Source organism: Roseomonas genomospecies 6, assembly GCF_008365375.1.
Lineage (GTDB): Bacteria > Pseudomonadota > Alphaproteobacteria > Azospirillales > Azospirillaceae > Azospirillum.
This window is the reverse complement of sequence record NZ_QOKW01000005.1, coordinates 224,422-280,181: the sequence shown is the minus strand read 5'-3', so window position 1 is coordinate 280,181 and position 55,760 is coordinate 224,422. Positions and strand designations below refer to the sequence as shown.

At 69.0% G+C, this 55,760-nt stretch carries 53 protein-coding genes, 1 tRNA gene and 1 pseudogene (2 of these 55 only partly in view); 35 read left to right on the top strand and 20 right to left on the bottom strand.

Translation table 11 applies throughout. The annotated features are described in order from the left end of the window. On the bottom strand, positions 1-154 hold the start of the coding sequence (locus tag DS843_RS09480) for a hypothetical protein (RefSeq protein ID WP_149468629.1). Its footprint begins 494 nt before the window's first position; 154 of the gene's 648 nt are visible here — the first part of the coding sequence; its start codon is at positions 152-154; the stop codon falls past the left edge of the window. 406 nt (positions 155-560) lie between these two features. Here DS843_RS09480 and ipdC point away from each other — a divergent pair, with 406 nt between their 5' ends. The 4 genes from ipdC (at position 561) to DS843_RS09455 (ending at position 4,073) form a co-directional block, all read left to right on the top strand. Next, positions 561-2,198: an indolepyruvate/phenylpyruvate decarboxylase gene (ipdC, locus tag DS843_RS09470; protein WP_149468627.1), complete on the top strand. Its 1,638-nt coding sequence runs from the start codon at positions 561-563 to the stop codon at positions 2,196-2,198. Between the two features lie 95 nt (positions 2,199-2,293). Next, complete coding sequence (gene elbB, locus DS843_RS09465; RefSeq protein ID WP_149468626.1) at positions 2,294-2,962, top strand: isoprenoid biosynthesis glyoxalase ElbB; 669 nt, start codon at positions 2,294-2,296, stop codon at positions 2,960-2,962. 144 nt (positions 2,963-3,106) lie between these two features. Next, positions 3,107-3,676: a hypothetical protein gene (locus DS843_RS09460; RefSeq protein ID WP_149468625.1), complete on the top strand. Its 570-nt coding sequence runs from the start codon at positions 3,107-3,109 to the stop codon at positions 3,674-3,676. A gap of 157 nt (positions 3,677-3,833) precedes the next feature. After that, a complete protein-coding gene (locus DS843_RS09455; protein WP_149468624.1) occupies positions 3,834-4,073 on the top strand; it encodes a hypothetical protein in 240 nt (79 codons plus the stop codon). Positions 4,074-4,137: 64 nt separating this feature from the next. Here DS843_RS09455 and DS843_RS09450 read toward each other — a convergent pair whose 3' ends face one another. Continuing rightward, positions 4,138-5,802 (bottom strand): NAD+ synthase, encoded by a 1,665-nt coding sequence (locus DS843_RS09450; protein WP_149468623.1) that lies wholly within the window; start codon positions 5,800-5,802, stop codon positions 4,138-4,140. Between the two features lie 156 nt (positions 5,803-5,958). Between DS843_RS09450 and DS843_RS09445 the strand changes: the two genes are divergently transcribed. The 3 genes from DS843_RS09445 (at position 5,959) to DS843_RS09435 (ending at position 9,185) form a co-directional block, all read left to right on the top strand. Further along, the gene (locus DS843_RS09445; protein WP_149468622.1) at positions 5,959-7,527 is read left to right on the top strand and encodes an FAD-dependent oxidoreductase; all 1,569 of its coding nucleotides are present in this window, start codon (positions 5,959-5,961) and stop codon (positions 7,525-7,527) included. 126 nt (positions 7,528-7,653) lie between these two features. Continuing rightward, positions 7,654-8,649, top strand: coding sequence for a hypothetical protein (locus tag DS843_RS09440; protein WP_149468621.1), 996 nt, complete (start codon positions 7,654-7,656; stop codon positions 8,647-8,649). 116 nt (positions 8,650-8,765) lie between these two features. Next, the gene (locus tag DS843_RS09435; protein ID WP_149468620.1) at positions 8,766-9,185 is read left to right on the top strand and encodes a nuclear transport factor 2 family protein; all 420 of its coding nucleotides are present in this window, start codon (positions 8,766-8,768) and stop codon (positions 9,183-9,185) included. A 31-nt stretch (positions 9,186-9,216) separates the two neighbouring features. Here the strand turns inward: DS843_RS09435 and DS843_RS09430 are convergent, their stop codons facing one another. From DS843_RS09430 to DS843_RS09420, 3 genes are all read right to left on the bottom strand, one after another. Further along, entirely contained in the window at positions 9,217-10,368 is a 1,152-nt protein-coding gene (locus DS843_RS09430; RefSeq protein WP_286192021.1) for a serine hydrolase, read from the bottom strand. Positions 10,369-10,521: 153 nt separating this feature from the next. Beyond that, the gene (locus DS843_RS09425; protein ID WP_149468618.1) at positions 10,522-12,213 is read right to left on the bottom strand and encodes a glycosyltransferase family 39 protein; all 1,692 of its coding nucleotides are present in this window, start codon (positions 12,211-12,213) and stop codon (positions 10,522-10,524) included. Next, on the bottom strand, positions 12,210-13,301 hold the full coding sequence (locus DS843_RS09420; RefSeq protein WP_149468617.1) for a glycosyltransferase family 2 protein: 1,092 nt from the start codon (positions 13,299-13,301) through the stop codon (positions 12,210-12,212). The genes DS843_RS09425 and DS843_RS09420 overlap by 4 nt, the downstream gene beginning before the upstream one ends. A gap of 412 nt (positions 13,302-13,713) precedes the next feature. Between DS843_RS09420 and DS843_RS09415 the strand changes: the two genes are divergently transcribed. The 8 genes from DS843_RS09415 to DS843_RS09380 all read left to right on the top strand — a co-directional run bounded on the left by DS843_RS09415 (position 13,714) and on the right by DS843_RS09380 (position 22,210). Next, positions 13,714-15,723, top strand: a complete 2,010-nt coding sequence (locus DS843_RS09415) for a HAMP domain-containing methyl-accepting chemotaxis protein (protein WP_149468616.1) — start codon at positions 13,714-13,716, stop codon at positions 15,721-15,723. A 119-nt stretch (positions 15,724-15,842) separates the two neighbouring features. Further along, positions 15,843-16,481 carry an elongation factor P hydroxylase gene (locus DS843_RS09410; protein WP_149468615.1) on the top strand — a complete coding sequence of 213 codons (639 nt, stop codon included), beginning with the start codon at positions 15,843-15,845 and terminating at the stop codon, positions 16,479-16,481. A gap of 51 nt (positions 16,482-16,532) precedes the next feature. Next, positions 16,533-17,699: an ABC transporter substrate-binding protein gene (locus DS843_RS09405; protein ID WP_149468614.1), complete on the top strand. Its 1,167-nt coding sequence runs from the start codon at positions 16,533-16,535 to the stop codon at positions 17,697-17,699. A gap of 22 nt (positions 17,700-17,721) precedes the next feature. Further along, positions 17,722-18,636: a branched-chain amino acid ABC transporter permease gene (locus DS843_RS09400; RefSeq protein ID WP_149468613.1), complete on the top strand. Its 915-nt coding sequence runs from the start codon at positions 17,722-17,724 to the stop codon at positions 18,634-18,636. A 266-nt stretch (positions 18,637-18,902) separates the two neighbouring features. Next, positions 18,903-19,922 (top strand): branched-chain amino acid ABC transporter permease, encoded by a 1,020-nt coding sequence (locus DS843_RS09395; RefSeq protein WP_149468612.1) that lies wholly within the window; start codon positions 18,903-18,905, stop codon positions 19,920-19,922. Next, the gene (locus DS843_RS09390) at positions 19,919-20,677 is read left to right on the top strand and encodes an ABC transporter ATP-binding protein (RefSeq protein WP_286192020.1); all 759 of its coding nucleotides are present in this window, start codon (positions 19,919-19,921) and stop codon (positions 20,675-20,677) included. Before DS843_RS09395 ends, DS843_RS09390 begins: the two co-directional genes overlap by 4 nt. Continuing rightward, positions 20,677-21,378: an ABC transporter ATP-binding protein gene (locus DS843_RS09385; protein ID WP_149468610.1), complete on the top strand. Its 702-nt coding sequence runs from the start codon at positions 20,677-20,679 to the stop codon at positions 21,376-21,378. Before DS843_RS09390 ends, DS843_RS09385 begins: the two co-directional genes overlap by 1 nt. Next, the gene (locus tag DS843_RS09380; RefSeq protein WP_149468609.1) at positions 21,368-22,210 is read left to right on the top strand and encodes an alpha/beta hydrolase; all 843 of its coding nucleotides are present in this window, start codon (positions 21,368-21,370) and stop codon (positions 22,208-22,210) included. The genes DS843_RS09385 and DS843_RS09380 overlap by 11 nt, the downstream gene beginning before the upstream one ends. Positions 22,211-22,274: 64 nt before the next feature. Here the strand turns inward: DS843_RS09380 and DS843_RS09375 are convergent. Continuing rightward, positions 22,275-22,364: transfer RNA gene (locus DS843_RS09375), tRNA-Ser, on the bottom strand. A 209-nt stretch (positions 22,365-22,573) separates the two neighbouring features. On the opposite strand from DS843_RS09375, the gene rplU reads away from it, so the two are divergent. The 5 genes and pseudogenes from rplU to DS843_RS09350 all read left to right on the top strand — a co-directional run bounded on the left by rplU (position 22,574) and on the right by DS843_RS09350 (position 26,387). Continuing rightward, positions 22,574-22,891, top strand: a complete 318-nt coding sequence (rplU, locus tag DS843_RS09370) for a 50S ribosomal protein L21 (protein WP_149468678.1) — start codon at positions 22,574-22,576, stop codon at positions 22,889-22,891. A gap of 33 nt (positions 22,892-22,924) precedes the next feature. After that, positions 22,925-23,203 carry a 50S ribosomal protein L27 gene (gene rpmA, locus DS843_RS09365; protein ID WP_149468608.1) on the top strand — a complete coding sequence of 93 codons (279 nt, stop codon included), beginning with the start codon at positions 22,925-22,927 and terminating at the stop codon, positions 23,201-23,203. A gap of 148 nt (positions 23,204-23,351) precedes the next feature. Further along, a pseudogene (obgE, locus tag DS843_RS09360) lies at positions 23,352-24,344 on the top strand (GTPase ObgE); the annotation flags it as partial. A gap of 178 nt (positions 24,345-24,522) precedes the next feature. Then, positions 24,523-25,707, top strand: coding sequence for a glutamate 5-kinase (gene proB, locus DS843_RS09355; protein ID WP_149468677.1), 1,185 nt, complete (start codon positions 24,523-24,525; stop codon positions 25,705-25,707). After that, positions 25,704-26,387, top strand: a complete 684-nt coding sequence (locus DS843_RS09350) for an HAD family hydrolase (RefSeq protein ID WP_149468606.1) — start codon at positions 25,704-25,706, stop codon at positions 26,385-26,387. Before proB ends, DS843_RS09350 begins: the two co-directional genes overlap by 4 nt. Positions 26,388-26,417: 30 nt before the next feature. Here the strand turns inward: DS843_RS09350 and DS843_RS09345 are convergent, their stop codons facing one another. Beyond that, a complete protein-coding gene (locus DS843_RS09345; RefSeq protein ID WP_149468605.1) occupies positions 26,418-27,161 on the bottom strand; it encodes a sulfite exporter TauE/SafE family protein in 744 nt (247 codons plus the stop codon). A gap of 111 nt (positions 27,162-27,272) precedes the next feature. Beyond that, entirely contained in the window at positions 27,273-28,127 is an 855-nt protein-coding gene (locus DS843_RS09340) for a c-type cytochrome (protein ID WP_149468604.1), read from the bottom strand. A 195-nt stretch (positions 28,128-28,322) separates the two neighbouring features. Here DS843_RS09340 and DS843_RS09335 point away from each other — a divergent pair, with 195 nt between their 5' ends. The 9 genes from DS843_RS09335 to DS843_RS09295 all read left to right on the top strand — a co-directional run bounded on the left by DS843_RS09335 (position 28,323) and on the right by DS843_RS09295 (position 37,580). Next, entirely contained in the window at positions 28,323-29,603 is a 1,281-nt protein-coding gene (locus tag DS843_RS09335) for a glutamate-5-semialdehyde dehydrogenase (RefSeq protein WP_149468603.1), read from the top strand. A 117-nt stretch (positions 29,604-29,720) separates the two neighbouring features. Then, positions 29,721-30,338 (top strand): nicotinate-nucleotide adenylyltransferase, encoded by a 618-nt coding sequence (locus tag DS843_RS09330; protein ID WP_149468602.1) that lies wholly within the window; start codon positions 29,721-29,723, stop codon positions 30,336-30,338. Beyond that, the gene (gene rsfS, locus DS843_RS09325) at positions 30,335-30,775 is read left to right on the top strand and encodes a ribosome silencing factor (RefSeq protein WP_149468601.1); all 441 of its coding nucleotides are present in this window, start codon (positions 30,335-30,337) and stop codon (positions 30,773-30,775) included. Before DS843_RS09330 ends, rsfS begins: the two co-directional genes overlap by 4 nt. A gap of 42 nt (positions 30,776-30,817) precedes the next feature. After that, a complete protein-coding gene (gene rlmH / locus DS843_RS09320; protein ID WP_014239449.1) occupies positions 30,818-31,276 on the top strand; it encodes a 23S rRNA (pseudouridine(1915)-N(3))-methyltransferase RlmH in 459 nt (152 codons plus the stop codon). Between the two features lie 132 nt (positions 31,277-31,408). Continuing rightward, positions 31,409-32,974, top strand: coding sequence for a 2,3-bisphosphoglycerate-independent phosphoglycerate mutase (gene gpmI, locus DS843_RS09315; RefSeq protein ID WP_149468600.1), 1,566 nt, complete (start codon positions 31,409-31,411; stop codon positions 32,972-32,974). Positions 32,975-33,110: 136 nt separating this feature from the next. Further along, positions 33,111-34,388: a murein hydrolase activator EnvC family protein gene (locus tag DS843_RS09310; RefSeq protein ID WP_286192019.1), complete on the top strand. Its 1,278-nt coding sequence runs from the start codon at positions 33,111-33,113 to the stop codon at positions 34,386-34,388. Next, the gene (locus tag DS843_RS09305) at positions 34,389-35,801 is read left to right on the top strand and encodes a S41 family peptidase (RefSeq protein ID WP_149468598.1); all 1,413 of its coding nucleotides are present in this window, start codon (positions 34,389-34,391) and stop codon (positions 35,799-35,801) included. A gap of 16 nt (positions 35,802-35,817) precedes the next feature. Then, on the top strand, positions 35,818-37,077 hold the full coding sequence (locus DS843_RS09300) for a divergent polysaccharide deacetylase family protein (RefSeq protein WP_149468597.1): 1,260 nt from the start codon (positions 35,818-35,820) through the stop codon (positions 37,075-37,077). Between the two features lie 5 nt (positions 37,078-37,082). Beyond that, a complete protein-coding gene (locus DS843_RS09295) occupies positions 37,083-37,580 on the top strand; it encodes an RNA pyrophosphohydrolase (protein ID WP_149468596.1) in 498 nt (165 codons plus the stop codon). A gap of 136 nt (positions 37,581-37,716) precedes the next feature. Here the strand turns inward: DS843_RS09295 and DS843_RS09290 are convergent, their stop codons facing one another. The 6 genes from DS843_RS09290 to DS843_RS09265 form a co-directional block, all read right to left on the bottom strand. Further along, positions 37,717-38,535 (bottom strand): acyl-ACP desaturase, encoded by an 819-nt coding sequence (locus DS843_RS09290; protein WP_149468595.1) that lies wholly within the window; start codon positions 38,533-38,535, stop codon positions 37,717-37,719. A gap of 171 nt (positions 38,536-38,706) precedes the next feature. Next, entirely contained in the window at positions 38,707-39,120 is a 414-nt protein-coding gene (locus DS843_RS09285) for a F0F1 ATP synthase subunit epsilon (RefSeq protein ID WP_145625098.1), read from the bottom strand. Positions 39,121-39,210: 90 nt separating this feature from the next. Then, positions 39,211-40,650 carry a F0F1 ATP synthase subunit beta gene (atpD, locus tag DS843_RS09280; protein WP_149468594.1) on the bottom strand — a complete coding sequence of 480 codons (1,440 nt, stop codon included), beginning with the start codon at positions 40,648-40,650 and terminating at the stop codon, positions 39,211-39,213. A 70-nt stretch (positions 40,651-40,720) separates the two neighbouring features. Beyond that, a complete protein-coding gene (locus DS843_RS09275) occupies positions 40,721-41,611 on the bottom strand; it encodes a F0F1 ATP synthase subunit gamma (RefSeq protein WP_149468593.1) in 891 nt (296 codons plus the stop codon). 70 nt (positions 41,612-41,681) lie between these two features. Continuing rightward, complete coding sequence (atpA, locus tag DS843_RS09270; protein WP_094301856.1) at positions 41,682-43,211, bottom strand: F0F1 ATP synthase subunit alpha; 1,530 nt, start codon at positions 43,209-43,211, stop codon at positions 41,682-41,684. Further along, entirely contained in the window at positions 43,211-43,780 is a 570-nt protein-coding gene (locus tag DS843_RS09265; RefSeq protein ID WP_149468592.1) for a F0F1 ATP synthase subunit delta, read from the bottom strand. Before DS843_RS09265 ends, atpA begins: the two co-directional genes overlap by 1 nt. A gap of 425 nt (positions 43,781-44,205) precedes the next feature. On the opposite strand from DS843_RS09265, the gene DS843_RS09260 reads away from it, so the two are divergent. Continuing rightward, positions 44,206-44,529, top strand: coding sequence for a hypothetical protein (locus tag DS843_RS09260; protein ID WP_149468591.1), 324 nt, complete (start codon positions 44,206-44,208; stop codon positions 44,527-44,529). A gap of 61 nt (positions 44,530-44,590) precedes the next feature. On the opposite strand, the gene DS843_RS09255 is transcribed toward DS843_RS09260, so the two are convergent. After that, positions 44,591-45,094: a cache domain-containing protein gene (locus tag DS843_RS09255; RefSeq protein ID WP_149468590.1), complete on the bottom strand. Its 504-nt coding sequence runs from the start codon at positions 45,092-45,094 to the stop codon at positions 44,591-44,593. A 141-nt stretch (positions 45,095-45,235) separates the two neighbouring features. Continuing rightward, a complete protein-coding gene (locus DS843_RS09250; protein ID WP_149468589.1) occupies positions 45,236-47,503 on the bottom strand; it encodes a primosomal protein N' in 2,268 nt (755 codons plus the stop codon). Between the two features lie 88 nt (positions 47,504-47,591). Between DS843_RS09250 and fsa the strand changes: the two genes are divergently transcribed. From fsa to DS843_RS09235, 3 genes are read left to right on the top strand one after another with little or no spacing between them, the layout of a single operon-like run. After that, a complete protein-coding gene (fsa, locus tag DS843_RS09245; protein ID WP_149468588.1) occupies positions 47,592-48,248 on the top strand; it encodes a fructose-6-phosphate aldolase in 657 nt (218 codons plus the stop codon). 10 nt (positions 48,249-48,258) lie between these two features. Then, on the top strand, positions 48,259-48,972 hold the full coding sequence (locus DS843_RS09240) for a DUF484 family protein (RefSeq protein WP_149468587.1): 714 nt from the start codon (positions 48,259-48,261) through the stop codon (positions 48,970-48,972). 13 nt (positions 48,973-48,985) lie between these two features. Beyond that, positions 48,986-49,945 carry a tyrosine recombinase XerC gene (locus tag DS843_RS09235; RefSeq protein ID WP_149468586.1) on the top strand — a complete coding sequence of 320 codons (960 nt, stop codon included), beginning with the start codon at positions 48,986-48,988 and terminating at the stop codon, positions 49,943-49,945. 62 nt (positions 49,946-50,007) lie between these two features. Here DS843_RS09235 and lpdA read toward each other — a convergent pair whose 3' ends face one another. Next, a complete protein-coding gene (lpdA, locus tag DS843_RS09230; protein ID WP_149468585.1) occupies positions 50,008-51,408 on the bottom strand; it encodes a dihydrolipoyl dehydrogenase in 1,401 nt (466 codons plus the stop codon). A gap of 294 nt (positions 51,409-51,702) precedes the next feature. On the opposite strand from lpdA, the gene ppk2 reads away from it, so the two are divergent. After that, positions 51,703-52,545, top strand: a complete 843-nt coding sequence (gene ppk2 / locus DS843_RS09225) for a polyphosphate kinase 2 (RefSeq protein ID WP_149468584.1) — start codon at positions 51,703-51,705, stop codon at positions 52,543-52,545. A 32-nt stretch (positions 52,546-52,577) separates the two neighbouring features. Here ppk2 and DS843_RS09220 read toward each other — a convergent pair whose 3' ends face one another. Both DS843_RS09220 and DS843_RS09215 read right to left on the bottom strand, forming a co-directional pair. Further along, positions 52,578-53,222, bottom strand: a complete 645-nt coding sequence (locus tag DS843_RS09220; RefSeq protein ID WP_149468583.1) for a hypothetical protein — start codon at positions 53,220-53,222, stop codon at positions 52,578-52,580. 84 nt (positions 53,223-53,306) lie between these two features. Continuing rightward, the gene (locus tag DS843_RS09215; protein ID WP_149468582.1) at positions 53,307-54,188 is read right to left on the bottom strand and encodes an alpha/beta fold hydrolase; all 882 of its coding nucleotides are present in this window, start codon (positions 54,186-54,188) and stop codon (positions 53,307-53,309) included. A 127-nt stretch (positions 54,189-54,315) separates the two neighbouring features. Here DS843_RS09215 and DS843_RS09210 point away from each other — a divergent pair, with 127 nt between their 5' ends. Next, complete coding sequence (locus DS843_RS09210; RefSeq protein ID WP_014239424.1) at positions 54,316-54,474, top strand: entericidin A/B family lipoprotein; 159 nt, start codon at positions 54,316-54,318, stop codon at positions 54,472-54,474. Between the two features lie 53 nt (positions 54,475-54,527). On the opposite strand, the gene rfaE1 is transcribed toward DS843_RS09210, so the two are convergent. Further along, positions 54,528-55,760, bottom strand: partial view of a D-glycero-beta-D-manno-heptose-7-phosphate kinase gene (gene rfaE1, locus DS843_RS09205; protein WP_149468581.1) — the 3' portion only. The gene runs 213 nt beyond the window's last position; only the last 1,233 of its 1,446 coding nucleotides appear in the window; its start codon lies beyond the right edge, outside the window — the gene reads right to left on this strand; the stop codon is at positions 54,528-54,530.

The following is a 55,760-nucleotide window of genomic DNA, read 5'->3' as shown; positions in this document are numbered from 1 at the left end:
CCGGCTGGCCCTCCTTCCCCTCCGCCCAGGTGGTGTTGCCGGTCAGGGACAGGGCGCGGACGGGATAGGCCAACGGCGCCAATGGCCGGACGTTCGCCTCCTGAAAGACGGCGCTGCGGTCGATGGCCTGATCGTACAGCGCACGCTCGGCCACCGGACTGTCCGACGCGCATCCGTAGAGTGCAAACACACAAACGAATGAGAGAACATACGACTTGTTCATGAATTGGCCGCCATCTCTAAGTTGAGAAATCGACCATAGCACAGCAATCTGGGCAGGCCATATCCCCCCTCTCCCGCCCCGGGAGAGGGTGCCCGCGAAGCGGGCGGGTGAGGGTTGTCCAAGGATCGGGTGCCAACCGGTTGCCGGCACCCTCACCCTTCCCGCGCGTCGCGCGGGCCCCTTCCCTCTCCCGGGGCGGGAGAGGGGATCTCATAATTTCCTGCGCGAATGGATGGTTTCGAATGAAACAAATCTTGCGCGCGGCGGTGCGCAAGGCGATGCTGTCCCCATGTGCGGATCACGAATCCGCGAAACCAATCGGAACGGGAGAGCGGCCATGAAGCTGGCCGAAGCCCTGCTGCGCGCGCTGAAGGATCGCGGCGCACAGGCCATGTTCGGGATTCCGGGCGATTTCGCCCTGCCCTTCTTCAAGGTGGCGGAGGAAACGCAGATCCTGCCGCTCCACACGCTGAGCCACGAACCGGCGGTGGGCTTCGCGGCGGACGCGGCGGCGCGCTACAGCTCCACGCTGGGGGTGGCGGCGGTCACCTACGGGGCGGGCGCCTTCAACATGGTGAACGCGGTGGCCGGCGCCTACGCCGAGAAGTCGCCGGTCGTCGTCATCTCCGGCGCGCCGGGCACGACGGAGGGCAACGCCGGCCTGCTGCTGCACCACCAGGGCCGCACGCTGGACACGCAGTTCCAGGTGTTCAAGGAGATCACCGTGGCCCAGGCCCGGCTGGACGACCCGGCCAAGGCCCCGGCGGAGATCGCCCGCGTTCTGGGCGCCGCCCGCGCCCTGTCGCGCCCGGTCTATCTGGAAATCCCCCGCAACATGGTCAACGCGGAGGTCGAGCCGGTGGGCGACGACCCCGCTTGGCCGGTGGACCGCGACGCGCTGGCCGCCTGCGCGGACGAGGTGCTGACGGCCATGCGCTCGGCCACCTCGCCGGTGCTGATGGTCTGCGTGGAGGTCCGCCGCTACGGGCTGGAGGCCAAGGTGGCGGAGCTGGCGCAGCGGCTGGGCGTGCCAGTGGTGACCACCTTCATGGGGCGCGGCCTGCTGGCCGACGCGCCGACCCCGCCGCTCGGCACCTACATCGGCGTGGCGGGCGACGCGGAGATCACCCGGCTGGTCGAGGAGTCGGACGGGCTGTTCCTGCTCGGCGCCATCCTCAGCGACACCAATTTCGCGGTGTCCCAGCGCAAGATCGACCTGCGCAAGACCATCCATGCCTTCGACCGCGCGGTGACGCTGGGCTATCACACCTACGCCGACATCCCGTTGAACGGGCTGGTGGACGCCCTGCTGGAACGGCTGCCGCCGTCCAACCGGACGACGCGCGGCAAGGAACCCCACGCCTACCCCACCGGCCTTCAGGCCGACGAGCAGCCCATCGCCCCGATGGACATCGCCCGCGCCGTCAACGACCGCGTCCGCGCCGGGCAGGAGCCATTGCTGATCGCGGCGGACATGGGCGACTGCCTGTTCACCGCCATGGACATGATCGACGCCGGGCTGATGGCGCCGGGCTACTACGCGGGCATGGGTTTCGGCGTTCCGGCGGGCATCGGGGCGCAGTGCGTGTCGGGCGGCAAGCGCATCCTGACCGTGGTCGGCGACGGCGCCTTCCAGATGACCGGGTGGGAGCTTGGCAATTGCCGACGCCTGGGGATCGACCCCATCGTGATCCTGTTCAACAACGCCAGTTGGGAGATGCTGCGCACCTTCCAGCCCGAATCCGCCTTCAACGACCTGGATGACTGGCGCTTCGCCGACATGGCCGCGGGCATGGGCGGCGACGGGGTGCGGGTGCGCACGCGGGCGGAGCTGAAGGCCGCCCTGGACCGGGCCTTCGCCACGCGCGGGCGCTTCCAGTTGATCGAGGCGATGATCCCCCGCGGCGTGCTGTCCGACACGCTGGCCCGCTTCGTCCAGGGGCAGAAGCGCCTGCACGCAACGCCCAGAGAGTAAAGCACGGGGGGAGTAGGCGGAAGCGTGGCCGTGGGGTAGGGTTTCCGGCAACCCTCCCCCAACGGGCGGGACATCGGCACCAAGGAGGAATCACCATGGCGGACAAACCGTTGCGGATCGCGGTCGTGCTCTCGGGCTGCGGCGTCTATGACGGGGCGGAGATCCACGAGGCGGTGTGCACCCTGCTGGCCATCGACCGCGCCGGGGCGGAGGCCGTGTGCTTCGCCCCCAACATCCCGCAGGCCCACGTCGTCAACCACCTGACCGGTGAAGAGGCGGCGGAGACCCGCAACGTGCTGGCCGAGTCCGCGCGCATCGCCCGCGGCAAGGTCGCCGACCTCGCCACCTTCGACGCCGCGTCGGTGGACGCGCTGATCTTCCCCGGTGGGTTCGGCGCCGCCAAGAATCTGTGCGATTTCGCCTTCAAGGGGCCGGACTGCACGGTCAACCCGGACGTGGAGAAGGCCGTGCGCGCCATGCGCGACGCCGGAAAGCCCATCGGCGCCCTGTGCATCGCGCCGGCCATCCTGGCGACGCTGTTCGGGGCGGAGGGAGTCGAACTCACCATCGGTTCCGACGCCGGGACCGCCGCCGCGCTGGAGACGCTGGGGGCGAAGCACAGCGTCACCGGCCATGGCGAGATCGTGACCGACCACCGGCTGAAGATCGTCACCTCCCCCTGCTACATGCTGGACGCCAGCCTCGCGCAGATCGCCGAGGGCGCCGAGAACACGGTCCGCGCGCTGATCGGGCTGGCCCGCTAAGCTCTTGTCGCGACTGCGCTTAAGGCCAAGGTGCCGAAGCGGGATACCCCCTTCGGCACCGCCGCGCCGCAACAATTCGTTAACCATAAAAGCCCACCCTGTCCCTGCTTTCGGGCGAAATTGATTTCAGGGACGAGGACGGCGATGACCTGCATTGTTGGCTTGGTGGACGGCGATCGTGTGTGGATGGGCGGTGACAGCGCGGGCGTGAACGGCCTGGACATCACCGTGCGCGCGGACACCAAGGTGTTTCGCAACGCCGACATGCTGATCGGCTTCACCAGCAGCTTCCGCATGGGCCAGCTTCTGCATTACCGGCTGGAGCCGCCGCACCGCGACGCCGAGGCCGACGTCTTCCGCTACATGGTCGTCGACTTCGTGGACGCCGTGCGCGGTTGCCTCAAGGACGGCGGCTATGCTCACCGCTCCAACGACGTCGAGACCGGCGGCACCTTCATGGTGGGCTACGAGGGACGGCTCTTCTCCATCCAGTCCGACTATCAGGTGGGCGAGGCCGTGCGCGGCTATCACGCCATCGGGTGCGGGGCGGACTACGCGCTGGGCTCGCTCGCCTCCACGGCCGGCCTGCCGGCGGAGGAGCGGGTGCTGAAGGCGCTGGAATGCGCCGAGCTGTTCAGCGGCGGCGTGCGCGCGCCCTTCACCATCCAGTCGATGGTCCGCCGCCCGCATCTGGCGCTGACCGAAGCGGCGTAAAGCCACAATAGAATTCAGGACTTCCCGCGCCGTTTTCGCCATCCGGCAAGACGGCGCGAAGTCGTGTCCGCGTTTCAGCAAAACATGGTATAGGGACGCCGCTCCGTCCCAAAGAGATGGAGAGCAAGAAGACCATAAAAACGGTGGGTGTTAGAGAATGGTAGACCAAACTGTTGGCGCCGCTGATCGTTTGATCGGCGAAGAGTCTCGCGAGATCTCGGGCCGAGTCCATGGCCTTCCGGCCTACTGCAATTCGCCTTACTTCGTGTTCCCGGCGATGATCCTTCTGCTGATCATGCCGCTGGCGATCCTTTTCCACCCGTCCTGGATCGTTCCGCTGGCCGAGCTTTACGCGGTCGGCATGATGGTGACGATCATCCGCCTGACGCGCGGGTGAGGGAGCTTATCCCCTCCCCCGCCCAGCGGGGGAGGGTTAGGGTGGGGGCTCGTCTCAAGCCTCGTCACGCAATACTCCCGAACCCGTTCGTGATCGGATAGCGCCGCTCGCGGTTGAACAGCCGCCGGGTGATCTTCGGCCCCGGAGGCGCCTGGCGGCGCTTGTATTCGGCCAGATGCAGCATGCGCCAGACCGTGTTCACCAGCTCCGGCGCGTGGCCGCGGGCGACGATCTCCGGAACGCCGAGGTCCTGCTCCACCAGACACCGCAGGATGTCGTCCAGCTCGTCGTAGGGCGGCAGCGTGTCCTGGTCGGTCTGGCCGGGCTTCAGCTCCGCGGTCGGGGCCTTGACCAGCACGCGCTCCGGAACGACGCGGCCCGCCGGGCCGAGAGCGCCCTCCGGCACATGCTCGTTCCGCCAGCGCGAGATCGCATAGACCGTCGTCTTGTAGACGTCCTTCAGCACCGCATAGCCGCCGCACATGTCGCCGTAGAGCGTGGCGTAGCCGACCGACATCTCCGACTTGTTGCCGGTGGACAGCACCATGGCGCCGAACTTGTTGGACAGCGCCATCAGCGTGATCCCGCGCGACCGCGACTGGATGTTCTCTTCCGTGATGTCCGGGTCGCGCCCCGCGAAGGCGGGCCGGAGCATCCGGTCGAACGCCTCCATCGCCGGGACGATGGGAACGGTGTCCAGCTTGCAGCCCAGCAGTTCCGCCGACTCCGCGGCGTCGTCCAGGCTCTCCTGCGAGGTGTAGGGCGAGGGCATCATCACCCCGTGCACCCGGTGGGCGCCCAGGGCGTCCACCGCGATGGCCGCCGACAGCGCCGAGTCGATGCCGCCTGACAGGCCCAGGATCACGCCGGGGAAGCGGTTCTTGTTCACATAGTCGCGCAGCCCCAGCACCAGGGCGGCGTAGACGGATTCCAGTTCCTCCACCGGGGCGATGCGCTCCGCGTCGGGGCAGTGCCAGACGTCGTCGGCGCCGCGTTCCCAGCGGGTGACCAGCAGATGCTCGGCGAAGGCCGGGGCCTGCGCCACCAGACGGCGGTCGGCGCCCAGCGCGAAGCTGGCGCCGTCGAAGACCAGCTCGTCCTGCCCGCCCACCTGGTTCACGTAGAGCAGCGGCAGCCCCGACTCGGTGACCCGCTGCACGGCGAGCTGGACGCGCTGGTCGTGCTTGCCGACCTCGAACGGGCTGCCGTTGGGCACGACCAGGATTTCCGCCCCGCTTTCCGCCAGCGTCTCGATCACGTCGGCGGACCACATGTCCTCGCAGATCGGAACGCCCAGCCGCACGCCGCGGACGTTGATCGGGCCGGGCAGCGGGCCGGGGACGAAGACGCGCTTCTCGTCGAAGACCCCGTAGTTCGGCAGGTCCACCTTGAAACGGGTCGCCGCGACCGTGCCGCCGTCGAGCAGAAGGGCGGTGTTGTAGCACCTGCCGCCGTCGCGCCACGGCGCGCCGACCAGCAGGGCCGGACCGCCGTCCGCCGTCTCCGCGGCGAGATCGCGCACCGCCTGTTCCACCACGTCGAGGAAGAAGGGCTTCAGCACCAGATCCTCCGGCGGGTAGCCGGTCACCACCAGCTCCGGACAGACCATCAGGTCGGCGCCGCGCGCGGCGGCCTCAGCCCGCGCGTTGCGGATGCGGTCGATGTTGGCCGCGACGTTGCCGACGGTCGGGTTGATCTGGGCCAGCGCGATGGAAAGGCGGTCGGTCATGGCGTCGTCGTCCGTTGAAGCGGCGGATCGGCGACACCGTAGCAGCCCGAGGCGGTAGGCGGAAGAAGCAGCCGGAGGCGGGACGCGGAACCGCCCCGCGGCGCCTCGTGTTGCCAGGATGACGGATGCCAACCGCCAACGGAAGGAGGACCGGTCATGCAAAGTCCTGGGCAGAGTTCCGGCGCGACGACGTCCGTCTGGATGGACCGCGGCGGGGCGGCGATGCCCGCCGGGACCGTCGCCCCCACCGCGGCGGCCCTGGGCGCGCTGCGGCCCGACGTGATCGTCGTCGGGGCGGGCATCGCCGGGGTCACCACGGCCTATCTGCTCCAGCGCTCCGGCAAATCGGTGCTTCTGCTGGATGACGGGCCGCCCGGCAGCGGCGAGACCGGGCGCACGACGGCGCACCTGTCCAACGTCATCGACGACCGCTTCACCGAGATCGAACGGCTGCACAGCGAGTCCGGCGCCCGCATGGCCGCGGACAGCCACGGCGCGGCCATCGACACCATCGAGCGGATCGCCCGCGAGGAGAACATCGACTGCGGCTTCGCCCGCATCGACGGCTATCTGATGCTGGCGCCGGGGCAGGACCCCGCCCTGCTGGACCGGGAACGCGACGCCGCCCGCCGCGCCGGGCTGGACGATGTGGAGCGGCTGGACGCCCCGCCCATCCAACACCCCGGCCCTTGTCTGCGCTTTCCCCGGCAGGGGCGCGTCCACGCGCTGGACTATCTGGCCGGGCTGACTCGCGCCTTCCTGGCGCGCGGCGGGACGCTGGTCACCGGGGCGCATGTCTCCGCGGTCCGGCAGGACGGGGAGCGCGCGCGGGTGGAGGCCGGACCGGACCACGCGACGGTCGAAGCCGCCGCGGTGGTCGTCGCCACCAATTCCCCGATCAGCGACCGCTTCGCCATCCACACCAAGCAGGCGCCCTACCGCACCTACGCGATTTCCCTGCGGGTGCCGAAGGGCAGCGTGCCCGACGCCCTCTATTGGGACACGCTCGACACCTATCATTATGTGCGGCTCCAGCCGGAGGCGGACCATGACCGTCTGATCGTCGGCGGCGAGGACCACAAGACCGGCGAGGCCCGCGACATGGCGGAGCGCTGGGACGCGCTGGAAAGCTGGGCCCGCGCGCATTTCCCCCAGGCCGGGGCGGTCGAGCACCGCTGGTCCGGGCAGGTGATGGAGCCCTTCGACGGGCTGGCCTTCATCGGCCCCGACCCGGCCTATGGCGGGCGCGTCTTCGTGGCCACCGGCGACAGCGGCATGGGCATGACCCACGGCACCATCGCCGGGCTGGTCCTGTGCGAGCTGATCCACGGCAGCGGCAGCCCCTGGGCCGCGCTGTACGATCCCGGACGGAAGATGACCAGCAAGCTCGGCACCTACCTGCGCGAGAACCTGGATGTGGCGCGCCATTTCCTGCCCTACGTCCAGGGGCCGGAGGTGGAGGGGGAGGACCGCATCGAACCCGGCCAGGGCGCGGTTCTGAAGTCGGGCGTCTGGCCCGTCGCCGTCTTCCGCGACGAGTCGGGGGCGCTGCACCGCCGATCCGCCATCTGCACGCATCTGAAATGCGTGGTGCGCTGGAATCCGGGGGAGCGGAGCTGGGACTGCCCCTGCCACGGCTCCCGCTTCGCGGTGGATGGGACGGTCCTCAACGGTCCGGCGACCCAACCCCTCGCGCCCGTGGAGGACTCCGCAAGCAAAAACTGATAAAATCCTGCGAAGCCGAAGGATTTCGACCGCGCGTTGCAGGACCGCTGCGACGAATTAACCTGTGGTAAAGGTTGCGGTACGATCATACCCTCACGGCGAAACGATCACGCGCGGGAGGCGGCGATGTATTACTCGGAACTGTCCGGGCCGACTGGGACGACCAGCACGGCCTTGCAACAAGCGAACAACGCCAAGAAGGCAACCGAGAGCAAGGCCGCGGACGGCGCCAAGGCCGCCAGCACGACCCCCGGCACGGCCGACACCGCGGCCCCGGCGAAAGGCGCCGGCCCGGCCTACACGATCAGCCAGTCCATGGAGAACCTGCTCGACACCCTGTCGGGCAAGAAGGCCCCGGCGGCGGGTGCCGACGGCGCCGATGCCGGTGCGGCGGGCGGTGCGGCGGGCGGCGCCGCCAAGTCCGGCGCCCAGGCCATGGCCGACCGCGCCAAGGAGGCCGAGCGGATCATGCAGTCTGCGCTGGAGCAGTCCAAGGGTCTCGCCGGGCTGTTCGAGAAGGCCATCGACAACATGGCGGGCGACCTCGGCAGCTTGCTGGGCGGGCTGGGCATGTCGGACGACGACGTGAAAGGCGCCGTCGGCGATTTCGGCAGCGCCATGAAGGACAAGCTGAAGTCCATGGATTTCAGCCAGATGACCATGAGCATGGAGGAGGCCCGGTCCCAGTGGTCCATCGAGTCCCGTGGGATGGAACTGACCATCCAGGACGGCGACAAGTCGGTCCGCATCTCCTTCGCCAAGTCCACCCTGGACTTCACCCGTGAGGACCGCGGCCTTCAGGCCACGCTGAACGGCGACGGTTCGGGCAGCGCCATGTTCTCCGCCGCGTCGACCAAGGTGTCGGGCAAGGCCACCGGCATGATCGTCCGCGCCGAGGGCTTCAGCGAGGACGAGATCAAGGGCGTGCTGGAGAAGCTGAACAACGTCGCCTCGAAGGGCGGGATGAGCGGCCTCGGCGCCCTGACCCCGACCAAGAGCGCCGACGGCGTGATGCACCTGAACCTGGACCTGTCGCAGCCCATCGCCGGCCTGACCGATGGCGACGCGAAGTCCGGCGGCGCTCCGGCCGAGGCGTCCCAGAAGGTGGACATCAAGGCCTGACGCATGGGTCGTGCCGGTATGGTCGTCGCGGTCTGTGATAAATCACGCCAACCCTTGCCGTTCGGGCGGTTGCGTGTATAGAAGCGAATCCGAATGTTTCGGAGACCCGTTTCCCAATGATCGACCACGACGCCGTGCTGGCCTCGAACCAGGCTTTCTACCGGGCCTTCACCGAGCGTGACTTCCCCGCCATGGACCGGCTGTGGGCCTCCCGCCTGCCCGTGTCCTGCATCCATCCCGGCTGGACCATCCTGTTCGGCCGGGAGGCGGTGGTGTCGAGCTGGCGGGACGTGCTGCGGGCGCCCCGCGGCCCGGCGGTCCAGGCGCGCAACGAGCGCGTCAGCCTGTATGGCGACACCGCGGTGGTCCTGTGCGAGGAGGTCCTGGGCAACGCCGTGCTGGCCGCAACCAACCTGTTCGTTCGGGAGGACGGCGAGTGGCGGCTGGCCCACCATCAGGCCGGTCCCGTCGCCGAACCGGCGTCGCAGATCCTGTCCTCGTCCGACCGCCCCCCGCCCGGCGGCCTGCTGCACTGACCTGCTGCACTGACGAGGTAAGCTCCGCCCCTCACCGGCGGTCCGCCGCCGCATCCTCCAGATGCCAGATCAGGTCGCCCACCACCCGGTCGGCGGCGATGCGCTCGGGGTCGCTGTTGGTCAGAGCCACCGCCGCCCAGCGATGGGCGCGCGAGAAGGCGATGTAGGCGTTGAAGCCGCCGGTGGACCCGGAATGCCAGAGGATCGGCGTGCCGTCCGCCGCCCAGGCGACGAACCAGCCCAGCGCCATCGCCCCCTGCCCCAGCGCCCCCGGATCGCGCAACGCCCGCCCGTCCACCTGCACCGACTGGGCGAGCGCCAGGGTCGCGGCGGTGTCCGCGTCGCAGGCGGCGGACGCGGAGCAGTCCCCCATGTTGGCGCGCAGCCAGCGCAGCAGGTCGTCGGCGGTCGAATAGAGCCCGAAGGAGGGCTGCATGGCCGGCGCCTCCCAATCCGGCACCACCTGCCCGCGGGCGTGGCCGACCGCCTTGCGGGCGCGCTGCTCCGCGCCGGGCGCCAGGGTGGTGTCCTTCATCCCGAAACGGTCGGTGACGACCCGCTTCAGCAGCGTCTCGTAGGGAATGCCGGAGGCGGTGGACAGGGCTTCCCCCAGCACGGCCATGCCCACGTTGGAATAGCGGAAGCGCGTGCCGGGCGGCACCGGCAGGCTGAAGCCGGACAGCCACATCCCCACCTCCTCCCGCGTCAGGGGCTTGTAGGGGTTGCGCGGGTCCTCCAGACGGTTCCAGGAGAAGCGCGGGGTCTCCGGCACGTTGGGCAGACCCGCCGTATGGGTGGCGAGGTCGAGCAGACGGATCGGCTTGCCGTCGAAATCGGGCGCGTGAACGGGCTTGGGCAGGTGGCGGGCCAGCGGGTCGGTCGGGGCGACGCGCCCGGCGCGGACCAGCTCGGCCAAAATGGTGCCGGTGAAGGGCTTGGTCAGCGAGGCGATCTGGAACAGGGTCCGGCCGTCCGGCGGGCCGCCGTCGGGCCGCCCACTGTCGCCGCGCCCGATCACGATGCTGCGCCCGTCGCGGATGACGCCGACCACGATGCTGCCCGGCCCGGCCTCCGCCAGACGGCGGTCGGCCAGCGCCGTCACCGCCTCCCCCAGCCTGTCCCGGGGCACCGCGTCCGCCGGGGCCGGAGCCGTCGCCCAGACGGTGACCGCAAGAAACGACACGACACCGAGCACCGGCCCCCGCATCCCCAGCCTCCGTCACCGACGCGCTGGGTGAGAGAGTGGGGAGGGGAACCGCCCGCCGGTACGCCCGCGGACGGCGATCACGCCAACGGAGCGGACCGCGCCGGACGGATTAGGCCGGTGACGGGCGGGTCACTCGCTTGGAATCTCCGCCTCCGGCGGGCGGCGGTCCTTCACGATGGTCAGTGGCACGTCGTCGGCGGCGATCTCGATGATCGGCTGCCCGCCGAGCAGGCTGGGGCACTGCTTCACCTGGGTGAAGGCCATGAAGAAGTCGGCCTTGCGCCAATCCAGCCCGGTGCCGTTGACCAGCTTCAGCCAGGGCGGAAGCTCGAAGCGTACGGCCAGCGTGTTGCCGCAGACCGACAGGGTGTACTGGCGCGGCGGCGGCTGGCCACCGTTCTCGCGCTCCACCAGCGCGATCAGCTCGGCCAGCGCCTCGTGCTGGGAATTGCCCCAGTAATCCAGCTCGAACCGGCCCTCGGCGCCCTTCAGCCCGCCGGCGAACTGGTTGTAGTAGACGTACTGGTTCGGGTGCAGGCTGCCGAGCTGCCACGCGTACAGCACGGCCGCCGCGATGGCCGCGGCGGCGTACGCCTGCCCCGTACGCCTGCCCCGCGCATCGGCCAGACTCCACAGACGGTCGAAGGCGATGCCGGCCATGACCGCCATCGGCGGCACCACGAAGAGGAAATGGCGGATGCCGTTGTAGACGGATGGGCGCATCAGCATGAACAGCAGGACCGGCAGGAAGGCGGCCAGTGCCAACGGCACCCAGCGCACCGCGCCGAACGCGCCGTCGACATTCCGCCAGCCTCCGCGCAGCGCCCAGACAACCGTCAGAACCACCGCGGCCACGACCCCCAGCAGCAGCACCTCCGGCAGCTTCACCCCCAGATAGACCGGCAGGTAGAGCGCGGGCGGGGCCGCGGAACTGACCATCTGCCCCATGAACAGCGTCTGGATGTCGATCGGGTAATGCGAGACGACGCGCAGCGCCACCAGCAGGTTCAGCGGCTTCTGCACCGCCCAGGGCCAGAACAGCGCCATCACCCCAAGGGCCAGGGGAATGGCCGGCAGCAGGGTCAGGACGGTCCGCCCGGTGACGCCCAGCGCCGCCCCCAGCCCGCCGCGCCACGCCACCAGGACCACATAGAGCGCCAGAGCGACCGCGAGGTAGAAGCCGGCCAGCACCGCGCCCACCCGGATCGCCAGGGTCAGGCCCAGCATCAGGCCGAACTTCAGAACCGCGCTGCGGCGCGGGGCCGGCATCTGGCCGATGATCCGGGTCGCGAAATAGAGCGTCCACACCATGCCCGCGGCGAAGGGCACGTCCTTGGTGTTGTTGAACATCGCGCCGTAATAGACGCCCGACAGCGCCAGCAGCGCCGCCGCCAGGAACCCTGCCCGCGGACCGGCCAGAAGCCGCGCGTAGCGCCAGCAGCCGGCGATGCCCAGCACGCCGACCAGGGCGCAGAGCAGGTGGCGCGTCTCGTACTCCTCGAAGGGGGAGAACGGGACCAGCAGCGCGGTGACCAGATCGAACAGCCCGCCATACAGGTACAGATCCTTGAAATGGAAGGCGGACCGGTCGGTGAAGCCGGACAGGTAGAAGGACAGAAGCTTCTTGCCGTAGATGTGCTGCACCTCCTCGTCCGTGCTGATTCCGTAATTGCGGAAGGTCAGCGCGGCGAGGATGATCAGGCACAGCAGAAGCGCGCGCGCCATGTCGTCCCACAGGGCGCCGGCCCGGCGCTGGGACAGCAGGCCCGCCGGGGGGGCGGCACCCAGGGGATTCAGGCCGATCGGCGGCATCAGGCTCATGCAGGGCGGTCCTCGATCCCGGGCCGGCGGTGGGCGCCCGGATTGGTCACCGGCGCGGCGGTCTCGTCCTCGAACCCGTGCGCGGAGCGGACGATGTAGAGGGGGCGCCCCTTCACCTCGTTGAACACGCGCCCGATGTAGTCGCCGATGATGCCCAGCGTGAGGAGCTGGATGCCGCCCATGAACAGCACCGCAGCCAGCAGCGATTCGTAGCCGGGCACGTCGATGCCGTAGAACAGGGTGCGCAGAAGGCGCAGCAGGATGTAGACGAAGGCGAAGCCGGAAATCGCCATGCCCACCAGGCTCCACACCCGAAGCGGAAAGGTGGAGAAGGCGGTCAGCCCGTCGAAGGACAGGCTCAGCAGCTTCGTGAACCCCCATTTGGTCTCGCCGCCCGCGCGCTCCCCCTGCTCATAGGGGATGCTGGCCTGCCGGAAGCCGACCCAGGCGAAGATGCCCTTCATGAAGCGCGTGCGCTCCGGCATCCGGTTGATGACGTCCACCACCCGCCGGTCCATCAGCCGGAAATCGCCGACTTCGCGCGGCAGCCGGATTTCCGACAGGTTGTCGAAGATCCAGTAGAAGGCGCGCGCGAACATCCGGTGCTTCAGGCTCTGCCCCACCCGCGCGTTGCGCACGGCGACGATCACGTCGTAACCCTCCCGCCATTTGGCGAGGAACTGGGGTAGCAGCTCCGGCGGGTGCTGGAGATCGGCGTCCATCGGCACCACGGCGTCGCCGGTGGTGTGGCGCAACCCCGCGGACAGGGCCAGCTCCTTGCCGAAGTTGCGCGACAGATCGACCACCTTCACCCGCGGATCGGCGTCGTGCACGTCCAGCAGGCGGTCCAGCGTGTCGTCGCGACTGCCGTCGTTCACGCAGACGACCTCCCATTCCGCGTCCAGCCGGTCGAGCACCGGCACCAGCCGGTCGAACAGCGCCGCGATGTTGGGGCCTTCGTTGTAGAAGGGGATCACCACCGACAGGCGCCCCCGCTTCATGCGGGCGGAGCGCGAGGGCTTCGGGGCGGACGGGGCATCGCCGGCATGGGCGGGTGCCACCAGGGTGGGCGCGTCGGTCAGGGACATGGCCGGCCGTTGGGTCAGATCATCACGAGCCGGGAGGATGGGGTCCGGGCAGGCGTCCCCGGCGGGGCGCTTAGCCCTTTGGCATATAGCACGATACATGGGGATGAGCAAAACGCCTCTATTGTGACCAACCACGGCCTAAGCCGTGACCAGCATGCCGCTGGAACCGGCGCCGGAACGGCCCGTCGCCATGAGCTAACGCCGCGGGCAGGACAAATATTCCAAGCCTCCATCCATCCGCCAGAACCCGGAAGGATAGAAGCCTTCCCAACGGTACACGAAGACTCCGGACGGCCCTGCCCGGAGTCTTCCCCGCCCCTTGCCGGCCGGTTGGCACACTTAATGAATTAGTAATCCGACGCTGCCATGTTTGATGTCTAAACCATCAGCCTCATCCGGAGTTTTCCCGATCATGAGCCTGCTCAACCATCTGCGGGTCGGAACCAAGATCACGGCCGCGAACGCCGGGGTTCTCCTCTTCCTGATCGCCATCGGCGGCGTCGGCGTCCATGCCCTGACGGACGCCAGGGACGGCTTCGCGACCTATCAGACCCTGGCCCGCCAGACCGCGGAGGTCGGGCGCATCCAGGCGACGATGCTGGAGGTCCAGCTTCAGGCCAAGACCTTCCTGCTCACCGGCAGCGAGGAGGCCGCCCATACGGTGGGCACGCTGGCGACCGACCTCGACCAGCGGATCGACGGGGCGAAGGCCCTGTTCACCGAGCCGGCGCTGAACCGCACGGTGACTCAGATGGACGAGGAGCTGACCCGGTACCGCGACGCCTTCACCCGCATCATGGAGTTCCAGGCCACCCGCAACGAGGCGTCGGCGGAGCTTCTGGACCTCGGGGCCAAGATGGAGAAGGCGCTGATCGCCGTGATGGACAGCGCCTATGGGGACGGCGACACCGAAGCCGCCTATCAGGCGGGCATGGCGGCCCGCCATTTCCTGGCCGCCCGCAACCACGCCAACCGCTTCCTGACCGCCGGCTCGGCGGAGACCGCCGACGCCTTCCGCAAGGAGCTTCAGAGCGCGCGCGAACGCGGCAACGCGATGCTGGCCAAGCTGACCGAGCTGGAGCGGCGCCGGGGCGCCTCGTCCTTCCTGGCCTATCAGCGCGTCTTCGCCACCCAGTTCGAGAAGGTGGTCGTCGCCACCACCCAGCGGGACGAGCTGGTCTCGCAGGTGCTGGAAACGCTCGGCCCGACCGTCAACGCGCGGGTGGAGCAGCTCCGCGACGCCAGCGTCCGCCAGCAGGCGGCGCTCGGCACGACCGCCACGGCGAACATCGACGACGCCCGGACGATGACCACCGCCGCCGCCGCGGCCGCCGTCCTGCTGGGGCTGATCTCCGCGCTGCTGATCGGGCGCGGCCTGTCGCGGCCCATCGTGTCGATGACCAGCACGATGACCCGTCTGGCCGGCGGCGACCGCCGGGTGGATGTGCCCGGCCTGGACCGCGGCGACGAGATCGGCGGCATGGCCAAGGCCGTGGAGGTCTTCAAGCACAGCCTGATCGAGGCCGACCGTCTGGCCGCCGAGCAGGCGTCCGAGCATGAGGCCCGCCGCGAGCGGTCGGAGCGGATCGACTCCCTGACCCGTGACTTCGACCGTATGGTGATGGAGGTGCTGTCCCGGGTCTCCGCCGCCGCCACCCAGCTCAACAGCACGGCCCAGGGCATGTCGGCCACGGCGGAGCAGACCACCCGGCAGGCCAGCGCCGTCGCCACCGCCTCCACCCAGGCCACCGCCAATGTGGAGACCGTCGCCGCCGCCGCGGAGGAGCTGTCCAGCTCCATCCAGGAGATCAGCCGGCAGGTCGCCCAGAGCAACGGCATCGCCGGGCAGGCGGTCAGCACCGCCGAGCGGACCGACGCCACCGTGCGCGGTCTGGTCGATGCCGCCCAGCGCATCGGCGAGGTGGTGCAGCTCATCAACGACATCGCCAGCCAGACCAACCTGCTGGCGCTGAACGCCACCATCGAGGCCGCCCGCGCGGGTGAGGCCGGCAAGGGCTTCGCCGTCGTCGCGTCGGAGGTCAAGAGCCTCGCCAACCAGACCGCCAAGGCGACGGAGGATATCTCCGGGCAGATCGCCGGCATCCAGCAGGTCAGCCGCGAGGCCGCCGCCGCCATCGCCGAGATCGGCCGGGTGATCGGCGAGATCAGCCACATCTCCACCACCATCGCCGCCGCGGTGGAGGAGCAGGGTGCGGCCACCCGCGAGATCAGCCGCAACGTCCAGCAGGCCGCCCGCGGCACGCAGGAGGTGTCCGGCAACATCGCCGGGGTGACCCAGGCGGCGGAAGCCACCGGCGACGCCTCCCGTCAGGTGCTGGACGCCGCCGACGGGCTGACCGGAGAGGCGGAGGATCTGCGCGGCTTCGTCTCGCGCTTCCTGACCGACATGCGGGCCGCCTGACGGGCTTCTTCTTCACCCCTCTTCCATCGCGATCTGATGGAAGAGGGGTTTTTCTTGCGCCGCGCCCGTTCCATTGGGCAAATAGGGGCCATTGCGCACCCCGGACCGCCTTTCCCATCATGATCCTGACTCCGATCCCGGCCGAGACGATGCCGGAGGCCCTGGCGACCTTCGAGCGCCTGCTGGCCGGCAAGCCCCTGCCCCTCGCCGCCTTCCGGCGCATCGCCGCGACATGGCCGGTGCCCGGCGGCGTCGACACGCCGGAGCAGCGCGCCGAAGCGGTGCGTCTGGCTCACGCCCACGGCATCGGCACGCTGGACGAGCCGCCGAACGCCTCCTTCATGTGGGACGGGGAAGTCATCCGCACCGACGTCGAGTCCACGGTCATCGTGCATGAGGTCGCCCACTGGCTGGTCGCCGCGCCCGAGCGCCGCGCGCTCTACGACTTCGGCCTGGGGCCGGGGCCGGAGACGACGCTGCGCAAGGAAGCGCGCAGCCAGCAGAAGCTGACCTTCGAGGACTGCATGCACGAGGAGCAGCAGACCTCCCTGCTGGGCGTGCTGTGGGAGGCGGAGCTGGGGCAGCCGGCGATCCTCGCCTTCCTGGAACAGAACTGGATGGAACACTGGGAGCGGGAAAGCACCGCCGCCTTCTTCATCCGCCATGTCGAGGAACTCTTCGCCCGTGGCCTGATCGACGCCGAGGGCCGCCCGTCCACGGCGCGTGATTGGGCGGACGGACGCAAACAGGCCGCCTGAAATTCGCGCTGCCCATAAATCAATCATAATACCTCTGGAGGCTGGACCGTCATGACCCGCAACCTGCTTACGCTGGCCTCCGCGCTGGCCCTGCTCGCCACCCCGGCGGCGGCGGACACGCTGAAGATCGGCATGATCACCACCCTGTCCGGCCCCGGCGCCGGTCTGGGCATCGACATCCGCGACGGCTTCGCGCTGGCGGTGGAGCATGCGGGCGGCAAGCTGGGCGGGCAGGACACCCAGATCATCGAGGCGGACGACCAGCAGAAGCCGGACGTCGCCGTCGGCCTCGCCAACCGCATGGTGGAGCGCGACCGCGTGCCGATCGTGACCGGCGTGGTCTGGTCGAACCTCGCGCTGGCGATGCTGCCGACCCTGGCCGGCGGGCAGACCTTCTTCATCAGCCCGAACGCCGGCCCGTCGCAGTTGGCGGGCGCGCAGTGCAACCCGTACTTCTTCAACGCCGCCTACCAGAACGACCAGATCCACGAGGCCGTGGGCAAGCATGTCCAGGACGAGGGGTTCAAGAAGGTCTATCTGATGGCCCCCAACTACCCGGCGGGCAAGGACGGTCTGGCCGGCTTCAAGCGCTACTACAAGGGCGAGGTCGCGGGCGAGGTCTACACCCAGGTCGGGCAGCTCGACTACGCGGCGGAACTGGCGCAGCTCAAGGCCGCGGCGCCGGACGCCGTCTACGTCTTCTACCCCGGCGGCATGGGCATCAACTTCATCAAGCAGTTCGAGCAGGCCGGGCTGAAGGGCGCGGTGCCGCTGTTCGGCCCCGGCTTCTCCTTCGACCAGGACATCCTGGCGGCGGTCGGCGAGTCCGCTCTCGGCGTCAAGAACTCCGCCCAGTGGAGCCCCGACCTCGACAACGCCGCCAACCGGAAGTTCGTCGCCGATTTCAAGGCCAAGTTCGGGCGCATCCCGTCCATGTACGCCGCCCAGGGTTACGACACGGCGCTGCTGATCGACGCGGCGGTGACGGCGGTCGGCGGCGACCTCAAGGACAAGGACAAGCTGCGGGCGGCGCTGCGCACCGCCAAGATGCAGAGCCTGCGCGGCGAGGTGGCCTTCAACACCAACCATTACCCGATCCACAACATCTACCTGCGCGAGGTGGTGAAGGGTGCGGACGGGGCCGTGACCAACAAGACCGTCGCCACGGTCTTCACCAACCACGCCGACGCCTACGTCAAAGACTGCCCGATGAAGTAAGCCCGACACCGGGGATCTGGGCATGGACGCGCTCCTTCTCGCCGAACAGGGGCTGAACGGGCTTCAGCTCGGCGTGATGCTGTTCCTGATGGCCGCCGGGCTGACGCTCGTCTTCGGCATCATGGACCTCATCAACCTCGCCCACGGCACCTTCTACATGGTCGGCGCCTACCTGACGGCGGCGCTGGTGCCGGTGCTGGGCAGCTTCCCGCTGGCGCTGGCGGCGGCGGTGCTGCTGACGGCGCTGCTGGGGCTGGCGGTGGAGGCGGTGGCGCTGCGCACGCTCTACCGCCGCGACCATCTCGATCAGGTGCTGGCGACCTTCGGGCTGATCCTGTTCTTCAACGAGCTGGTGAAGATCATCTTCGGCCCGGTCCCCATCTTCCTGAACCCGCCCGCGGCGCTGGCCGGGACGGTGGACCTGTTCGGGCTGAAATACCCGGCCTTCCGGCTGGCGATCCTGGCCGTGGGCATCGCGGTGGCGGTGTTCCTGTGGCTGCTGATCGCCCGCACGCGGGTCGGCATGCTGATCCGCGCCGGAGCCACCAACCGCGAGATGGTGATGGCGCTGGGGGTGGACGTCCGGCTGCTGTTCGGGCTGGTCTTCGCGCTGGGCTGCGGGCTGGCCGGGCTGGCCGGCGCCATGGCCGGGCCGGTGCTGGCCGTGCAGGTCGGCATGGGAGAGCAGATCCTGATCCTGACCTTCGTGGTCATCGTGATCGGCGGCATCGGGTCGATCCGCGGGGCGCTGGCCGGCGCCCTGCTGGTCGGCATGGTGGACACACTGGGACGTGCCCTTCTGCCCACCGCCTTCCGTCTGGTGATGGACGCGGCCAACGCCAGCGCCGCCGGGGCCGCGCTTGCCTCCATGGCGATCTACGTGCTGATGGCGGTGGTCCTGGCGATCAAGCCCAAGGGGCTGTTCCCGGCGCATTGAGGGGCGGGATTCCGGGCGGACAACGGAATTCACACGGATTGCACGGATTTTACGGAATCTCTTGAGCGTGCCCGGCGCGTGCCTTGTGGGTCAGCGCGCGCTGAGCACGCTCAAAAAGAAATCCGTGTCATCCGTGTTCAAATCCGTGCAACCCGTGAAGACCCTGTCGTCCACCCGGAATCCCCGACCTTCTGTGTTCAAGCCCGTTCATTTGTGCGAAAAGACGGGCTTACCCATTGGTTGAACGCCCCCCTTTCCGGCCCTCCATGCTCCCGACCGCGACCCGAACAGCCCTGTTCACCCGCCCCCGCATTGCCCTGCTGATCCTGCTGGCCGTGGCGCTGGCGCTTCCCACCGTCGCCGACTGGATGGGGGAGCCCTTCTACGTGCGGCTGGCGACGCGCATCCTGGTCTTTGCGCTGGCGGCGGTCAGTTTGGACCTGATCCTTGGCTTCGGCGGGATGGTCAGCTTCGGGCACGCGGCCTTCGTCGGCATCGGCGGCTATGTCGTCGGCATCCTGTTCGCCCACCAGTCGGACGGATCGACGCTGTTCGGCCTTCCCGGCACGGTGAACGGGCTGATCGTCTGGCCGCTGGCCATGCTGGCGGGGGCGCTCGCGGCCTTGCCCGTCGGGGCGATCTCGCTGCGCACCACCGGCGTGCCCTTCATCATGATCACGCTGGCCTTCGCCCAGATGCTGTTCTACCTGATGACCGGGCTGAAGGCTTACGGCGGCGACGACGGCATCGCGCTGTGGAGCCGCTCCACCCTGCCCGCCCCTCTGAACATCGCCGACCACACGACCTTCTATTACGTGGTTCTGGGGCTCCTGGTGGCCGCGCTGGTTATCGGCTGGCGGCTGGTCAATTCCCGCTTCGGGCGGGTGATCCGCGGCGCCAAGGACAACGAGCGGCGCATGGCGGCGCTCGGCTACCCGGTCACCCGCTACAAGCTCGCCGCCTTCGTCATCGCCGGGGTGCTGGCCGGGCTGGCCGGGGCTCTGCTCGCCAACGCGACGATGTTCGTCGGGCCGCAATATCTGCATTGGAGCCGGTCGGGCGACCTGATCGTGATGGTCGTCCTGGGCGGCATCGGCACGCTGATCGGTCCCGTCCTGGGCGCCGCCGCGCTCCTGCTGCTGGAGGAGTTCGTGCCGGAGCTGATGGACCTCGCCCACGCCGGGCTGGGCGAGCATTGGAAGATCGTGCTGGGTCCGGTGCTGATCCTCCTGGTGCTGTACGCCCGCAAGGGCCTGTGGGGCGTCGTCGCCGGGAGGCGTCCGTGAGCCGCGTCCTGCTCAGCACCGACTCGCTCGTCAAGCGCTTCGGCGGCCTGGCCGCGACCGATGGTCTCTCGCTCTCCGTCGCGGAGGGAGAGCTGCACGCCCTGATCGGCCCGAACGGGGCCGGCAAGACCACCCTGATCGGCCAGCTCTCCGGTGAGTTGCCCCCCGATTCCGGAACGATCCTGTTCGACGGGCGCGACGTGACCCGCCTGCCTGTCCACAAGCGTGCGCAACGCGGGCTGGCGCGCAGCTTCCAGATCACCTCGATCTTCCCCAGCTTCACCGCGCTGGACAATGTGGCGTTGGCGGTGCAGGCGCATGCCGGGCACAGCTTCCGCTTCTGGCGCGACGCCGGGCGCGACCGGCGGCTGGCGGACCCCGCCCGCGCGGTGCTGGAGCGGGTGGGCTTGGGCGCGCGCGCCGACACCCGCGCCGACGCGCTGGCCCACGGCGAGAAGCGGCAGCTTGAACTGGCGATGGCCCTGGCGACCGGGCCGCGGCTGCTTCTGCTGGACGAGCCGATGGCCGGCATGGGGCCGGAGGACTCCGCCCGCATGGTGGAGCTTCTCCAGGAGTTGAAGGGCGGCGTGACGATCCTGCTGGTGGAGCACGACATGGACGCCGTCTTCGCCCTGGCCGATCGCATCACCGTGCTGGTGCGCGGCAAGGACCTCGCCAGCGGCACCCCGGAGCAGATCCGAAACGACCCGGCGGTGCGCGAAGCCTATCTGGGTGACGAGCTGGAGGTCGCCTGATGCTGCGCGTCGCCAACCTGACCGCCGCCTATGGCTCCAGCCAGGCGCTGTTCGGTATGGAGCTGTCCATCGATGCGGGCGAGGCGGTGACGCTGATGGGCCGCAACGGCATGGGCAAGACCACGACCATCAAGGCCATCATGGGCCTCGTGGCGCCGACCGGCGGGTCCATCACCTTCGAGGGCGCGGAGATCGCGGGCCGCCCGCCGCACCGCATCGCGCGGGCCGGCATCGCCCTGGTGCCGGAGGGGCGGCAGGTCTTCCCCACCCTGACCGTGCGCGAGAACCTGATCGCCACCGCCGCCAACCGCTTCGCGCGGCGCGATCCCTGGACGGTGGAGCGGGTCCACGCCCTGTTCCCCCGGCTGGCCGAGCGCGCCGGCAACCTCGCCCGCAACCTGTCGGGCGGGGAGCAGCAGATGCTCGCCGTCGGGCGCGCCCTGATGACCAATCCGAAGCTCCTGATCCTCGACGAGGCGACCGAGGGGCTGGCCCCGCTGGTCCGTCAGGAGATCTGGGACTGCCTTGCCCGCCTGAAGGGCGAGGGGCAGGCGATCCTGGTGGTGGACAAGAACGTGTCCGCCCTGGCCCGATTCGCCGACCGCCACCACGTCATCGAGAAAGGACGGCTGGTGTGGTCCGGCAGTTCCGCCGCCCTGCTGGCCGACCCCACCCTGAAGGAGCGTTATCTTGGCGTCTGACCCTCTCCATTCCGGCATGACCGCCGCCGAGATCGACCGCCAGTACAATTTCCGCAAGCTGGTGCCGGAGCACCCCGCCTATTTCGCCCGCTGGCAGGCGGAGAGCGAGGCGGTGCGCGCCCGGCTCGGCGGACGGTACGACATCCCCACCGGCCCGCACCCGCGCCAGCGCGCGGACGTCTTCCCCGCCGGGGAGGGCGCGCCGGTGCTGGTCTTCATCCATGGCGGCTATTGGCGCGCCCTGTCGAAGGACCTGCATTCCTTCATCGCAGCACCCTATGTGGAGCGCGGGGTGGCGGTGGTCCTGCTCGGCTACGGGCTGTGCCCGGACGTGACGATGGACGAGCTGTGCGGCCACGCCCAGGCCGGTCTGGACTGGGTGTTCGCCAACGCGGACGGCTTCGGCGCCGATTCGCGGCGGGTGGTGGTGTCCGGCCATTCGGCGGGAGGCCATCTGACGGCGAAGCTGGTGTCGGAGAACCGCGACCGCGTGGCCGGCGGCATTCCGATCAGCGGCATCTACGACCTGGAACCGCTTCTGGGCTTCGAGGTGAACGAGCAGTTGCGGCTCGATGCCGACTCGGCACGGCGGCTCAGCCCGATCCACGCCGTTCCCGCCCCGGCCCCGCTGCTGCTGCCGGCACTGGGCGGCCTTGAGACCGACGCGATGCACCGCCAGCAGGCCGACTACGCCCTGGCCTGGGCCGCGCAGGGCAACGCGGTGCGGGAGATCGTGGAACCGGGCGCCGACCATTTCAGCGTGGTGGACCGCTTCGCCGAACCGGGCAGCGCCCTGTTCGAGGCCGCGCTGGCGATGATCAAGGATACTTGAGGCGGAAACGAAAAGGCCTTCCCGGTGGGGAAGGCCTTTTTCTGAGCGTTCGCTCGAATGAGAGTGGCGGATGGGGGGAGATTCGAACTCCCGATACCCTTGCGGGTATGCCGCATTTCGAGTGCGGTGCATTCAACCGCTCTGCCACCCATCCGCTGCCCCGTTTCCGGGGTGGCGCGGAACCTACCCAAAAGCTTTTGGGGATGCAAGCCCTTGTTTGCAGGAAAATGAACGCGAAAATACCACCATGCCTGTTGACTCCCGGTGGCCCATCAGTTAAATCCCCGCTCTCACGAACGGGCTTGCACCTCAAACGGTGGGCGAGCGGCCCTTCCGTTTGTTTTGAGATAGGCAGTGACGACGATGTTTGCAGTGATCCGCACCGGCGGCAAGCAGTACAAGGTCGCCAATGGCGACGTGATCCGCGTTGAGAAGCTCGAGGCCGAGGCCGGCGCTTCCATCACGCTCAATGACGTGCTGATGGTGAGCGACGGCGGCAGCGCCACCGTGGGCACCCCGACGGTGGCTGGCGCTGCCGTGACGGCCGAGGTCGTCGCCCAGGATCGCGGTCCGAAGATCATCGTCTTCAAGAAGAAGCGCCGCCAGAACTACCGCCGCAAGAACGGCCACCGCCAGGACCTGACCGTCCTGCGCATCACCGGGATCAACGGCGCCGCCTGAACGGCCGCCGACCAGTCACAGGAGTAACTCCCCATGGCCCATAAAAAAGCAGGCGGCTCCTCGCGCAACGGTCGCGATTCCGCTGGCCGCCGTCTCGGCGTGAAGCGTTTCGGTGGCGAGAACGTCGTCGCCGGCAACATCATCGTCCGCCAGCGCGGCACGAAGTTCCACCCCGGTGAGAACGTCGGCATCGGCAAGGACCACACCCTGTTCGCCAAGGCGGACGGCACCGTGGCCTTCAAGCACAGCGCCCAGGGGCGCACCTACGTCGCCATCGAAGTGGCGCAGGTCCCGGCGGTCGCGGCCGAGTAATCTCGTCCGGCCCGTACGGTGTGATGGGATAAATCGGGGGTTCGGGCAACCGGCCCCCGATTTTCTTTTGTTGTTCAGGTGGTCACCGCCCCCTTCCCCCGGTTGGAGGACGGTGCGCAAACGGTAAGATTGGCCGGCACGGTCCCCGATGAAGTTCCTCGATCAAGCCAAGGTGTATCTGAAAAGCGGCGACGGCGGCCCCGGCGCCGTGGCCTTCCGCCGCGAGAAGTTCATCGAGTATGGCGGACCGGACGGCGGCAACGGCGGCCGCGGCGGCGACGTCGTGATCGAGGTCGTGGACGGCCTGAACACGCTGATCGACTACCGCTACAAGCAGCATTTCAAGGCGCAGCGCGGCAACCACGGCATGGGCGCCAACCGCAACGGCGCCAAGGGCACCGACGTGGTCCTGCGCGTGCCGGTCGGCACCCAAATCCTGGACGAGGATCAGGAAACCGTGCTGCTCGACCTGACGGAACCCGGCCAGCGCGTCGTCTTCCTGAAGGGCGGCGACGGCGGATTCGGCAACGCCCACTTCAAGACTCCGACCAACCGCGCCCCGCGCAAGTCCCACCCCGGCTGGCCGGGCGACGAGCGCTGGGTCTGGCTGCGGCTGAAGCTGATCGCCGACACGGGCCTGCTGGGCCTGCCGAACGCCGGCAAGTCCACCTTCCTGGCCGCGACCACGGCGGCGAAGCCGAAGATCGCCGACTACCCCTTCACCACGCTGGCCCCCAACCTGGGCGTCGTCCGCGCGGGTGACGAGGAGTTCGTGATCGCCGACATCCCCGGCCTGATCGAGGGCGCGCACGAGGGGCACGGGCTGGGCGACCGCTTCCTCGGCCATGTGGAGCGCACCCGCGTGCTGCTGCACCTGATCGACGGCACGGCGGAGGATGTGGTGCAGTCCTACACCACCATCCGCAACGAGCTGATCGCCTATGGCGGCAACCTTGCCGACAAGTTGGAGATCATCGGTCTGAACAAGGCCGACGCCCTGCTGGACGAAGAGGTCGCGGAGAAGAAGGCCGCTCTGGAGGAAGCGTCGGGCGCGGAGGTGATGGTTCTGTCCGGCGCCACCGGCCAGGGCGTCCAGGCCGTGCTTTACCGCTTGCTCACGCTCATCAAACAGTCCAAGGAAGAGGAACCCGACGTCATCCACGCCCCCGTCACCCGCTCCATCCCCCGGCCCCCGGTCGGCCAGAAGATGGACGACGAGTATGCCGGCTGGAACGAGGAGACGGGCGAGTACGACGATCTCCCCGAAGACGACTCGGATGAGGGCGGGGCCGGGGATGACTGGGACGATGAAGGCGACGATGACGGTGACGACAGCGACGACCGCGGCGGAAACGCCAAGGGCTGATACCTCCCTGCTCCCCACCTTGCTCGATGCGCGGCGGCTGGTCGTCAAGATCGGCTCCGCCCTGCTGGTGGACAGCGCGACCGGCAAGATGCGCCGCGAGTGGCTGGACGCGCTGGCCGACGACGTGGCCGCCTGCCGCAAGCGCGGTCAGGAGGTGGTGATCGTCACCTCCGGCGCCGTCGCCTGCGGGCGGGAGCATCTCGGCCTCGTCGGGCGCGCCCTGCGGCTGGAGGAGAAGCAGGCCGCCGCCGCCACCGGCCAGATCCGGCTGGCCGCCGCCTATCAGGAGACGCTGGCCCGCCACGGCCTGACCGTCGCCCAGGTGCTGGTGACGCTGGAGGACACGGAGGAGCGCCGCCGCCACCTGAACGGGCGCGCCACCATCGACACGCTGCTGAAGCTGGGCGCCGTCCCCGTCATCAACGAGAACGACACGGTCGCCACGGCGGAAATCCGCTTCGGCGACAACGACCGTCTCGCCGCCCGCGTCGCCCAGATGATCAGCGCCGACACGCTGGTGCTGCTGTCGGACATCGACGGCCTCTACACCGCCGACCCGCGCAAGGACCCGGCGGCGCAGCACATCCCGGTCGTCCAGGAACTGACCTCCGACATCGAGAACATGGCGGGGGAGCCGCCGCCCGGCTACAGCTCCGGCGGCATGGTGACCAAGATCGTCGCGGCGCGCGTGGCGCTCGCCGCCGGCTGCCGCATGGTCATCGCCAAGGGCAAGCGCATGAACCCGCTGGCCGCGCTGGAACAGCGGCCCGAGCAGGGCGGCGCGCTGTGCACCTGGTTCCTGCCCGCGGCCTCCCCCTCCTCCGCCCGCAAGGCGTGGATCGGCGGCAACCTGAACGCCCACGGCGCGCTGACCGTGGACGCGGGCGCGCTGAGCGCGCTCGCCAAGGGGGCCAGCCTGCTGCCCGCCGGGGTGCGCGGCGTCGAGGGCGACTTCGAGCGCGGCGACGTGGTGGTGGTGAAGGCGCCGGACGGGCGCGAGGTGGCGCGCGGCCTGACCGCCTACGCCGCCGAGGACGCCCGCCGCATCGCCGGCCGCAAGAGCCACGAGATCGAGGAAATCCTCGGCTACCGGGGCCGCGACGAGATGATCCACCGCGACGATCTGGTGGTGCGGTGAGCGGTTCGACCCTGGCCCGCCCGCCCCTTCAGGCCATCCTGTGGGACATCGACGGCACGCTGCTGGACAGCGAGCCCTGGCACCAGCGCGCCACCATCGCGGTCTGCCGCCTGCACGGCCATGAGATGTCCGATCAGGACTACGCCGCCACACTGGGCATCGCCTTTCCGGATCTCTACGCGCAACTGCACGCCGCCCGGCCCATGGCGCTGACCTTCCGGGAATGGGCGGACACCATCACCGACCTCTATCTGGAGCGAATCGCGGAGGTCGAGGCGCGGGCCGGGGCCTTGGCGCTGGTGGACGCCTTCGCCGCGCGCGGGCTGTTGCAGGCCTGCGTGTCGAACAGCGGGCGCCGGGTGGTGGAGGCCAACCTGCGCCATATCGCCAGTCCGCATTTCCTCTTCGGCCTCAGCCGCGACGACGTGAGCCGGGGCAAGCCGGACCCGGAGCCCTATCTGGCCGCCGCCTCCCGGCTGGGGGTGGCGCCCGCCGCCTGCGCGGTGATCGAGGACAGCCCGACCGGCGCCCGTGCCGCCAAGGCCGCCGGCATGCTGACCATCGCCTGGCCCCAGCACGCCGACCTGCTGTTCGACGCCGCCGACCATGTGGTCGAGGACCCGGCGGCGCTGGATTGGGACGCGCTCTGCGATCTGGCCGAGCGCATGGCGGCGGATTGATCCGCCGCCCTTCCCGTTACCTCCTCCCCGTCACCCCTTGGTGAAGAAGAAATAGACCGTCATCGCCACGCCGACGACGATCACGAACTTGCGCAGGACCGGCGGCGGGATGTGGCGGGCGACGGCGGCCCCGGCGTAGCCGCCGGCCATGGCGGCGACCAGCATGATCAGCGCCTCGTTCCAATAGACGGCGCCGCCGAAGACGAAGGCCACCACCGCCACCGCGTTCAGGCAGCCGGACACCAGCGCCTTCAGCCCGTTCATCGCGTGCAGGTCGGTCAGGCCGAAGACGCCCAGCGTCGCCAGGATCAGGATGCCGATCCCCCCGCCGAAATAGCCGCCGTAGATGGCGATGAAGAATTGCACGAACAGCACCGCGCTGTGCCCGACCTTGAAGTTGCGCCGGATGTAGGCCGACACCTTCGGGCCGAAGGCGAACAGCACCGTCGCGAACAGCAGCAACCAGGGAATGATCTCTTCGAACACGCGCTGGGGCGTCCACAGCAGCAGCAGCGCGCCCAGCAGCCCGCCGATCAGGCTGACGCCCAGGAAGGCCGGCAGATTGACCTCCTTGATCCGCCCCAGCTCCCGCCGGTAGCCGTAGGCGCTGGCCAGGGCACCCGGCGACACCGCCACCGTGCTGGTCGCGTTGGCGTTCAGCGGCGGCACCCCCGCCATGATGAGCGCGGGGAAGGTCAGGAAGCTGCCGCCACCGGCCACGGCGTTGAGCACGCCCGCGAAGAAGGCGGAGACGATCAGCAGCAAGGTCAGCATGGGGAGGCACGGTCCGGCGGGTGGGAAAAAGCCCGCGGACTATGCCCTTTCGGCGACGCTTACGGTACTGCGTTTTCGGCGGTGCGGTAATTCACGACCGGCTGTGGGGGTTCACCGGTTCGGGGGAAGCGTACGGAGATAGGCGACCAGGGCGCCCAGTTCGCCGTCGCTCATGGTCCTGTAATAATGATACCCCATGGGCGGGTTCAGCCGGGTGGCGTCGGGACGTACACCTTCGGTGATCGCCTTGCGGATGTCCGCGTCGCTCCAGGCGCCCAGCCCGAACTCCTTGTCCTGCGTGATGTTTCGGGACAGGCTGACACCCCAGGGACCGGCGAAGCTGCGCCCTCCGGCACCCGCGCGGCTCATGTCCAACCGCCCGTCCGGCAGCATCGGCGTGTGGCATTCCATGCAATGGCCGAGCGGCCCGGCCATGTACGCGCCGTACGTCACCGGGTCCGTACGCGGCACCTCCGCCACGGCGCCGACCGGCGGGCCGTAGGCGGCGGGAAGCGCCATGCGGTATTCGGATTTCGGGACAGAATGCCGCACCGGCGGAACGCTGCGCAGATAGGCGACGATGGCCCGCAGATCGCCGTCCGACAGGCCGCGGTAGAAGCCGATCGGCATCGGCGGACCGACCAGGCTGCCGTCCGGACGCCGGCCCTCGCGGATGGCGGCGATCACCTGCTCGTCGGTCCAGCGCCCGATCCCCGTCTCGGGGTCCGGCGTGATGTTGGAGGCATAGGCGGTAAACGGTTCCTCGACGAAGGGCGTCCCGCCGGCCATCTCCATCCCCGCCACCGGGCCGTCCGGCCCCTGGGGGGTGTGGCAGTTGCCGCAGGCGACGATCCCGTTGACCAGCGCGCGCCCCCGCTCCAGCGGCGTTTCGGCCCAGGCGGTTGCGACGACACCGGACAGCAGCAGGCACGCGGCGGCGCTGCCGCGGCGGACAAGCCGGACCATGGGGTTCTCCCTCGCCGATGGTGCAGGAGGCAACGCTACTCCCGCAATCGGTTGCGGCCCAGACGGATTGTTGAGTATGCCAATCCGCAATTCGGCTTAACCGGCATGGCTTTCGCGGAAACGCGGGATCGGCTATGGTTCGCCCCCCTTTCAACTGGCGAACGCCACTGGGCCACAGCCTTTGGAGTGAGACCGATGTCCGCCCTGCTTGAGACCACCGACGCCTTGCACGATCAGATGCTCGCCCTCGGCCGCGCCGCACGCGCCGCCGCGGCGGAGCTGGCGACCGTGCCAAGCCCGTCGAAGGATCAGGCATTGAGGGCCGCCGCCGCCGCGATCCGCGCCCGCAAGGCGGAGATTCAGGCGGCCAACGACGCGGACGTCGCCGCCGCGAGGGAACGCGGCCTCACCGGTCCCATGATCGAGCGTCTGGCCCTGAACGACGCCCGCATCGAGGCCATGGCGAAGGGGCTGGAGGACATCGCCGACTTCCCCGATCCCATCGGCGGCGTCATCGCCGAATGGACCCGCCCCAACGGGCTGCTCATCCAGCGCGTGCGCGTGCCGCTGGGGGTGATCGGCATCATCTACGAGAGCCGTCCCAACGTCACCGCCGACGCCGGGGGCCTCTGCCTGAAGTCCGGCAACGCGGCGATCCTGCGCGGTGGGTCGGAGAGCATCCGCTCGTCCAGCGCCATCGCCGCCTGTCTGGCGGACGGCCTGCGCGCCGCCGGCCTGCCGGAGGCGGCGATCCAGCTCGTCCCCACCACGGACCGGGCGGCGGTCGGGCACATGCTGACCATGCGCGACTTCATCGACGTGATCGTCCCGCGCGGCGGCAAGTCGCTGATCCAGCGCATCGCCGAGGAGAGCCGCATCCCGGTCATCAAGCATCTGGACGGCAACAACACCGTCTATGTCGATGCCGGCGCCGATCCGGAGAAGGCGCGCAAGGTGGTGATGAACGCCAAGATGCGCCGCACCTCCATCTGCGGCGCCGCCGAAACGCTTCTGGTGGACCGCCGGATCGCCGACGTCCTCCTGCCGGTTCTGGTGAAGGACCTGTTGGACGCCGGCTGCGCCGTCCGCGGCGACGAGGCCGCCCGGGCCGCCGATCCGCGCGTGACGGCGGTGGCTCCGGAGGACTGGGACACCGAGTATCTCGACGCCATCATCGCCTGCGGCATCGTGGACGGGGTGGACGGGGCGATCGACCACATCAACCGCCACGGCTCCCACCACACCGACGCCATCGTGACCGAGGACCCGGCGGCGGCGGAGCGCTTTCTCCAGCGCATCGACAGCGGCATCGTGCTGTGGAACGCCAGCACCCAGTTCGCCGACGGCGGCGAGTTCGGCATGGGTGCCGAAATCGGCATCTCCACCGACAAGTTCCACGCCCGCGGCCCGGTCGGGGCGGAGCAGCTCACCAGCTACAAGTATGTCGTGCGCGGCGATGGCCAGACGCGGCCGTGAGGTTCACGGCCCTGGAGCTTACATCTGCCCCCTCCCCGACCCTCCCCCGCCTTTGGCGAGGGAGGGGGATTGATCCCCTCCCCTGCGAAGCGGGGGAGGGTTAGGGAGGGGGCGATCATGGCGACACCCCTCCACCGCTACTCCGGCCTGCTCCACGCCGGCCTGCGCGTCGGGCTGCTCGGCGGGTCCTTCAACCCGGCGCATGCGGGGCACCGGCACATCAGCCTGTACGCTCTGAAGACGCTGGGCCTCGATCAGGTGTGGTGGCTGGTCAGCCCGCAGAACCCGCTGAAGCCCGAGCGGGGCATGGCGCCGCTCGCCGAACGGCTGGAGGAGGCCCGGCGCGCCGCCCGCCATCCCGCCATCCGGATCACCGCCATCGAGCGGGAGCTTGGCACCCGCTACACCGCCGACACGCTGGCCGCGCTGAAGCGCCGCTTTCCGAAAACGCGCTTCGTCTGGCTGATGGGGGCGGACAATCTTCGGCAAATCCCCCGCTGGCGGCATTGGACGCGAATCTTCCGGCTGGTGCCGGTTGCAGTTCTCGCCCGTCCAACTTATTCTATAGGAGCGCTTGGTGGCATAGCCGCTCAGCGCTATGCCCGTCGCCGGGTCAGCATGCACAAGGCCAAGGGGTTGGCCGGTTCCGAAACACCGGCCTGGATTTTCCTCCGCAACCCGCTGCATCCGGCTTCGGCGACGGCGATCCGCCGGGCACGCGCCAGCGGGTCGTGACCCTGTATCGCGAGGTGGGTACCATCAACACGTTCATCGAACCGGCCGCGCCCGTTGTGCGGCCCGCGCCCGTTCCCGTTCCCCAGCCGGACGAACTGAAGGCGCTCGTCGAAAAGTCCCTGGACGACGATCAGGCCGAAGACGTCGTCGTCATCGACCTTGCCGGCAAGACCAGCATCGCCGACTACATGATCGTGGCGTCGGGCCGCAACACCCGGCACATCGCCGCCATGGCCATGAAGCTGGCCGACCGGATGAAGCAGGCTGGTCTGCGCGGCGTCGAGGTCGAAGGCCTGTCCCAGTGCGACTGGGTTCTGGTCGATGCCGGGGACGTCATCATCCACCTGTTCCGCCCGGAAGTCCGGACCTTCTACAACATCGAGAAGATGTGGGGTCTGGAGACGCCGCGGCCCTCCGCCGAGCGCATGAGCGCCTGACGGACAAGCCTTAAGGACGGGTGACGAACGGGAGTCGGGCCGATGCGTCTGTGGCTTGCCGCGGTTGGGCGGTCACGGACCGGTCCGGCGCGCGATCTGTATGACGAGTATGCGGGCCGCCTGTCCTGGCCGCTGACTCTGCGCGAGGTCGAGGTGAAGAAGCGCCTCGCCTCCGACGAGCTGAAGCGGCAGGAGGCGGAGTTGCTTTTGGCCGCCATCCCCGCCGGGGCCATCGTCGTGGCGCTGGATGAGCGCGGCAAGACCATCACCAGCGAAGCCTTCGCCGCCAAGATCGGCGGCTGGCGGGACCAGGGGGCGGGCGACATCGCCTTTCTGATCGGCGGGGCGGACGGCCACGGCGACGCCGTACGCGCGCGCGCCGACTTTCTTTTGGCCTTGGGCGCCATGACATGGCCGCATATGCTGGTGCGAGGCATGCTGGCGGAGCAAATCTACCGTGCCCAGCAAATTCTGGCCGGACATCCCTATCACCGTGCATGACTCCCATTGTGCGGAAGCGAGGGCGTGCCATTTTCTGATCCGGCCCAAAGCGATCTGCGCGTAAAAAGCGGCAGCGCCAAGAACATCGACCGAGACCCGCAACCCGACCGTGACAGGCGTATGAGGAGCGTGATGACCGAGACCAATCGTCCCCGACCCGTAGTGCTGTGCATCCTGGATGGCTGGGGCTACCGCGAGGAGCGGGAGGACAACGCCATCGCGCAGGGCGACACGCCCAACTGGGACCGGCTGTGGTCGTCGGAGCCGCGCGCCTTCCTGGAGGCGAGCGAGGAGGAGGTCGGCCTGCCCAAGGGCCAGATGGGCAACTCCGAGGTCGGTCACATGAATCTGGGCGCGGGGCGCGTCGTCCGCCAGGATCTGGTGATGATCGACCACGCCATCGTCGAGGGCGAACTGGAGCGCAACGCCGCCCTGAACGACCTCGCCAAGGCGCTGCGGGCGTCCGGCGGGCGCTGCCACATCCTGGGCCTGCTGTCTCCGGGCGGCGTGCATTCGCACCAGGACCACATCGCGGCGCTGGCCGGCGTTCTGGCCCATGAAGGCGTTCCGGTCGAGATCCACGCCTTCACCGACGGGCGCGACGTGCCGCCGCAGAGCGCCAAGGACCAGATGGCCGAATTCATGGCCGACGTGCACGCCCTGCCCGGCGTCACCGTCGCCACGGTCAGCGGGCGCTACTACGCCATGGACCGCGACAAGCGCTGGGACCGCGTCGCCAAGGCCTACGCCGCCCTGGTGAGCGCCCAGGGCGAGAAGGCCGCCGACCCGATCCAGGCCATCGAGCAGAGCTACGCCGCCGGCACCCACGACGAGTTCATCCTGCCGACCGTCATCGACGGCTACACCGGCATGAAGGACGGCGACGCCATCCTGATGGCGAATTTCCGCGCCGACCGCGCCCGCGAGATCCTGGCCGCCTTCGTCGATCCGGCCTTCGACGGGTTCGAGCGCGCCTCCGTCCCGAAGCTGGCCGCCGTCGTCGGCATGGTCGAATATTCGTCCACGCTCGCCAAGCTGATGACGACCATCTTTCCGCCGAAATCCTTGACCAAGGTGCTGGGCGAAGTGGTCAGCGAGGCCGGATTGACCCAGTTGCGCATCGCCGAGACGGAAAAGTACCCGCACGTCACCTTCTTCTTCAACGGTGGCGAGGAGCGCGTGTATCCGGGTGAGGACCGCATCCTGGTGCCGTCGCCGAAGGTCGCCACCTACGATCTCCAGCCGGAGATGTCCGCCGCCGAGATGACCGACAAGGTCGTGGCCGCGGTGGACAGCGGGACGTACGATCTCATCGTCATCAACTACGCCAACCCCGACATGGTCGGGCACAGCGGCATCCTGTCCGCCGCCATCAAGGCGGTGGAGGCCGTGGACGCCAGCCTGGGCCGGCTGGAGGCCGCCGTGCGGGCCCAAGGCGGCGTGATGCTGGTCACCGCCGACCACGGCAATTGCGAGCTGATGAAGGACCCGGAAACCAACGGCCCGCACACCGCCCACACGCTGGACAAGGTGCCGCTGGTGCTGGTGAACGGCCCCGCCGGGGTCAAGGCGATCCGCAGCGGGCGGCTGGCCGACATCGCCCCGACCCTGCTGGACCTGATGAAGCTGCCCCAGCCGGCGGAGATGACCGGCAAGAGCCTGATCGACCGCGCCTCCGCGCGGGCCGCCGCGGAATAAGGCAAAACCGGGCATGGGCGCAGGGCGCGATCATCCGGCGGGTGTTGCTCTGCTCCCCTTCCACGTCTCCTTTCCGCCGTCCGCGGGGGGGAGACGGGCGTTTTCCTGGCTCCCCGCCGCCGGGCTGCCTATCGTCGTGGCCGCCACCGTCCTCGCCATTTCCGCCGCCGTCGCCGCGCAGACCGAGTCCCCCGGTCAGACGCTGAAGCGGGTGGAGCAGGACATCCAGGCCGACAAGGCCCTTCAGAGACAGCTCGAACGCCAGTCCCAGACGCTTCAAAAGGAGCTGGACGAGTTGCGCGACCGGCTGGTCGGTCTGGCCGATCAGGAACGCGCGCAGGAAGACGAACTCGTCCACCTCGAAGGAAGCCTGACCGCTCTGGAGGCGCAGGAGCGCAGCCAGGCCGAACGGCTGGAAGGCGAGCGGCAGCAGATCGCCGCGCTTCTGGCCGCCCTGCAGCGCGTCGCCCGCATCCCACCGGAAGCGGCGCTGGCCCGCCCGGACGGGCCGGTGGACACGCTGCGTTCCGCCCTGCTGCTGCGCGACACGGTGCCGGCTCTGCGCGCCCGCGCCGACGCGCTGGCCCAGGCGCTGACCCGTCTCGCCGAGACGCGCGAGTCGCTGGAGGCTCAGCGCAGCCGCACCTACGCCGCCCGCCTGAACCTGATCGACCGTCAGAAGGACATCGCCCGGCTGGTCGCCCGCCGCGAGGAGCTGTCGCGCCAGACCGAGGAGGAGCGGCAGCAGGTCGCCCAGCGCACCGCCCGGCTGACCGGTCAGGCCGCCGACCTTCGCCAGTTGATGGACCGCATCGAGGCCGAACGCCGGGCCGCCGCCGCCGCGGCTGCGAAGCGCGAGGCCGAACGGCTGGAAGCGGAGCGCAAGGAGGCCGAGCGCAAGCTCGCCGAGCAGAAACTGGCCGCACAAAAGCTTGCGGAACAGAAGCTTGCGGAACAGAAGCTTGCGGAGCAAAGAGCGGCGGAGCAGCGGGCCCGTGCCGAGGCGGACGCCGCCCGCGCCGCCCCCGCCGGAGAGCGCCTGCCGGTGGGGGGCCGCGTGACCGTCCGCTACGGCGAGGCCGACCGCTACGGCGCCACCAGCCGCGGCGTCACCATCCAGGCCCGCGCCGGTTCGACCGTGGTGTCCCCACAGGCCGGAACGATCGTGTTCGCCGGCCCGTTCCGCGGCTATGGCCAAATCTTGATCGTGGAACACAGCCACGGATATCATAGTCTCATCGCTGGATTTGGCCGCATCGACACGGCCGTCGGACGGCGTGTGGCCACGGGGGAGCCCATTGGCCTGATGCCCGCCGACGGTTCACCCGATCTTTACTTCGAGCTACGACGTCACGGACAGCCGATCAATCCACAGCGCGGTTTCGGCGCCCCGGAGGGGAAAGGACAAGGGTAGATGAGGATAGTCAAGCGTGCCGCCACCGCCGCGGCCCTGGTGTTTCTGGGTGCCGGCGTCGCCACCGTCACCGCGCAGGTGAACAACAACAGCTCCGAGACCTACCGCCAGCTCAACCTGTTCGGCGACGTCTTCGAGCGCGTGCGCGCCGAGTATGTCGAAACGACGACGGACGAGCAGCTCATCGAATCCGCCATCAACGGGATGCTGACGTCGCTCGACCCGCACTCCAGCTACCTGAACCGCAAAAGCTTCCAGGACATGCAGGTGCAGACCCGCGGCGAGTTCGGCGGGCTGGGCATCGAGGTGACGATGGAAAACGGCCTGATCAAGGTCGTGTCGCCCATCGACGACACCCCGGCCTTCCGCGCCGGCCTGCAGCCGGGCGACCTCATCATCCAACTCAACGGCGAGGCGGTGATGGGCCTGTCGCTGAACGAGGCCGTGGAGAAGATGCGCGGCCCGGTGGGAAGCGACATCAAGGTCACCGTGCGCCGCGGCGAGGCCGGCGAGCCGTTCGAGGTCACCCTGACCCGCGCCGTCATCAAGGTGCAGTCGGTCCGTTACCGCACCGAGGGCGACATCGGCTACGTCCGCATCACCAGCTTCAACGAGCAGACGCAGCAGGGTCTGGAGAAGGCCATCGCCTCCATCCAGCAGCAGTTGGGCGACAAGCTGAAGGGCTATGTCCTCGACCTGCGCAACAACCCCGGCGGCCTGCTCGATCAGGCGGTGTCGGTGTCCGACACCTTCCTGGAGAAGGGGGAGATCGTCTCCACCCGGGGCCGCAAGGCGGAGGAAGGCACGCGCTACAACGCCAAGCCCGGCGACCTCGCCAAGGGCCTGCCGATCGTGGTGCTGGTCAACGGCGGTTCGGCCTCGGCGTCGGAAATCGTCGCGGGCGCCCTTCAGGACCACAAGCGCGCGCTGGTGCTGGGCACCCAGTCCTTCGGCAAGGGCTCGGTCCAGACCATCATCCCGCTGCCCGGCCACGGCGCCATGCGCCTGACCACGGCGCGCTACTACACCCCGTCGGGCAAGTCGATCCAGGCGCTCGGCATCGCCCCGGACATCGAGGTGCATCCGGCCCGCGTGGAGGAGACCGACCAGGGTCTGATCCGCCGCCGCGAGAGCGACCTGCGCGGCGCGCTGCGCAACCCGGATTCGCCCCGTCCGGCCACCACCCAGCCGGCTCCGGGTCCGGGCGCCAGCGGGACTCCGGCTCCCGGGGCGGCGCCTGGGGCAACTCCGGGGGCCGTCCCTGGCGCAGCGCCCGGTGCGGCGCCCGCGAACGGCAACGGGCCGGCGGAGAATGGCGAGGGCGCGGCCAACCAGCCGCCCTTCGACTATCAGTTGGCGCGCGCGCTCGACCTGCTGCGGGGCGTCGCCCTGTTCCAGGCCCGCGCGAACTGAGGGGAGTGACGGGTCCGTGAACGCCGCCGCCCTGCTGGGCCGCCTGAAACCCGCGAAACGGGAACGTTCCGGACCCGGCCTGCTGGCGCGCCTCCGCCGCAAGCGGTCGGGCGACGGCTTCGACGACGACCTGCCACGGGCGAAGGAACGCCGCCCCCTGTCGCCCCTCGCCAAGAGGCTGCTCGGCGCCTACGCCGTGGTGGCGCTGGGACTGGGCGGGCTGGCCGGCTGGCTGGCGATGAACGCGGAGCACACCACCGAGGCGTGGCTGGCCGCCATTCCCCGCGTGGACGTGCCGGTGAAGGGCGCGGTGCAGGCACCGGCCCCCGCGGCGGCCCCAGCGGCGGCCCCAGCGCCGCCGGCCCCTCCGCCCGTGGCCGCCGCCCCGCCCGCCGCCGTGCCGCCTGCCGCCGCCGCCCCTGCCGTCGTGCCTCCTGCCGTCTTGCCCCCTGCCGTCGTGAGCGGCCCGGTCACCCTCACCCCGGCTCCGGTTCCGGGCTTGGTGGAGGACTCGCGGAACGGTCCGCTGCCGCGCATCGCCGAGGACGGACGCAAGCCCTGGCAGGTCTACGCCCGCCCCTTCCCCGCCGCCGACCGGCGCCCGCGCATCGCCATTGTTCTGGCCGAGATGGGCATCTCCGGCGTGACCACCGGCAACGCCCTGCAGAAGCTGCCGCCGACCGTCACGCTCGCCTTCGTCCCCTATGCGGAGCGGCTGGACAATTGGGTGGAACGCGCCCGCAGCAAGGGGCACGAGGTGATGCTCTCCGTCCCCATGGAGCCGCAGGACTACCCGCGCAACGACCCCGGCCCCAACGCCCTTCTGACCATGCTGCCGCCGGAGCGCAACATGGAGCGGCTGGAATGGTCGCTGGGCAAGGCGGTGGGTTATGTCGGCATCACCAGCACCACCGGCAGCAAGTTCACGGCCTCCGCCGACGCGGTGACCCCGGTCGTCGAGGCGATGAAGGCCCGCGGGCTGATGGTTCTGGACGCCCGCGCCAACCCGCGCAGCGTCACCGGCACCCTGGCGGGGCAGGCCGGCGTGCCCCGCGCCTTCGCCGACCGGGTGATCGACCGCGACCTGTCGCGCGGCGCCATCGACGACCAGCTCCGCGAGTTGGAGGCCATCGCAAAGGCCAACGGCGCCGCGGTGGGCATCGGCGCGCCCTACCCCAGCACCATCGAACGGATCAACCTGTGGCTCACCGGGCTGGCCGACCGTGGCATCGCCATCGTGCCGGTCTCCGCCGTGGCCAACATGCAGAAGCAATGAGGCGCATGAGCAAGAAGCCCATCGACCGCGACTCCCTCCCCTACCGCCCCTGCGTGGGGGTGATGCTGCTGAACGGCCGCGGGCAGGTCTTCGTGGCCCGGCGCTGCGACAGCAAGGACGCCTGGCAGATGCCCCAGGGCGGCATCGACGAGGGCGAGAGCACCCACGAGGCCGCCCTGCGCGAGTTGAAGGAGGAGATCGGCACGGACAAGGCCGAGATCCTGGGGGAGACGGCGGAGAAGCTGCGCTACGACCTGCCCGACCATCTGCTGGGCAAGGTCTGGAAGGGGCGCTGGCGCGGGCAGGAGCAGGTGTGGCTGGCCGCCCGCTTCACCGGCGAGGATTCCGACATCGACCTCGCCACCGAGCATCCGGAATTCGACGCCTGGAAATGGGTCGATGCGGACGATCTGCCCGGCCTGATCGTGCCCTTCAAGCGCCCGGTCTACGAAACGGTGCTCGCAGAGTTCGCGCCCCTGATCGCGGCGCTGCGGCGGGGCTGATACGGTTGGAAAATGATCACTTCCATCATTTTCCAACCGTAAAACCCGTCAGATCAACGCTTTAGCGTTGATCGAGAGGGTCATGCCGACGGCGCCTTCAGGTGCCGTTGGTATGACCCCGCCGCACTCAGCCTGTTCAGGCAACCTTGGCAAGCCGCTTGGCGCGGCTCTCGATCAGCCACCAGGCGCCGCGGGCGGCGACGGAGTAGAAGCGGGTGTGCGGCTTCAGCCCGCAGGCCTTGAAGACCATGGCCACCGCGCGGTCCACATGCTTGGGCCGGTAACGGCCATAAGCGCGGCGCATATAGGCCTGATTGTAGGTCTTGTGCGCGTAGGCCTCGCCCTCCGGCGCGTTGGCCGCGTAGTAGGCGTAGGCCAGCTCGTCGTCCTCGGACTCGCCGATGCGCGACAGCGCGACCTTCAGGCGCTGGAACTTGTTGAGCCGCTCCAGCTCCAGATACTTCTTCGTGTAGGTGTAGAAGAGCTTGAAGTGGCGCAGCTCGTCGGCGGCGATGTTCTTGCAGATCAGCTTGAGGACCGGCTCGTCCGTGGAATCGCCGATGGCCGCGTAGTAGCTGCTGGTGCCGGTCTCGACCATGCAGCGGGCGATCATCTCGCCGGTGCGCGAGCCCCGGACCGAGGCGTCGAGGTCGATCGGCACCTTGTAGCCGGCGCGGAAGCGCTCCACGGCCCGGTCGAAGTTGAAGGTCGGATCGACCATCTCCGCCCATTTGCCGAGCGCGCGGCCATGCTGCACCTCCTCGACCGCCCAACCGCGGGCGACCTCCTGGAACTCGGGATCGTCGTGGAAGACGTTGCAGAGATAGGCCGTGTAGTCGTCCGCGTTGAACTCCACCAAAGCCGCCGCCTTGATGAGCGGCACGAGATCGGGATCGACCTTCGTGTGGTCCAACTGATCCCAGGGAAGCTCTTCGTAATTCCAGTGCAACGCCACACTCCACTCCCGCTGCTGGCTGATGGAGACCAGGACGATAAAAACAAAAACGCCTCGACGGACGGGCCGGGAGGCGTTCGATCCCTTGCGGGACACTATGTATGGCTGCGATGGCGCAATGCAACGGAAACGGCCCAGCCGGCGTTCGATGCCGCCGGGCCGGTCCCGGTGTCAGTGCGTGGTCGCGCCGGTCGCGTCGAGCTTGGCGCGGGCGACGGCGATCTTCGCCTCCACGCGGGCCTTCTCGTCGTCGGACTTGGCGTCTTCCAGATCCTCGCCCAGGTCGCGGATCTGCTGTTCGACCTTGCCGCGGTCGATCTCGGCGACCGCGATGGCCTCCTCGGCCAGGACGGTGCAGCGGGTCTCGGTCACCTCGGCGAAGCCGCCGGCGACGAACACCCGGTCGACCACGCGGTCGGCCTCGTAGACGTCGATCACGCCCGGACGGACGGTCGAAATCATCGGCGAGTGGCCGGCGAGGACGCCGAAGTCACCTTCCGAACCCGGCACCACGACCATGTCGACGGGCTGCGAGGTCAGCAGCTTCTCCGGAGAGACCAGCTCGAATTCGACTTTATCGGCCATGGGTTTCCTGGTGCCTCTTCATAAGAACCCCCTCCCCCGCGCGGGCGAAGGAGAGGGTTAGCCTCGTTACCGAACCTCAGCCAGCCCTTATCAGGCGGCTTCGGCGGCCAGCTTCTTCGCCTTGGCGATGGCTTCGTCGATGGTGCCGACCATGTAGAAGGCCGCTTCCGGCAGGTGGTCGTAGTCGCCGTTCACGATGCCCTTGAAGCCCTTGATGGTGTCTTCCAGGCTGACGAGCACGCCCGGGGTGCCGGTGAACACCTCGGCGACGTGGAACGGCTGCGACAGGAAGCGCTGGATCTTGCGGGCGCGGGCCACGACCAGCTTGTCCTCTTCCGACAGCTCGTCCATGCCCAGGATCGCGATGATGTCCTGCAGCGACTTGTAGGTCTGCAGAACGCGCTGCACCGAACGGGCGACGGTGTAGTGCTCCTCACCGACGACGCGCGGGTCCAGGATGCGGCTGGTCGAGTCCAGCGGGTCCACCGCCGGGAAGATCGCCATTTCGGCGATCGAACGCGACAGCACCGTGGTGGCGTCCAGGTGGGCGAAGGAGGTGGCCGGGGCCGGGTCGGTCAGGTCGTCGGCGGGCACGTAAATGGCCTGCACCGAGGTGATCGAACCCTTCTTCGTGGAGGTGATGCGCTCCTGCAGGGCGCCCATGTCGGTGGCCAGCGTCGGCTGGTAACCCACCGCCGACGGGATGCGGCCCAGCAGAGCCGACACTTCCGAACCGGCCTGCGTGAAGCGGAAGATGTTGTCCACGAAGAACAGCACGTCCTGGCCTTCCTCGTCGCGGAAATACTCCGCGAGCGTCAGGCCGGACAGGGCGACGCGGGCGCGGGCGCCCGGCGGCTCGTTCATCTGGCCGTACACGAGGGCCACCTTGGAGCCCGGGCCGTCGAGCTTGATGACGCCCGACTCGATCATCTCGTGGTAGAGGTCGTTGCCCTCACGGGTGCGCTCGCCCACGCCCGCGAACACGGACACGCCGCCGTGCGCCTTCGCGACGTTGTTGATCAGCTCCATGATGGTCACGGTCTTGCCCACGCCGGCGCCGCCGAACAGGCCGATCTTGCCGCCCTTGGCGTAGGGAGCCAGCAGGTCGATGACCTTGATGCCCGTGATCAGCACTTCGGCGTCCGTCGACTGCTCGACGAAGTCCGGGGCCGAACGGTGGATCGGCAGGGTGCGCTCGGCACCGAGCTCGCCGCGCTCGTCGATCGGCTCGCCGATCACGTTGATGATGCGGCCGAGGGTGGCCGGGCCGACCGGCACGGCGATCGGAGCGCCGGTGTCCGTCACCTCGGCGCCGCGGACCAGGCCGTCGGTGCTGTCCATGGCGATGGCGCGGACGGTGCTCTCGCCGAGGTGCTGGGCAACCTCGAGCACGAGGGTCTTGCCGTCGTTCTGGGTGTGCAGAGCGTTCAGAATGGCCGGCAGCTCGCCGTCGAACTGGACGTCGACAACGGCGCCCGTGACCTGCGTGATCTTGCCGGCGGCGTTCGTCGCCTGGGTGATGGTGGCCATGGAGTAAAGCTCCCTCGGAACTCGATAATTGTCGGATGTGCCGTCGTATCGACCGCGAACGCTGCGCCCGTTAGACCGCTTCGGCGCCGGAGATGATCTCGATCAGCTCCTTGGTGATGTAGGCCTGGCGCGTACGGTTGTAGGTGATCGTCAGCTTGTTGATCATGTCGCCGGCGTTGCGCGTCGCGTTGTCCATCGCGGTCATGCGGGCGCCCTGCTCGGACGCTGCGCTCTCCAGGAGAGCGCGGTAGACCTGGATCGACAGGTTGCGCGGCAGCAGCTCGGCGAGGATCTGCTCCTCGTCAGGCTCGAACTCGTAGATCGCCTTGACCTCGGCGCCGGCCGCTTCGTCTTCCGCCTGCGCCTCGACGGCGAAGGGAACGAGCTGCTGGACGGTCACGATCTGGGCGATCGCCGACTTGAACTTGTTGAAGATCACCGAGCACACGTCGAACTCGCCGGCGTCGTACATCGACAGGATCTTCTGCGCGACGATGTCGGCATCGGCGAAGGACAGCTTGCGGCGGCCCACATCCTCGTAGGTCTCGACGATCAGCGAGCCGTAGTCGCGGCGGAGCTGGTCGCGGGCCTTGCGGCCGACGGTGAGCAGCTTGACCGTCTTGCCTTCCGACTGGAGGCGCTGGATCTGGCGGCGGGACTCACGGACGATGGAGCCGTTGAAAGCGCCGCACAGGCCGCGGTCGGAGCTGATGATGATGAGGAGATGCACCTGGTCGGAGCCGGTGCCCGTCATCAGCTTCGGGCCGTTGCCCGAGTCCTGCACGTTGGCCGCGAGAGAGGCCAGCATGCGGCCCATGCGCTCGGCGTAGGGACGACCGGCTTCCGCCTGCTCCTGCGCACGGCGGAGCTTGGAAGCGGCGACCATCTTCATCGCCGAGGTGATCTTGCGCGTCGACTGGACGCTGGCGATCCGGTTTTTTAGGTCCTTAAGGCTTGGCATGCCGGCCCTTCATTCCGCTCGGGGTCGATCGGTAGGAAAGCGGGGGCGGTGGAACCGCCCCCGCCGTCGATCAGACGAACACCTTGGAGAAGTTGTCGAGGAAAGCCTTCAGGCGCTCCTCGGTCGCAGAGGTGATCTGCTTCTCGTTGCGGATCGTCGCCAGGATGTCGGCACCCTTGGACCGGATCTCGGCGAGGAACTTCTGCTCGAAGCGGTTGACGTCCTCGACCTTGATCTTGTCGAGGTAGCCCTTCACGCCCGAGAAGATCGACACGACCTGCTCTTCGACCGGCAGCGGCTGGAACTGCGGCTGCTTCAGCAGCTCGGTCAGACGGGCGCCGCGGGCCAGCAGGCGCTGGGTGGCGGCGTCGAGGTCCGAGGCGAACTGCGCGAAGGCGGCCATCTCGCGGTACTGGGCCAGCTCCATCTTGATGGTGCCCGCGACCTGCTTCATCGCCTTGATCTGGGCGGCGGAGCCGACGCGCGACACCGACAGGCCGACGTTGATGGCCGGACGGATGCCCTTGTAGAACAGGCCCGTCTCCAGGAAGATCTGGCCGTCGGTGATCGAGATCACGTTCGTCGGGATGTAGGCCGACACGTCGCCGGCCTGCGTCTCGATGACCGGCAGGGCGGTCAGCGAACCGTTGCCATGGGCGTCGCCCATCTTGGCGGCGCGCTCCAGCAGGCGGCTGTGGAGGTAGAACACGTCGCCCGGGTAGGCTTCGCGGCCCGGCGGACGGCGGAGCAGCAGCGACATCTGACGGTAGGCGACGGCCTGCTTGGACAGGTCATCGTACACGATCAGGGCGTGCATGCCGTTGTCGCGGAAGTACTCGCCCATCGTGCAGCCGGTGTAGGGCGCCAGGAACTGCAGCGGGGCCGGCTCCGACGCGGTGGCCGCGACGACGATGGAGTATTCCAGGGCGCCGGCGTCTTCCAGGGTCTTGACGATCTGGGCGACGGTGGAGCGCTTCTGACCCACGGCGACGTAGATGCAGTAGAGCTTCTTGCTCTCGTCGTCGCCCTGGTTGATCGGCTTCTGGTTCAGGAAGGTGTCGATCACGACGGCGGTCTTGCCGGTCTGACGGTCACCGATGATCAGTTCGCGCTGGCCGCGGCCGATCGGAACCAGGCTGTCGACGGCCTTCAGGCCGGTCTGCATCGGCTCGTGCACCGACTTGCGCGGGATGATGCCGGGGGCCTTCACCTCGACGCGGGTGCGGGTGACGTCCACCAGCGGGCCCTTGCCGTCGATCGGGTTGCCCAGGCCGTCCACGACACGGCCCAGCAGACCCTTGCCGACCGGCACGTCCACGATGGTGCCCGTGCGCTTGACGGTGTCGCCTTCCTTGATCTCGCTGTCGGTGCCGAAGATCACGACGCCGACGTTGTCGGTCTCGAGGTTCAGCGCCATGCCCTTGATGCCACCGGGGAACTCGACCATCTCGCCGGCGCGCACATTGTCCAGACCGTGCACGCGGGCGACGCCGTCACCCACCGAGAGGACCTGGCCGACCTCGGCGACGTCCGCCTCGGTCCCGAAATTCGCGATCTGCTGCTTGAGGATCGCAGAGATTTCTGCGGCGCGGATATCCATCAGACTGATCCCCCTGAGGCCTTCATGGCGAGTTGCAATTTGTTCAGCTTCGTGCGCACCGAGGTGTCGACCATGCGCGAGCCGAACTTAACGATCATGCCCCCGATCAGCGCGGGGTCGACCGCGGTGTTCACCAACACCTTGGAGCCGATCGACGCCTTCAGCGTATCGATGACCGCGGCCAACTGAGCATCGCTCAGCGGCTGGGCGGAGGTGACCTGCGCGGTCACTTCGCCGCGGCGTCGGGCCAGCTCGGCGAGATAGCCTTCGATCATCCCTTCCAGCGCGAACAGGCGGCGGTTCTTGGCCACCAGCCCGATGAAGCGCTTGGTCAGATCGGACACTTCGGCGCGGTCCAGAACCGCGGCCATCGCCCGGCCTTGGTCGGCGCGGCTGATCACGGGACTGCGGACGAGGCGGCGAAGGTCGGCGCTCTCAGCCAGGATTTGCTTCAGCGCGACCAGATCGCCTGCGACCTGATCCAACGCTTTGTTCTCGTCCGCAAGCTCGAACAGCGCGATGGAGTAGCGCGTAGCGAGTTCGGAAACGCCTGTACCTTCGATTGCCACCTGATCCCTCGAATTGAGTTCGGTAGACGGTGAATTTTCAGGACCTTAAATGGGGCAGAACCCACATCGCGGCGGCCCAGCCCGCGAAAGCGAGCGGTCCAATATCACAGGATTAGCCCCTGCGCAACGGGGTCTGGACAATTTGCGAGCGGGGTGCGTGCGGCGTTTTGCGCCCCTGCGGGGTGCGGTCCGTTCTTCGCCGCGAGGGTTGGAAATGGGCATACCACTTCACAACCGCAATGGATCACCTTGCCGTCCGAAGGTCCCGCCCGGTCGCGGTCCCTTTTCCGGGCCGCCGTCCAGAGGCGAGCCAGGGACGAGCCAGGGACGAGACTGTGACCTGTCACCCCGCTTAACATCCGTTTAACCATTCACGCGCACGGTCGCCCCGTAACCCGCCTGACAGGACCAACCCTAGGCCAATCATGACCGTCGTCGCCTTTTCCTGCGCCCGTTTCACGCCCGCCGACCTCAACGAGTTCGAGGCGGTGGCCGAACCGAAACTGCGCCTTGGCCATTGGGCCGGGGTCATCCGCGAGACGGGCCGGGAGCACGACCGGCTTCTGGTTCTCCTGCCCGGGGTCGACCGCCCCGTCTTCCGGTTCGAGCGCGATGGGCGCGGGCGCTACAGCCTGTCCTTCAACGACCGGTCCGGCTGGTACGGCATCGGATCGGGAATCACCGCCGGGGAATGCCTGTCGATCTGGCGCCCCCGTCCACGGTCCGACCGCTCCGTCTCGGTGCTCTGAGCAGCTTTTTCACCCTTCGGAAAAGCCCGAGTCGACCGGCTGCCGCCGTGTCCCTCCCCCGTCAGCGATACACGCCGACCGACAACAGGTAGGGGGCGCCGTCCAGCACGATTCGGCGCACATGCATCGTCTTCGGCGCGATCTGCCCGGACAGCGGGTCCGCCCATTTGTAGCTGACGGTGCCCGAATCCCGCTCGGCCACGATGTCCAGCGCTTCCTGGATGAAGGGCTTGCCGTCCACGTCCTTCAGGTCCTTCAGGTTCACGCCGTTCAGCGACGGCGTCCAGCCGTGCGCCACCATCACCCCGTCGCGGTCGATCAGCATCGGATACAGGTCGCGGTCGATCAGCGCGCCGTCCCGCTGGGCGAAGGCGTTCGGCGCCTCCTCCGCCCCATGCTGGAGCAGATAGCTGCTGGTCTTGTCGAGCAGGGCCTTGGCGTCCGGCTCCGTTCCGCGGGTCTGCGCGGGCACGCCCGCCGCCAGCGCGATGATCGCCAGCAGGGCCAGAACCGGAAGAACCGTCAGCAGAGTGTGGGCGTGGAAACGACCGTGCAACCTTGGCATGGAATCGCTCGGCGAAAGATGACTTCCATACTCTGGTAATACCATGACCCGCCGGCTGCAACGGACCAAACGTCACAGGTGCCCTGCGGAGCGCGCAGAGACAATCGGTCGCATCCCCCCTTCACAGAAAGCCGAGCCTTCTTACAGGAAGCTGTAGGGGTCCACGTCAACCTGCACGCGCACGTTGGGCGGAATCTCCACCTGCTCCAGCCAGCGGGCGATCAGGGGCTGCACCTGGACCGTGCGCGGCGCCTTCAGCAGCAGGCGGCGCCGATGCCGCCCGCGCAGCAGGGCCAGGGGCGCCGGGGCCGGCCCCAGCACCGCGACGGTGTCGCTGCGCGGCGCCGCCCGGCCCAACGCGATGGACAGCTTCTCCACCGCCGCGGCGTCCTCCCCCGACACGATCAGCGCGGCCAGCCGTCCGAAGGGCGGCATCCCGGCCTCCAGCCGCATCTCCGCCTCCAACTGATAGAAGCCGTCGCGGTCCCCGGCGGCCAGCGCCTGCATCACCGGATGCTCCGGCATGTAGGTCTGAAGCATCACCCGCCCCGGCCGCTCGCCGCGCCCGGCCCGCCCGGCCACCTGATGGAGGAGCTGGTAGGTCCGCTCCCCCGCCCGCAGGTCGCCGCCGGCCAGCCCCAGATCGGCGTCCACCACCCCGACCAGCGTCAGCATGGGGAAATGGTGGCCCTTCGCCATGACCTGGGTGCCGATCAGGATGTCCAGCTCGTGATCGGCGATCCGGCGGACCATCTCCTGGATGGCGCGGGGGCCGAACAGCGTGTCCGACGCCATGATGGCGGCGCGGGCGTCGGGGAACAGCTCCGCCACCTCCTCGGCGATGCGCTCCACGCCCGGACCGCAGGCCGCCAGGGTCCCCTCCTCGCCGCATTCCGGGCAGGTCGGGGACAGCGGCTGCGACAGGCCGCAATGGTGGCACTGGAGCTTGCGGGCCAGCCGGTGCTCGACCAGCCACGCCGTGCAGTTGGGGCATTGCAGCCGGTGCCCGCAGGCCCGGCAGAGCGTCAGCGGGGCGTAGCCGCGGCGGTTGAGGAACAGCATCACCTGCTCCCCGTCCGCCAGGGTTTCCTCGATGGCCTTCTTCAGGGACGGGGCCAGCCAATGGCGGGCCGGAGGCCGGTCCTTGCGCAGGTCCACCAGCTCCACGTCGGGCAGCACGGCGCCGCCGTGACGGCCCGGCAGATGGATGCGGGCGTAGCGGTTGCTGTCGGCGTTGACCTTCGTCTCCAGCGACGGCGTGGCGGAGACCAGCACGGTGGGAATGCCGCCCAGATGCGCCCGCGCGACGGCCATGTCGCGGGCGTGGTAGATGGCCCCCTCCTCCTGCTTGTAGGCGGAGTCGTGCTCCTCGTCGATGATGATGACGCCGAGGTTCTTGTAGGGCAGGAACAGGGCGGAACGGGCGCCGACCACCACCGGCACCTCGCCATTGGCCACGGCCCTCCAGGTGTCGCGGCGCTGCGCCCCGGTCAGCTCGGAATGCCATTCCGCCGGCGGCGCGCCGAAGCGGCGGGCGAAGCGCTCCAGCCACTGCGCCGACAGGGCGATTTCCGGAAGCAGCACCAGCGCCTGCTTGCCCGCCTTCAGGGCGGCGGCGATCGCCTCGTAATAGACCTCCGTCTTGCCCGAGCCGGTCACCCCGTCGAGCAGCACGGTGGAATAGGCGCCGGACTCCACGCGGGCGCGCAGGTCCGCCGCCGCGGCCTCCTGGTCGGCGGACAGGGTGGGGCCGGGGCGGTGGCAGTCGGGCCGCCCGAGCGTCGTCGGCTGGAGCAGCACTGGCTCCAGCAGCCCGGCCTCGGCCAGCCCGCGCACCACGGTGACCCCGCAGCCGGCCTCCTCCGCCAACTCCGCCGGGGTGCGCGGCGGACCGTCGTCCAGCAGGGCCAGCACGCGCCGCCGCGGGTCGGTCATCTTGAAGCCAGGGGGCGGCTCCGCGCCGGGCTTGCGCAGATAGGCGAGCATGGCCTTCGCCGGCTCCAGCGCCGAGGGCACGCTGATCGCCATGCGCAGCACATGGCCGGGCGGAGTCATGGTGTAGGCGGCGACCCACTCCACGAACTTGCGCTCCACCTCCGGCATCGGCGGCACGTCGAAACGGCGGACCACTGGCTTCAGGCGGGCGGCCTCCACGACTCCGGCGCCGTCGCCCCACACGACCCCCAGCACGCGGCGCGGTCCCAGCGGAACTTCCACGTAATCGCCCGGGTTGAGGGTCATCCCGGCGGGCACGCGGTAATCATAGGCCTCGCGGAGCGGCAGCGGCAGGAGCACGCGGACGCGCGGGTCCACGTCCACCGGCGCGGTGCCCGGCAGAAGGGCCTGCGCCGGCCCCCCTCTGGAGTCGGCCCCGGATCTGGCCCCGGAACTGGCGGAATTTTCACGCATCGGCTAGAGTGCCCCCTGGCCGCGACGCCGGGCACCGAATCCCGGGCGACAGGGCACGGTCTTCCTCAGCAAGTATGGATTCCAGGTCATGAAGTTCTTCGTTGACACCGCCGACATCGCCGAGATCCGCGATCTGGCCGACACCGGCCTGCTGGACGGTGTTACCACCAACCCCTCCCTCGTCGCCAAGACCGGTCGCAGCTTTCTCGACCTCGTGGCCGAAATTTGTGACGTGGTGAGCGGCCCGGTCAGCGCCGAGGTGGCCTCCACCGACTTCGAGACCATGCTGGCGGAAGGAAAGAAGCTTGCCAAGATCGCCGACAACGTCGCGGTGAAGGTTCCGCTGACGCAGGCCGGCCTGAAGACGTGCAAGGCGCTGTCCTCCGAAGGGACGATGGTCAACGTCACGCTGTGCTTCTCCCCGGCCCAGGCGATCCTGGCCGCCAAGGCCGGCGCCAGTTTCGTGTCGCCCTTCGTCGGCCGCCTGGACGACATCGGGCAGGACGGCATGGGCCTGATCGCCGACATCGTGGAGATCTACAGCAATTACGATTACTTCAAGACCGAGGTGCTGGTCGCCTCGATCCGCAACCCGATCCACATCGTCGATTCCGCCCGCCTGGGCGCCCATGTCGTGACCGCCCCGCCGTCGGTGCTGAAGCAGCTCTTCAACCACCCGCTGACCGACAAGGGGCTGGCCCAGTTCGTGACCGACTGGCAGAAGACCGGCCAGTCCATCCTCTGAGGACAGCAGCATGGGCCGGGAGACGGGACACACCCCCCGCCGGAAGGACGCGCCGACCGCCGAGGAGGTGCACGCCTATCTGCGGGACCATCCCGACTTCCTGGTCCATCACGCCGATCTGGTCCACCACCTGACCCCGCCGTCGCAGGACCGCGGGCGCGGGGTGGTGGACCTGCAAGCCTACATGGTCGAGCGGCTGCGCGGCGAGGTCCGGCTGCTGAAGGACCAGCAGCGGGAGCTGATCGGCACCACGCGCGCCAACATGAACAGCCAGAACCGCATCCACGCCGCGGTGCTGTTCCTGCTGGACGCGCAGAGTTTCGAGCAGCTCATCCAGACCATCACCACCGATCTGGCGGTGCTTCTCGACCTGGACGTCGCCTGCCTGATCGTCGAGTCGAACGGCCACGACACCCCGCATGTCCAGACGTCCGGCGTGCGGGTGGTCGAGCCGGGAACGGTGGACCGCTGGCTGGGCACGGCCGACGTGGCGCTGAACGCCGACATCCAGGGCGACCCGGACATCTACGGCCCCGGCGCCGGGTTGGTCCGGTCGGAGGTGCTGATCCGCCTGCAGGTGTCCAGCGAGACGCCGGACGGCATGCTGGCCTTCGGCAGCCGCGAACCAAACACCTTCCACAGCGGCCAGGGGACGGAGCTGGTCGGCTTCCTCGCCCGCGTGGTGGAGCGGGTGATCCGCGGCTGGCTCGAACTGCCCGCGTGAACCGACGGCCCGCATGACCGGAAAACAGACCCCCGTCCTCGGTTTCGCCGCCCAGCCCGACGTGCAGGACACGCTGGCCCACTGGCGCCGCTGGATGGAGAGCGAGCGCAACGTCTCGCCCCACACGCTGACCGCTTACATCGGCGACGTCGCGACCTTTCTGGAATTCATCACCGGCTATCAGGCGAAGCCGCCGTCGATGAACGACCTCGCCGCGCTGACGGTCGCGGATTTCCGCTCCTGGCTGTCCCATCTCGCCATGAAGGGGATCGGCTCCAACAGCCGGTCGCGCGCCCTGTCGTCGGTGCGGAACCTCTTTCGCTGGATGGACCGCGACGGGCGCCTGCACAACCCCGCCATCAACACCTTCTCCGGCCCGCGCATCAAACGCCCGGCGCCGAAGCCGCTGACCGTCCTGGACGCCGACCGCCTGCTGGAGGAATCGGAGAAGGAGCCGGACGAGCCCTGGATCGGCAAGCGCGACCGGGCGCTGTTCACCCTGCTCTACGGCTGCGGCCTGCGCATATCGGAGGCGCTGAACCTGACGCGCCGCGACGCGCCGCTGGGCGAGACGCTGCGGGTCACCGGCAAGGGCAACAAGGAACGCATCGTGCCGGTGCTGCCGGCGGTGACGGAGGCGGTGCGGGCCTATATGGACGCCTGCCCCTACCGCCAGGGGCCGGACGCGCCGCTGTTCGTCGGGGTGCGCGGCGGGCAGCTTGCCCCGGCCATCGCGCAGCGGCAGATGCGGGACCTCCGCCGCATGATGGGGCTTCCGGAAACCGCGACGCCGCACGCGCTGCGGCACAGCTTCGCCACGCATCTGCTGGCGGACGGCGGCGATCTGCGGGCGATCCAGGATTTGCTGGGCCACGCCTCGCTGTCCACGACGCAGCGGTATACGGATGTGGAGAGCGAGCAGTTGATGCAGGTCTACCGGTCGGCGCACCCGCGGGCGAAGAAGACGCCGTAGGCACAGTATTGCCCCCTCCCCGGCCCTCCCCCGCTTCGCAGGGGAGGGGGAAGAGGCGCGCCTTAGATGTGCAGGGCGCGGCCGTCCACGGCGAGGGCGGCTTCCTTGGTCACTTCCGACAGGGTCGGGTGGGCGTGGCAGGTGCGGGCGATGTCCTCGGCGGAGGCGCTGAACTCCATCGCCAGGGCCAGCTCGGCCACCATCTCCGACACGTTCGGGCCGACCATGTGAACGCCCAGCACCTTGTCGGTGCGCGCGTCGGCCAGGATCTTCACGAAGCCGTCGGTGTTGCCGCCGGCGCGGGCGCGGCCGTTGGCGGTGAAGGGGAACTTGCCCGCCTTGTAGGCGATGCCGGCGGCCTTCAACTCCTCCTCGGTCTTGCCGACCGCGGCCACTTCCGGCCAAGTGTAGACGACTCCGGGGACGAGGTCGTGGTTGACGTGGCCCGCCTGACCGGCCAGCAGCTCGGCCAGCGCGACGCCCTCCTCCTCGGCCTTGTGGGCCAGCATCGGGCCTTCGACCACGTCGCCGATGGCGTAGATGCCCGGCACGTTGGTCTCGAAATGCTTGCCGATCTTCACGCGGCCGCGGTTGTCCATCTCGACGCCCACGGCGTCGAGGCCCAGGCCGTTGGTGAAGGCGCGGCGGCCGATGGCGACCAGCACGACGTCGGCCTCGATCTCCTCGGCGGTGCCGCCGGCGGCGGGCTCGACCGACAGGGTGACACCGGTGTTGGTGACCTTGGCGCCGGTGACCTTGGAGCCGAGCTTGAAGGTCATGCCCTGCTTGCCCAGGATGCGCTGCATCTGCTTGGACACCTCACCGTCCATGGTCGGCAGGATGCGGTCCAGGAACTCCACGACCGTGACCTCGGCGCCGAGACGGCCCCACACGGACCCCAGCTCCAGGCCGATCACGCCGCCGCCGATGACGACGAGGCGCTTCGGCACCTCCGGCAGCTCCAGGGCGCCGGTGGAGGAGACGATCTTCTGCTCGTCGATCTCGATGCCCGGCAGCGGGGTGACCTCGGAGCCGGTGGCGATGACGATGGCCTTGGACGCGGTGACGGTGCCCACACCCTCGACCTCGACCGTGTTCGGGGCGGTGATGCGGCCCGCACCCTTCAGCCAGGCGATCTTGTTCTTCTTGAACAGGAATTCGATGCCGCCGGTGTTCTCTTTGACGACCTTGTCCTTGTGGGACAGCATGCCCGGCAGGTCCAGCTCCACGCCGCCGACCTTGATGCCGAACTTGGCGAGGCCGTGCTTGGCCTCCTCGTACTTCTCCGACGCGGCGAGCAGCGCCTTGGAGGGGATGCAGCCGACGTTCAGGCAGGTGCCGCCCAGCGCGCTGCGCTTCTCGACGCAGGCGACCTTGAATCCGAGCTGCGCCGCACGGATCGCGCAGACATACCCGCCGGGACCGCCGCCAACCACGACGACGTCGAAAGTGCTTTCAGCCATTGGGGCTTTCCTTCCGCCATTTTTGTGTTCGCCAAAAGCCTTCCCGTCCAGCGGGGAGGGCCGCGCGCCGATTTATGCCGCCGCTCACGCCAACTGGCAACGGGACAGTTCGTCCGGGGGAGGGATGCCGGGTTGAAAGACCGGTATGGGAACGCGCGGAACCCAACCCGAAATGAGGGTAATCAGGGGTGATTCCCCTTCCCCAATGCTCCGGCTCCCGCCGCTTCTCCGGCATCCGGACCGCCCGCCGGGCTGCGCTATCATGGCGGAAAAAGCGCGGCGAGGAATGGACCCATGGCAAAGAAACACAAGGCGAAACATCACGACGAGACGCCGGACCAGCCGCCGAAGAAGCTGAAATGGAAGGAATACAGCGCGGAGCTGGCAAAACTCCACGCGGAACTGGTGACCCTCCAGGAATGGGTGATCCACAAGGGGCTGAAGGTCTGCATCGTCTTCGAAGGTCGCGACACCGCCGGCAAGGGCGGCACCATCAAGGCCATCACGGAGCGGGTCAGCCCGCGCGTCTTCCGCACCGTCGCCCTGCCCACCCCGACGGAGCGCGAAAAGTCGCAGATGTACATCCAGCGCTACGTCCCCCACCTGCCCGCGGCGGGCGAGGTCGTGATATTCGACCGGAGCTGGTACAACCGCGCCGGAGTCGAGCGGGTCATGGGCTTCTGCACGGAGGAGCAGGCGGACCGCTTCCTGTCCATGGCCCCGGCGGTGGAGAAGGCGATGATCGAGTCCGGCATCATCCTTCTGAAATACTGGCTGGAGGTCAGCCCGGACGAGCAGACCCGCCGTCTGGAATCCCGGATCAACGACGGGCGCAAGACCTGGAAGCTGTCGCCCATGGACCTGAAATCCTACAGCCGCTGGTACGATTATTCCCGCGCCCGCGACGCCATGTTCGCGGCGACCGACACGCCCTGGGCGCCCTGGTACGTCGCCCGGTCCGACGACAAGCGGCGGGCGCGGCTGAACATCATCAGCCACCTGCTGGGGCACATCCCGCACGAGCGGCTTCCCCGCGACCCGGTGAAGCTGCCCAAGCGCCAGGAGGCCCACGGCTATCGCGAACCGGACTATCCCTACAAGATCATTCCGGAACGCGGATGGCCCGCGGGGGGCTGAATCCCGTCAGACGGACACGTCAGACGGACGCATCAGACGGAAACGGCGACGATGAACAGGCGCGGGACGCCGCCCTGGGCGACGTTCGCCAGGGTGGTGACCTGATTGTTCGCCACATCGTACACATAGGCGGTGCGCCCGCCCGCCCAGTACCAGCCGAGATTGGGATTGGGTCCCGCCACGTCCGCGGCCTGGAAGGTGCCGAAGGTCGCCAGGAGCGAGACGTAGTTCAGGCCGGGGTTGCCGACGCGCAGGGTCTGCTGCTTGACGACGTCGGCGTTGAACCGGTTCCAGGCGTCCTGGATGGGCGTGACGTGGGCGGGCAGGATGCACTTCAGCTCGATGTAGGCGTCGTCGGCCACCCCGACGTTGCGGCGCAGGTAGAAGTCGGCGCGGGCGGCGGCGTTGGCGTTGTTGGAGACCCCCCAGGCCGGGCCGCCGACCGTCGTGTAGGTCAGATAGGGATTCGCGGCGTTGATGGACGGATAGGGCCATTCCCGGTCGCAGGTCCAATTGCCCGCGACGTTCAGGAAGCCGTGCGCGATCTCGGCCTGAAGCCAGCCCTCCCAGCCGCCACGGATGTTGGCGTTCTGGGCCAGCACCGTGGCCCGCGGGCCGTTGATGGTGCCGTTGGCGACACAACCCTGGATGGTGTTCAGAAACTGCTGGCAGCGCATGGCGATGACCCTCCCCTGGTTCTGGGCCGGAGCGGCGCTCCGGGCCTCGGCAAAGGGACGGTTCCGCGGCGCGCGGCGTGAGGATCATTCCGCGAAGAAGTCCAGCAGCGCCTGCGCCGTCTCCTCCGGCGCCTCCTCGGGGATGAAGTGGCCGGCGGGCATCTCCCGGCCCCGGATGGACGGGGCGTAGCCGCGCCAGATTCCCAGCGGATCGTCGTAGAGGCGCCCGACCGCGCTGTTGCGGCCCCAAAGGAACAGGGCGGGTCCGTCCACCTTGCGGCCCGCCGCCCGGTCCGCCCGGTCGTGCTCCAGGTCGATGCCCGCGGCGGCGCGGTAATCCTCGCACATGGCGTGGACGGTGGCGGGATCGCGGAAGGCGGTGCGGTAGGCGTCCATCGCCTCCGCCTCGAAGATGTCGGCGGTGCTGCCGATGGAGCCGAGCACTTGGCTCAGATAGAAATCGGGATCGGCGCCGATCAGCCGCTCCGCGAGATTGTTCGGCTGGATCAGGAAGAACCAGTGGTAATAGGCGGTCGCCATGCGCTGGTCGATGCGGGCGAAGACCTCCAGCGTCGGCACCACGTCCAGGAAGGCCGCGCGCTCCACCCGGTCGGGATGGTCCAGAACCAGCCGGTGCGCCACCCGCGCGCCGCGGTCGTGCCCGGCCAGCCGGAAGCGGTCGAACCCCAGCGCGGCCATCACCGCCACCTGATCGCGCCCGTTGGTGCGTTTGCAGTACGTCTCGTGCGCGGGGTCGCCCGGCGGCTTCGACGATTGGCCATACCCCCGCAGGTCGGTCAGCACGACGGTGAAGCGTTCCGCCAGCCGCGGCGCGACCCGGCTCCACATGGCGTGACACTGCGGAAAGCCATGAAGCAGTAGGAGAGGAGGCCCTTCGCCGCCGACCAGCGTGTGGATCTCGGCGCCGTCGGTGGCGATGCGGCGGCGGGTGAATCCGTCGAACATGAGCGCCTTCTCCCCTTATCCGTTTGAGTGCGGAGACTGTCCTTCCGCACGGCGAGGCTTTGGAAACCTTTGACGGGTTTCTCGCGTTTTTCAGCCGATTGCTTCCGACCTCACAGAGGAAAATGCCATGCGTAGCCTGAAGAAGCTCGTTCTTTTCGCCGCCCTGGGTGCCGCACTGACCACCAGCCTCGCCGCCTGCAACACCGTCGAGGGCATGGGCGAGGACGTGCAGGCCGGCGGCCGCGCCATGGAGCGGTCGTCGGACAGCGTCCAGAAGAAGATGTAAGGCGGGCGCGGACGCCCCGGAGTTACCGCTCCGGGGTTTCGGCGCCGCGTCCTTCAGCGCTGCATGCGCTTGATGGTGTTGGTCGTGCTCTGGCCGTCCACGAGGTCGGCCAGCACGACCTTTCCACCGTAGCTCTGCACGAAATCGGCTCCCACCACCGTGGCGATGGTGTAGTCCGCCCCCTTCACCAGCACGTCGGGGCGCAGGGCGTGGATCAGTTGTTCCGGCGTGTCCTCCCCGAAGACCACCACCAGATCGACGCAGGCCAGCGAGGCGAGCACCGTCGCCCGCGCCGTCTCGTTCTGCACCGGGCGCGTCTCGCCCTTCAGCCGCTTCACCGAGGCGTCGCTGTTCAGCCCGACCACCAGCACGTCGCAGGCGGCCTTGGCCTGGTTCAGCAGCGAGATGTGGCCGGGGTGCAGCAGGTCGAAGCAGCCGTTGGTGAAGCCCACCCGCTTGCCGCGGGCGCGCCAGCGCTCCGCCCGCTCCACGGCCTGCTCCAGCGCGGCCACCTTCTCCTCGCCGCTGCGCCATTCCTGCTCGTGCAGGGCGGACAGCAGCTCCGGCGCGCGGACGACGGCGGTGCCGACCTTCCCCACCACGATCCCCGCGGCCAGATTGGCGAGCCGCGCCGCGTCGGTCAGGTCCACCCCCACCGACAGGGCGGAGGTCAGGGTCGCCACCACCGTGTCGCCGGCGCCCGACACGTCGAAGACCTCCCGCGCGTTGGCCGGAAGATGGGTGGCGCCGTCGCGCGTCACCACGGACATGCCGCGCTCGCTGCGCGTGGCGACCACCGCGTCGATGCCGCAGGTCTCCAGCAGGAAGCGGCAGGCGGCCTCCACCTCCGCGTCGCTGTCGGCGGGCATGCCGGTGGCCTGGATCAGCTCCTTGCGGTTGGGGGTGATGACGCTGGCCCCGCGGTAGCGCCCGAAATCGTCGCCCTTGGGATCGACCACCACCGGCAGCCCGGCCTCCCGCGCCGCCTGGATGAGCTGCGCCACCAGACCGTCGGTCAGCACGCCCTTGCCGTAATCGGACAGGATCACCGCGCCCACCGTCAGCATGCCGGTGCGGGCGGCGACCATCACCTCCTCGTCCGACTCCACGGCGGCGATGGTCTCGGCGTCGGCGCGCAGAAGCTGCTGGCGCCCGGCGATGAAGCGGGTCTTCACCGTGGTCTGGCGCCCCGGCTCGGCGATCAGGCCGCCGCCGTCGCCGGTTTCCTTCGCCACGAGGCGGACCAGTTCCAACCCCGCCGCGTCCTCCCCCACCACCGACACGAA

Coding starts and splice junctions, on each gene's coding strand:
- ipdC (WP_149468627.1), top strand. CDS start 561: ATGAAGCTGGCCGAAGCCCTGCTGCGCGCGCTGAAGGATCGCGGCGCA.
- elbB (WP_149468626.1), top strand. CDS start 2,294: ATGGCGGACAAACCGTTGCGGATCGCGGTCGTGCTCTCGGGCTGCGGC.
- DS843_RS09460 (WP_149468625.1), top strand. CDS start 3,107: ATGACCTGCATTGTTGGCTTGGTGGACGGCGATCGTGTGTGGATGGGC.
- DS843_RS09455 (WP_149468624.1), top strand. CDS start 3,834: ATGGTAGACCAAACTGTTGGCGCCGCTGATCGTTTGATCGGCGAAGAG.
- DS843_RS09450 (WP_149468623.1), bottom strand. CDS start 5,802: ATGACCGACCGCCTTTCCATCGCGCTGGCCCAGATCAACCCGACCGTC.
- DS843_RS09445 (WP_149468622.1), top strand. CDS start 5,959: ATGCAAAGTCCTGGGCAGAGTTCCGGCGCGACGACGTCCGTCTGGATG.
- DS843_RS09440 (WP_149468621.1), top strand. CDS start 7,654: ATGTATTACTCGGAACTGTCCGGGCCGACTGGGACGACCAGCACGGCC.
- DS843_RS09435 (WP_149468620.1), top strand. CDS start 8,766: ATGATCGACCACGACGCCGTGCTGGCCTCGAACCAGGCTTTCTACCGG.
- DS843_RS09425 (WP_149468618.1), bottom strand. CDS start 12,213: ATGAGCCTGATGCCGCCGATCGGCCTGAATCCCCTGGGTGCCGCCCCC.
- DS843_RS09420 (WP_149468617.1), bottom strand. CDS start 13,301: ATGTCCCTGACCGACGCGCCCACCCTGGTGGCACCCGCCCATGCCGGC.
- DS843_RS09415 (WP_149468616.1), top strand. CDS start 13,714: ATGAGCCTGCTCAACCATCTGCGGGTCGGAACCAAGATCACGGCCGCG.
- DS843_RS09410 (WP_149468615.1), top strand. CDS start 15,843: ATGATCCTGACTCCGATCCCGGCCGAGACGATGCCGGAGGCCCTGGCG.
- DS843_RS09405 (WP_149468614.1), top strand. CDS start 16,533: ATGACCCGCAACCTGCTTACGCTGGCCTCCGCGCTGGCCCTGCTCGCC.
- DS843_RS09400 (WP_149468613.1), top strand. CDS start 17,722: ATGGACGCGCTCCTTCTCGCCGAACAGGGGCTGAACGGGCTTCAGCTC.
- DS843_RS09395 (WP_149468612.1), top strand. CDS start 18,903: ATGCTCCCGACCGCGACCCGAACAGCCCTGTTCACCCGCCCCCGCATT.
- DS843_RS09385 (WP_149468610.1), top strand. CDS start 20,677: ATGCTGCGCGTCGCCAACCTGACCGCCGCCTATGGCTCCAGCCAGGCG.
- rplU (WP_149468678.1), top strand. CDS start 22,574: ATGTTTGCAGTGATCCGCACCGGCGGCAAGCAGTACAAGGTCGCCAAT.
- rpmA (WP_149468608.1), top strand. CDS start 22,925: ATGGCCCATAAAAAAGCAGGCGGCTCCTCGCGCAACGGTCGCGATTCC.
- proB (WP_149468677.1), top strand. CDS start 24,523: ATGACGGTGACGACAGCGACGACCGCGGCGGAAACGCCAAGGGCTGAT.
- DS843_RS09345 (WP_149468605.1), bottom strand. CDS start 27,161: ATGCTGACCTTGCTGCTGATCGTCTCCGCCTTCTTCGCGGGCGTGCTC.
- DS843_RS09340 (WP_149468604.1), bottom strand. CDS start 28,127: ATGGTCCGGCTTGTCCGCCGCGGCAGCGCCGCCGCGTGCCTGCTGCTG.
- DS843_RS09335 (WP_149468603.1), top strand. CDS start 28,323: ATGTCCGCCCTGCTTGAGACCACCGACGCCTTGCACGATCAGATGCTC.
- DS843_RS09330 (WP_149468602.1), top strand. CDS start 29,721: ATGGCGACACCCCTCCACCGCTACTCCGGCCTGCTCCACGCCGGCCTG.
- rlmH (WP_014239449.1), top strand. CDS start 30,818: ATGCGTCTGTGGCTTGCCGCGGTTGGGCGGTCACGGACCGGTCCGGCG.
- gpmI (WP_149468600.1), top strand. CDS start 31,409: ATGACCGAGACCAATCGTCCCCGACCCGTAGTGCTGTGCATCCTGGAT.
- DS843_RS09305 (WP_149468598.1), top strand. CDS start 34,389: ATGAGGATAGTCAAGCGTGCCGCCACCGCCGCGGCCCTGGTGTTTCTG.
- DS843_RS09295 (WP_149468596.1), top strand. CDS start 37,083: ATGAGCAAGAAGCCCATCGACCGCGACTCCCTCCCCTACCGCCCCTGC.
- DS843_RS09285 (WP_145625098.1), bottom strand. CDS start 39,120: ATGGCCGATAAAGTCGAATTCGAGCTGGTCTCTCCGGAGAAGCTGCTG.
- atpD (WP_149468594.1), bottom strand. CDS start 40,650: ATGGCCACCATCACCCAGGCGACGAACGCCGCCGGCAAGATCACGCAG.
- DS843_RS09275 (WP_149468593.1), bottom strand. CDS start 41,611: ATGCCAAGCCTTAAGGACCTAAAAAACCGGATCGCCAGCGTCCAGTCG.
- atpA (WP_094301856.1), bottom strand. CDS start 43,211: ATGGATATCCGCGCCGCAGAAATCTCTGCGATCCTCAAGCAGCAGATC.
- DS843_RS09260 (WP_149468591.1), top strand. CDS start 44,206: ATGACCGTCGTCGCCTTTTCCTGCGCCCGTTTCACGCCCGCCGACCTC.
- DS843_RS09255 (WP_149468590.1), bottom strand. CDS start 45,094: ATGCCAAGGTTGCACGGTCGTTTCCACGCCCACACTCTGCTGACGGTT.
- DS843_RS09250 (WP_149468589.1), bottom strand. CDS start 47,503: ATGCGTGAAAATTCCGCCAGTTCCGGGGCCAGATCCGGGGCCGACTCC.
- fsa (WP_149468588.1), top strand. CDS start 47,592: ATGAAGTTCTTCGTTGACACCGCCGACATCGCCGAGATCCGCGATCTG.
- DS843_RS09240 (WP_149468587.1), top strand. CDS start 48,259: ATGGGCCGGGAGACGGGACACACCCCCCGCCGGAAGGACGCGCCGACC.
- DS843_RS09235 (WP_149468586.1), top strand. CDS start 48,986: ATGACCGGAAAACAGACCCCCGTCCTCGGTTTCGCCGCCCAGCCCGAC.
- lpdA (WP_149468585.1), bottom strand. CDS start 51,408: ATGGCTGAAAGCACTTTCGACGTCGTCGTGGTTGGCGGCGGTCCCGGC.
- ppk2 (WP_149468584.1), top strand. CDS start 51,703: ATGGCAAAGAAACACAAGGCGAAACATCACGACGAGACGCCGGACCAG.
- DS843_RS09220 (WP_149468583.1), bottom strand. CDS start 53,222: ATGCGCTGCCAGCAGTTTCTGAACACCATCCAGGGTTGTGTCGCCAAC.
- DS843_RS09215 (WP_149468582.1), bottom strand. CDS start 54,188: ATGTTCGACGGATTCACCCGCCGCCGCATCGCCACCGACGGCGCCGAG.
- DS843_RS09210 (WP_014239424.1), top strand. CDS start 54,316: ATGCGTAGCCTGAAGAAGCTCGTTCTTTTCGCCGCCCTGGGTGCCGCA.